Source organism: Pseudomonas syringae group sp. J248-6, from assembly GCF_032586995.1.
In the GTDB taxonomy this organism is placed as follows: Bacteria; Pseudomonadota; Gammaproteobacteria; order Pseudomonadales; family Pseudomonadaceae; genus Aquipseudomonas; species Aquipseudomonas amygdali.
Window position 1 is genome coordinate 4952 of record NZ_JAWHOP010000034.1, and the last position, 40911, is coordinate 45862.

Genomic DNA, 40911 nt, shown 5'->3' on the forward strand with positions numbered 1-40911 from the left:
AGATCACTATCGTGCCAATGCTCCGCGTCACATGCTCGTGCTGACGCCGCGCACTCAAGATCGGACGCCGAGCGTCCGGAAAGGCATTCCCACGCGGAGCATGGGAACGATGAAAATCTTGAGATCACTATCGTGCCAATGCTCCGCGTTGGCATGCAGTTCGTGACGCTCCGCGTCACATGCCCGTGCTGACGCCGCGCACTCAAGATCGGACGCAGAGCGTCCGGAAAGGCATTCCCACGCGGAGCATGGGAACGATAAAATCTCGAGATCACTATCGTGCCAATGCTCCGCGTCACATGCTCGTGCTGACGCCGCGCACTCAAGATCGGACGCCGAGCGTCCAGAAAGGCATTCCCACGCGGAGCATGGGAACGATAGCTGGAGGGCGGGCTTAAAGCTTCTGCCAGACCTTCGGTTTGAAGAACAGCGTCTCGCCCTTGGCCAGGCCTACCAGGCTGTCGTGGTCTTTCACCACTTCGGCCTCGATCAGTTCGCTCTGCCCTTCCACTTTCAACGTGACCCGCGTTGTCGCGCCCAGCGGGCGGATGTCGCGGACTTCGGCGGCGTGGTGGTCTTCGATTTCCTGACGTGACAACGACACTTCATGCGGACGGAACAACAGGTGCCCTTCCTCGCCCAGGCTCAGGCGGTTGGAGTCACCCAGGAAGTGGTAGACGAAGTCGTTGGACGGGTTCTCGTACACCTCGCCCGGCGAGCCGATCTGTTCGATCACGCCCTTGTTCATCACCACGATGCGATCAGCCACTTCCATGGCTTCTTCCTGATCGTGGGTCACAAACACCGAGGTCAGGTTGATGTCTTCGTGCAGGCGCGCCAGCCAGCGACGCAGTTCCTTGCGCACCTTGGCGTCCAGTGCACCAAACGGCTCGTCCAGCAACAGCACTTTGGGCTCGACCGCCAAGGCACGGGCCAGAGCGATACGCTGACGCTGACCACCGGACAACTGCTCCGGATAACGATCGGCCAGCCAGTCCAGTTGCACCATGTTCAGCAGTTCGTGGACCTTTTCCGCGATGCGCGTTTCGTTCGGACGCTCACGCTTGGGCTTCATGCGCAGGCCGAACGCGACGTTGTCGAACACCGTCATGTGGCGGAACAGCGCGTAATGCTGGAACACAAAGCCGACGTTGCGATCACGCACGTCATGGCCGGACACATCTTCGCCATGGAACACGATACTGCCGTCATCCGGGGTTTCCAGGCCGGCAATGATGCGCAGCAGGGTGGTCTTGCCGCAGCCTGACGGGCCGAGCAAAGCCACCAACTCGCCACTCTGGATGTCCAGACTGATGTTGTTCAGAGCCTTGAAGGCGTTGAAATTCTTGCTGACGTTACGGACTTCGATCGACATGATTATTCCTCCGCCGCGTTATGGCGCAGACGGTTAATGCGGGATTCGCTCCACTGCTTGAGCAGCAGGATGAATAGCGCCAGGATCAGCAACAGGCTCGCCACGGCAAAGGCTGCAACGTGGTTGTACTCGTTGTAGAGAATTTCGACGTGCAGCGGCAGGGTGTTGGTGACGCCGCGAATGTGCCCGGAAACCACCGACACCGCGCCAAACTCACCCATCGCCCGCGCAGTACACAGCACCACGCCGTAGATCAGGCCCCATTTGATGTTCGGCACCGTGACGTGCCAGAACATCTGCCAGCCGTTGGCACCCAGCAGCCGCGCCGCCTCTTCTTCCTGAGTACCCTGCTCTTGCATCAGCGGGATCAGTTCGCGCGCAACGAACGGCACAGTGACGAAAATGGTCGCCAGCACGATGCCCGGCAGGGCAAAGACGATCTGGATATCGTGGTCCTGCAACCACGGCCCGAACAAGCCCTGCGCACCGAACATCAGTACGTAGACCAGACCGGCAATGACTGGCGATACCGAGAACGGCAAGTCGATCAGCGTGACCAGAATGCTCTTGCCACGGAACGAGTATTTGCTCACGCACCATGCGGCGCTGACGCCGAACACCAGATTGAGCGGCACCGAGATCAGTACCGCGATGACCGTCAGCTTCAGCGCCGACAGCGCGTCCGGCTCGAGGATCGCGGTAAAGAACGCGCCCAGACCGTTTTTCAGGCCCTGGGACACCACGATGAACAGTGGCAGCCCTAGAAACAGGACGAACACCAGCCAGCACAGGCCGATCAGAATGCGTCGCGACACCGCGCTGCCACGACGGGCGGCGTTGGCAGAGGCGGCGGCTGAAACAGATGAATAAGACATGTTCTGCGCCTCCTCAGGATGGGGTTTCAATACGCCGCTGCAGCAGGTTGATCAGCAGCAGCAGAATGAAGGACACCACCAGCATCATCACGCCGATAGCGGTTGCGCCGGTGTAGTCGTACTGGTCGAGCTTGACCATGATCAGCAGCGGCAGGATCTCGGTTTTCATCGGCATGTTGCCGGCGATGAAAATCACCGAACCGTACTCGCCCACGCCACGGGCAAACGCCAGAGCGAAGCCGGTCAGCCAGGCGGGCAACAAGGCCGGAACGAGGATGTGGCGGAACACCTGCAGAGGACGCGCGCCCAGGCAGGCAGCGGCTTCTTCGACTTCCTTGGGGATGTCGGCCAGCACAGGCTGCACGGTGCGCACCACGAACGGCAGGGTGACGAAGGTCAGCGCCAGGGTGATACCCAGCGGGGTGTAGGCGATCTTGAAACCCAGATCAGCCGCGAACTGGCCGACCCAGCCATTGGGCGCGTACAGCGCTGTCAGGGCGATACCGGCCACAGCAGTCGGCAGGGCGAACGGCAGATCGATCATGGCATCGATGATCTTGCGACCGGGGAAGGTGTAACGCACCAGCACCCAGGCCAGCAGCGTACCGATCACGCCATTGATCAGGGCCGCATAGAAAGCGGTGCCGAAACTCAGCTTGAGCGCCGCGATCACGCGTGGTGCCGTGATGATGGTCCAGAACTGATCCCAGGTCAGCTGCGCGGCATGCACGAACATGGCGGCCAGCGGTATTAGCACAATCAGACTGAGGTACACCAAGGTGTAGCCCAGCGTCAGCCCGAAGCCGGGTATGACGGGGGAGATACGACGCGACATAAAAGTCCCTGGTTTCACTTGCACGAAGCCCGGAGGTTAATCCGGGCTGCTTGACCCAACCTGCGATGCCACTCGCGCGGCATCCTGATTCGGTTTATTGCGCTTGGTAAATCTGGTCGAACACGCCGCCGTCATTGAAAAACTTCGGCTGCGCAGTTTTCCAGCCACCAAAGTCTTTGTCGATAGTCACCAGATCGAGTTTCGGGAATTGCTTTTCGTACTTGGCGGCCACTTCGGCATCACGTGGACGATAGAAGTTTTTCGCCGCAATTTCCTGACCTTCCTTGCTGTACAGGTGCTTCAGGTATTCAGTCGCGATTTCAGTGTTGCCTTTCTTCTCGGCGTTTTTGTCGACTACGGCTACCGGAGGTTCGGCGAGAATCGACAGCGACGGCACGACGATGTCGAACTTGTCTTTGCCGCCGTCTTCTTTCAGCGCCAGGAACGCTTCGTTTTCCCACGCCAGCAGCACGTCACCCTGACCGTTGTTGACGAAGGTGATGGTCGAACCGCGGGCACCGGTATCCAGAATCGGCACGTGCTTGAACAGCGTCTGCACGTATTCCTTGGCCTTGGCTTCGTCACCGCCGCCCGCCTTCAGGCCGTAAGCCCAGGCAGCCAGGAAGTTCCAGCGCGCACCGCCGGAGGTTTTCGGGTTCGGTGTGATCACCGAGACGTCTTTCTTGATCAGGTCACCCCAGTCCTTGATGCCTTTGGGGTTGCCCTTGCGCACCAGAAACACGATGGTCGAGGTGTAAGGCGTGCTCGCATCCGGCAGACGGGTCTGCCAGTTTTCGGGCAGGGTCTTGCCCAGCTTGGCGATTTCGTCGATGTCACCGGCCAGTGCCAGGGTCACCACGTCTGCACGCAGACCGTCGATCACGCCACGGGCCTGCTTGCCCGAACCACCGTGGGACTGCTTGATCTCGACCTTGTCGTCTGGATGGGATTTTTTCCAGAAGTTGACGAATTCTGCGTTGTAATCCTGATACAGCTCGCGGGTCGGATCGTAAGACACGTTGAGCAGTTCGTAATCCTTGGCAACAGCCGAACCTGCGAAAACAGCACTGGCGAGAGCGGCCAGAGCAAAACGGCGAATGGACATAGATGAAGCTCCTGGAAATGCGGTGTGTTGGCTTTTTTAATTTCTTCTTGGCGCGTCAGAACGGCATCCGCACGGGCGCGCTGCTTTTTTCAGGGGAGGTATCAGGAGTCAGGATGAAGCCCTCCGGTTGACCAGTCGGGTAATGCCGCTTCAGCTCTGCTTGGCGGCGGGGTTCTGCAAACGAAACTTTTCCTTGCGCTCGATCTGAACCACTTGCGCGTTGTGCACAGTGATTTCGACGGCGCCAAAACGCAGGTCACGCAACGCACTCTGAATCTCACGCAGAATTGCTGCTTCGTCCTGACCGTCAACACTACGTAGAGATGCGCTCATTGTCTTATTCCTTGAAAGATGAGAAGCCGGCCGTCGCGACTGGGGGCGATGGCGTATGGCGGTGAGGCAATAATAGTGAGGTGCGGATATTCTTAAAAAGACTATTTAAGAATGCAGATATAACCAAAAGAAATTTAGCGGTTAGTGATTTCGCCAGGATGCGTTGCACACCCTGGCAAGCCTAGCTCTGGCGGCTTCAGCCGGGCTGCTCGAAGACCGGTGCATGCGTCCAGTCGATAGCCTGCGCGACCATTGGCCGGGCAAACCAGTAGCCCTGGCCCAACTGGCAACCGTTGCCCAGCAGAAACGCAGCCTGATTCGCATGCTCGATGCCTTCAGCCAGCACCCGCATGCCCAGGCTTCCCGCCAGCGCGATGACCGCTCTGACAATCGCGATGTCGTCATCGTCGCCCGGCAGTCCGGCCACAAAACCCTGGTCGATCTTCAGCTTCTGAACCGGCATGCGCTTGAGCCGCAGCAGCGAAGAATAACCCGTACCGAAGTCATCGATGGCCAGGCTCAGGCCCAGTTCGCGCAGGCGATGCAATTGTTCGATCGCCTGTTCGGGGTCTTCCATGACCGCGCTTTCAGTCACTTCCAGCTCCAGAAAGGCAGGCTCAAGCCCGGTCTCATGCAGTGCCTGTGCTACCCGACGGTCGAGGTCGCCATGATTGAACAGGCGGCTGGAGACGTTTACTGCGACGAACTCGACCGGCACGCCTTCCGCCAGCCAGGCCTTCATCTGCAGACAGGCGGTTTTCAAGACCCAGGCATCGATATCGGCGATCAGCCCGCTTTGCTCGGCAATCGGAATGAATTCTCCCGGCGAAACCATCCCGCGCTCGGGGTGCTGCCAGCGCACCAGCGCCTCGACACCGCGAATACGGCGGGTGACAAGGTCATGAACCGGCTGATAGAAGACCCGCAGTTGTTCCAGTTCGACGGCCTGACGCAGCTCGTAGGCCAGTTGCACGCGCTGCTGGGCATGAGCAGTCAATTCCTCGGTGTACAACGCATAACACTCACGACCGTCGCCCTTGGCCTTGAACAGCGCCGAGTCTGCATTGCGCAACAGTTGCTCGGCGGTCAGCGCATCGCCGGGGAACAGGCTGATGCCAATGCTGGCAGTCACAAACAGTTGATGCGCGGCAATCGCGAACGGTGCCTTGAGCGCATCGATCACCTGCTGTGCGAGCGCGGCAGCCTGAACCATCTGCGAGCAATTCTTGATCAACAGGGCGAACTCGTCGCCACCCGGACGCGCCAGGGTCATTTCGTTGCCGGACACGCTCTTGAGCCGCTCGGCGACGGCCCTGAGCACATCGTCGCCCACGTTGTGGCCCAGGCTGTCATTGATGTTTTTGAAGTGGTCCAGGTCGATCAGCAACAGTGCGCAGCCGCGTTTGCTGGCGCGCGCCGAAGTCAGCGCCTGGCTGATGCGATCAGTCAGCAGCAGGCGATTGGGCAAATCGGTCAGCCCATCGAAGTGAATCAACTGGGCCAGCTCCTGCTCGGAGCGCTTGATGGCCGTGATGTCGGAGAACACCGCTACAAAGTGCCTGGGTTGGCCGTCGTTGCCCATAACACTGCGAATGGTCTGCCATTGCGGGTAGATCTCGCCGCTTTTGCGCCGATTCCAGATCTCGCCGCTCCACTGGCCCTCGCTGATGATCGAGTGATACATCTGTTTGTAGAACTCCGGGCCGTGTCGGCCGGACTTGAACTTGCTGGGGTTGAGGCCCAGCACTTCTTCGGCCTGATAGCCGGTGATATCGACGAACGCGCGGTTGACGTGAACGATGCGGCCCTGCGCATCGCTGACCAGCACCCCTTCGCGGGTGCTGTCGAACACCGCTTCCGCCAGCCGCAGCCGGTCGTAATCGGTTTGCTGGCGCTGAAAAAGCGCATCGCCGCCGATAAGGCTCCTTAATCTGTAACGTGCGATGAAGATCATGACCGCGCTGAGCAACACCCAGCTGTAACCGGTCATCAGTTGCCAGAACGCCAATCGAGCGGGTTCTTCGATGAAAAAGGGCAGCAACAGGTCGCACGTCACAAACCACAAAATGGACAGCAGCCCATACAGGACGGCCGTTCGCAGCGCGCCAAGGGAGTAATCTGACATCGGAAACGAAGAACCTCAGATAAAGCCGGAATTATAAAGCAAGAAACATCCTGCGACTCTTATCTGAAAGGGTGACTGGTTTTCTGTGGGATGTCAGTGATAATGCACGCGTAACTTTTTTCTTCATGAGTATCTTTACGAGGGCCAAACAGCCTATGTGGTACAACGGTTTGCTCGACCTTTCTGTCTGGCAGGTAATAGCAGTCACGCTGGCGATGACCCATGTGACTATTGTCGGCGTCACGGTCTATCTGCACCGCTACTCAGCCCACCGCTCGCTTGAGCTCAATGCGGGGCTGAAACACTTCTTCCGTTTCTGGCTGTGGCTGACCACTGCCCAGAACACCCGCGAGTGGACAGCCATCCACCGCAAACACCACGCAAAATGCGAAACCGTCGACGACCCGCACAGCCCGGTCGTCAAAGGCCTGTCCACCGTGCTGCGCAAAGGCGCCGAGCTGTACCGCGAAGAAGCGCAGAACCAGGACACCCTGCGTATCTACGGCAAGAACTGCCCGGAAGACTGGATCGAGCGCAACCTGTATTCGCGCTACAAGCTGCTGGGTATCGCCCTGATGGCGGTCATCGACGTGGCGCTGTTCGGTGCGCTCGGTATCACCGTGTGGGCCGTGCAGATGATGTGGATTCCCTTCTGGGCTGCTGGCGTAGTCAACGGTCTGGGCCATGCCATCGGCTATCGCAACTTCGAATGCCGTGACGCGGCCACCAATCTGGTGCCCTGGGGCATCGTGATCGGCGGCGAAGAGCTGCACAACAACCACCACACCTATCCCAACTCGGCCAAGCTGTCGGTCAAGCCCTGGGAATTCGACATGGGCTGGGCGTGGATCAAGCTGTTCAGTTTCCTGGGTCTGGCCAAAGTCCAGCGGGTCGCGCCCATCGCCCATCGGGTCGAAGGCAAGGGCCACATGGACATGGACACCGCGATGGCGATCCTCAACAACCGTTTCCAGATCATGGCGCAGTATCGCAAGCTGGTAATTGCGCCGCTGGTTACCCAGGAACTGGCCAAGGCCGACGAATCGGTGCGTCATCAGTTCAGTCGTGCCAAACGGCTGCTGTCACGTGAGACCAGTCTGCTCGATGACAAGCATCATTTGCGCATCCAGACCATGCTGGAACACAGCCATGCGCTGAAAGTGATCTACGAAAAGCGTCTGGCGTTGCAGCAGATCTGGGTCAAGACCAGCAGCAATGGCCATGACATGCTTTCAGCCATCAAAGAGTGGATTCACGAGGCCGAAGCCAGTGGTATTCACTCGCTGCGTGAGTTCGCCGACCAGCTGAAAACCTACTCGCTACGCCCCGCCCACGCCTGATACCGTTGATCGGCGCGCCTCCCGCAGGTGCGCCGGTCCCGGAACTTATCTCCTGCCAATCTATCTCATCAACTTTCCCGCCAAACGGGATAGGGCACGGCACTGGCCGTAACGCTTGAGATGGATCTTATGGAAAAGCAGTCTCCTACCTCCCTACCCGGCACGCCGATCACTGATATGCCCGCAGCCGCAGAAACCCTGTTAGCCCTGATGCACGCCCAGGCAGAAGTTGCCCGCCTGAGCGAGCGCGAACAACTGTTCAGCTCATTGTTGGTGAGCGTGAATGCTGTTCTGTGGGCGTTTGACTGGGAAACCCAGCACATGATTTATGTCAGCCCGGCGTACGAGCGTATCTTCGGCCGCTCGGCGGGCTTGTTGCTGGCCGATTACAGCGAGTGGCGCGACAGTATCTACCCGGATGACCTGAACTACGCCGAGCGCAGCCTCAACGAGGTAATCGAGAAAGGCTCGATAGAGGACCGCGAGTACCGAATCATCCGTGCGGACGGTGAAGTACGCTGGCTCAGCGACAAATGCTTCGTCAGCCATCGCGCCGACGCCAGCCAGCGTCTGATCGTGGTGGGCATCGCCGAAGACATCACCGACAAGAAACACCTCGAGGATGAGCTGCAACGCCTGGCAACCACCGACGTGCTGACCCAGAGCAGCAACCGTCGGCACTTTTTCGAATGCGCCCAGCGCGAGTTCGAACTGGCTCGCCTCAACGGCACGCCGCTGGCCTTTCTGCTGCTGGATATCGATGACTTCAAGCTGGTCAACGATACCTACGGCCATCAGGAAGGCGATACCGTGCTGCAACGCATTGCTGAAAGCGGCCGCTCGGCATTGAGACGTGGTGATTTGTTCGGGCGTATCGGTGGCGAAGAGTTCGCCGCGGTATTCCCAGGCTGCGCGCCGGATATGGCCATGCAGATCGCCGAGCGCCTGCAACGCGAGATCCAGCGCCAGAACTTCCAGTCAGGCGGCACCACCTTCAGCATCACCGCCAGCCAGGGCCTGACTAATCTGGGCCCGGAAGACCCAAGCCTGGAAACCCTCTACGGCCGTGCCGACGCTGCCATGTATCAAGCCAAGCGCCAGGGCAAGAATCAGATCGTACTGGTCTGAAATGCCTTTTCGACTGTAGAAAGCACGACTGGCCCCTTCGCGGGCAAAGCGGATCGCCGCCCCGGTCGCTCCCACAGGAGTTTGCGGTGCTTTGTGGGAGCGAGCTTGCTCGCGAAGAGGGCGGGGCTGTCGCTGGATTTTCTGCGTCAGGAATATAGCCTTCGCGAGCAAGCTCGCTCCCACGAGTGTGCACACGGCATGACGCCCTGAGGGAACGACTGGGCGGCGGTCCGCCTGGCTCGCGAAGGCCTCAGTCAGGTTCTACTTTTCGAGCGGGCCCTGAACGGCGCTGGCCGGGTCCTCGATTACAGCAGGCTCTTCGGCAGGTGGCTCAGGTGTCAGGTCCAGCAAATCAGGCTCGTCTTCCCCCTCAACCGTCTCGGCAGCCACTTCAGGTTCGGTCGGCAAGGGTTTCAACAGGCTAGGGTCAGTCACGCCGGTCAGTTTCTTGCGCAAACGCTGCAAGTCACCGACGCTCAGCTTCAACAACTTGGCCGACTTGGTCTTGATCAGCGTGTTAACACTCTCTTCCTCGCCCAGACGTGCCATCTGCCCCGCCAGGTTCATTGCCAGCACTTCGCGAGTGAAGATGCCGGTGTTGTACTGATACACCGCAGCGATCAGCTCACGCAGTTCCAGCGGCAAACGCCAGCGGGTGCGCAGAGCGGAACCGAAGGCAGCGGAATATTGCTCCAGCGATTGCTTGATCACGTCTTCATTCAGCTCGCCACCGGCCAGCAGCCACTCCTGCAAACAACCCAGCACAGCAAGATCGCCCAGCGACTGCAGCAGACCGGCGCAGAAGCAACGCTCTACATCCAGCTCCAGCATGCCGCCCAGAATGCGCGCGTAATCAGCCGTGCGCTGCGACATCGTCCAAAGCTCACTGGCCTGGGCCAGCAACGCGTCGCTGGTCAGCACGGCCATACGTTTCTTGGCCAGGCCTGATGCGATATTTGCGCCCTGCACCGGCCCGAGAATGGCCAGCGCCCCGCCCATGGTCTGCACCGGCTTGCCCAAATGTTGCGCGGCACTGTTGGCGGCGGCGATCAACACGGCGGTGATGTGCGGATCGTTGCGCAGCTCCTGCTCCAGCAAGGCAGCGTCGATGCCATTGGCGGTCTGGCTGAGTTTTATCGCCGTCGCGACATCGACGAACAGCGGCGCGCCGTCAGCCACGTCACGGCGCTTGTCGAGAAACTTGGTCAGCGTCAAACCCGGCGTCAGCGCGGGCACTGCGCCCGCAACCGGGGCCTGACGTTCCAGCAGCAGACTTTCCAGACGCTGGCGTAGCCCTTCGGTATTCAGGGGTTTGGTCAGATAGGCAGTCGGTGCCAGTGGCAAGACCTCACGCACGCTGGCGCTGTCGTTGCGATTGCTGATCAGGATGAACGGGATGGCGGGCTGACGACGCAGATTGCGTACGCCACGCAACAGGCTCAACCCGTCGATCCCCGGCAGCTCGCGTGCGGCGATGATCAGATCAGGCAGTTGTTTCTTCATCCACTCGACGGCCTGCTTGCCATCGGTACACATTTCCAGGTCGACGTCCGCTCGCACACCCAGTACCAGATCGCTGAGTGTTTCGCGAACCCACGGATCAGACTCAGCAATCAATACGCGAGGTACCGCGGGCAAATCTACAGCAGTCATCATGACTCTCCGACATCGATGCGTTCACCTTAGCCAAAGCCTTCGTCCGGATATAGCAAAAAGAGCGAAATACCCTGCTCCAGACCAAAAAAAACCCGTCGAAACGGGCTTTTTTTGTCTGTTTGGTCATAAATTAATCAATTTACGACTTCACACTTTTTACGCGATTTCAGCGAAGCATTCTTCCAGAATGGCCAGCCCACGGGTCAGCAATTCGTCTTCGGCGGTCAACGGTACCAGTACGCGCAACACGTTGCCGTAAGTACCGCACGACAGCAGGATCAGACCCTTGTCACGCGCCTTGGCAACCACCTGCGCCACTGCCGCAGCGTTAGGCTTGTGCGAATCGCCGTCTTCGAACAGCTCGACGGCAATCATCGCGCCCAGCGCACGCACTTCGCCGATGACCGGGTACTTGGCCTGAATGCCCTTGAGCGCAGTCACCAGACGCTCGCCGACTGCCTTGCAACGGTCCAGCAGGTGCTCTTCTTCGAAGATATCCAGAACCGCCAGCGCCGCAGCGCAAGCAACCGGGCTACCGGCATAAGTGCCGCCCAGACCGCCCGGTGCGATGGCATCCATGTATTCAGCCTTGCCGCACACGCCCGCCAGCGGGAAGCCACCGGCGATGGACTTGGCGAAGGTGGTCAGGTCAGCCGCAACGCCCATCTGCTCCATCGCGAAGAACGTGCCGGTACGGCCAGCGCCGGTCTGCACTTCGTCAGCGATCAGCAGAATGCCGTGCTTGTCGCACAGCTCGCGCAGACGCAGCATGAACGCCTTCGGTGCCACGTAGAAACCACCTTCGCCCTGAACCGGCTCGATAATGATTGCAGCGATGTCCTTGGGCTCGGCGTCGTTCTTGAAGATGCGCTCGATGCTGGCGATGGAATCGTCAACGCTCACACCATGCAGCTCGCAAGGGTACAGCGCGCGGAAGATACCGCCCGGCATCAGGCCCATGCCCGCCGAGTAAGGCACAACCTTGCCGGTCAGGCCCAGAGTCATCATGGTGCGACCGTGGTAAGCGCCGGTGAAGGCGATAACACCCGCACGGCCAGTGGCAGCACGGGCGATCTTCACGGCGTTTTCAACCGCTTCGGAACCGGTGGTCACCAGCAGGGTTTTCTTGTCGAAATCACCCGGCACTTTGGCGTTGATCTTCTCGCACAGCTCGACGTAAGGCTCGTAGGCCAGCACCTGGAAGCAGGTATGGCTCAGCTTGGTCAGCTGCTCTTGCACAGCGGCGATGATCTTCGGGTGCAGGTGACCGGTATTCAGAACGGCAATGCCGCCCGCGAAGTCAATGAATTCACGACCTTCCACGTCGGTAACGGTCGCGTTCTTCGCCGAAGCAGCGAAGATCGGGTGGATCTGACCAACGCCACGCGGGACGGCAGCATGGCGGCGTTGCATCAGGGATTCGTTAGTCTTGCTCATGTATTCCTCATTCGCCGCTCATCGGTCGGCGTGGGTCAAGGATCAAGCGGACCGGATCAACTGCGGCAGCATACGATGATCGACTGCTGCAGCCTTCAGGCCACCAGGAAACTGCGGTGCAACAAAAGCCGATGACACGTCGCTCTCGCGCATCATCGGCTGCAATACCTCAACGTCAGTCAGACCGAGTAAATCAAACCGACATGCAGAGGTATTTGATTTCCAGATAATCTTCGATGCCGTACTTGGAGCCTTCACGGCCCAGGCCGGACGACTTGATACCACCAAACGGCGCCAGTTCGTTGGAGATCAGGCCAGTGTTGATACCCACCATGCCATATTCCAGCGCTTCGGCAACACGGAACACGCGGCTCATGTTCTGCGCGTAGAAGTACGACGCCAGACCGAACTCGGTGTCATTGGCCATCGCGATCACTTCAGCCTCGTCCTTGAAGCGGAACAGCGGGGCCAGCGGACCAAAGGTTTCTTCCCGGGCCACGGCGGCATCTTTCGACACGTTGACCAGAATAGTCGGTTCGAAGAACGAGCCTTCCAGGCTGTTGCCGCCAGTCAGCACGGTTGCGCCTTTGCTGACCGCGTCAGCGATGTGTTCCTTGACCTTGGCCACGGCCTTGTCGTCGATCAACGGGCCGGTGGTGACGCCTTCTTCCAGGCCGTTACCGATTTTCAGCTTGCCGACCGCTACCTTGAGCTTCTCGGCGAACGCGTCATACACCGCGTCCTGCACATAGATACGGTTGGCGCACACGCAGGTCTGACCATTGTTGCGGTACTTGGAAATCATCGCGCCTTCGACCGCCTTGTCGAGGTCGGCATCGTCGAACACGATGAAAGGCGCGTTGCCGCCCAGCTCCAGGGAAACCTTCTTGATGTCCTTGGCGCACTCGGCCATCAACTGGCGACCAATCTCGGTCGAGCCGGTGAAGGACAGTTTGCGCACAACCGGGTTACCGGTCAGCTCGCTGCCGATATCGCCCGCGCTACCGGTCACAACGCTGAATACGCCAGCCGGAATGCCTGCACGTTCGGCCAGCTCAGCCAGCGCCAGTGCAGAGAAAGGCGTTTGCGAAGCAGGCTTGAGCACCATGGTGCAGCCCGCTGCCAGTGCAGGACCGGCTTTACGGGTGATCATCGCTGCCGGGAAATTCCACGGGGTGATCGCCGCCGTCACACCAATCGGCTGCTTGAGTACGATCAGGCGCTTGTCCGGCTGGTGACCAGGGATCACATCGCCATAGACGCGCTTGGCTTCTTCGGCGAACCACTCGATGAACGACGCAGCATAGGTGATCTCGCCCTTGGCTTCGGCCAGTGGCTTGCCCTGCTCCAGGGTCATCAACAGACCCAGGTCGTCCTGGTTTTCGATCATCAGCTCGAACCAGCGACGCAGCTTGTTGCCGCGCTCTTTGGCGGTCAGTGCACGCCAGGCCGGCAGCGCCTTGTCAGCCGCCTCAATTGCCCGACGCGTCTCGGCTGCGCCCATTTTTGGCACTGTGCCGAGGATCTCGTTGTTGGCAGGGTTGTTGACCTTGATCGACTGACCACCGTCCGCATCCAGCCACTGGCCGTTGATGTAGGCTTGCTGGCGGAACAGTGTGGAATCTTTGAGCTGCATGTCGGCCTCCTAAACAGCATCGCCCGAGAGGCGACGCGAACAATTGATATCGATGCACCCCATTTGGAAGCCATCGTCAGGAAAACATTCCATCGGGTTCCAGCGCTGCGCAACGCATGAAGGCAGGAAGACCGAACAAGAGCGTTTGAAATCTCAAACGAATCCTAGGCATTGCGGGGGCAAAGGACAATAGCCCGTTCGAAAAAAAGAACGGGCGTAGGGAGGTGTATAGTTTTCTGATCAGCGCCGAACCTGAACGCAAGGCAGCCGCAGTGTGATCAGGCAGCGCATAAAAGCCGTGAGCGACCACGGAGCAACCGGCGAAGGTCACGATCAACCTCAAGGCATTGCCGAACGACCCGATCATCGTCCTGGCCGGGCCGTGGCTGATCGAGTTCGACAGCGCCATGAGCACCGCAGGGCCCGGCGCTGGTTTTAACCCACGCCTGTAGCGCTATCGATAATCCGGAAGCGTGAAAGACTGCACCGCCGGGGTCAGCGCCCTGGCAGCACGCTTGCTGATGAAGGGCGTTGCCACCAGCCGCTGCACGGCGCGCAGGACCTTCACTCCCGTGTGACTGCGAGGATGGACCAGACGCGGAACAAGTTTCGGCACGCTCTGCGACTTTTTCACCACAGGGCGCAGGACATATTCGTACGCGGCAAGCGCCTCGGCAATGGTGTCGGTCTTGGTGAGTTCGCCCGCCAGCACATACGCACCAATCAGCGCCAGCGAAGCGCCGACCCCGCCCAGCGGCGTGACACACCACGCGGCATCGCCCAGCAGTACCACCGGGCCATTCGACCAGCGATCGATCTTCACCTGACGCAAGTCATCAAACCAGAAGTCCTCCGCCGCCTCCATCCCCTCCAGCAGACGAGGTATCTCCCATCCCGCGCCTGCAAACGACGCCCGGAGAAACGCCTTCTGCTCGGCAACACTGTTGCCGACCGTCAGGTGGCTTCGGCCATGCACATTAAAGAACGCACGCGTCGTACCGCGATTATCCGGACGAACGCCCGCACTGCGCCCTCCCACCGCGTTATACCAACGCGCCGTCTGGCTATCGGTCGGCGCGCGGGGCACAGTAAAGAACGCGCTGGCCAGATCCATTCGGCGCGGCTGATTCTCGCCGGGGAACACCAGCTCACGCGTACGCGAGCCGACACCTTCGGCAATGATCAGCAGATCAAAACGCTCCTCGCCACCGCTCTCGAACGTGACAGATACGCCCTCATCATCATGCTCGACCGACACAATACGATCACCAAAGCGATAGAACGCATCAGCAGACGACGCCTCATAAAGCAGGCGCGCAAGATCCCCGCGCAACACCTCAAGCTCAGCCGTCGGACCATCGACCTCCAGACCGGACAGATCAATTTGCGCCGCCGTGCGGTTGTCCTCATCGACCCACGCAAGCCCGGTCTCGCCGGTGTTGAGATCCTTCACCGCCTGCTCAAGCCCCATCAAACGCAGAACCTGCCGAGCCGCGCCCCGCACATCCACATTCTGCCCGCCATCACGAAAGGCAGACGCCTGCTCGACAACCGTGACATCACAGTCACGCTGCGCCAGCCACCAGGCCGCGGCACACCCCGCGATACTGGCCCCGGTAATAAGAACGCGGCACGGGCTGCGCTCGATGCTTTTGAACTGATTGATAAGATGCCCTCGGTGAGAACGATCTGGCTGAGTGGTATGGGGAGCATCATGCACCAGCTGGCGGTTGTGTCGGTAGCGGTGGACTGTTCCTTTGTGGGTGGAGGTGGGTGTGGGGTGATGGAAGGCTTGCTGGCGTCCGTCTGCCGGGTGCGCGGGATGATTTGCGTTGCAGGCCGCCCGCAACTGGACGCCCCGTACCCATGTGAGTATCATGGCGCCCGCGTCGCACCAGTAGCTCAGCTGGATAGAGTACTGCCCTCCGAAGGCAGGGGTCGTGGGTTCGAATCCCGCCTGGTGCACCATATTTTGCAGTCTGGATATGTCTTGAGTTGTGGATAGTCTAGGAAATGCCCGAAGCCCGCCTTGTGCGGGCTTTTTTGTTTTTGGGTTTAGCAATTCTCAAGATATGTCGGCATCCACCATCCGTGAGCATTCCGACAGCCTCCTAATGGTTGGTGAGATCAGCATGTGCGATCCGCGCATCGTCGACTCGCGCAGGCACAATGCGGACCTGTTGGATCAGAAGATCAATCGCCGCGAGCCCCTCATCAACAGCCATTCCCTGATGGCGGGATACATCGAGGCCATGAACACCTGGAAAGCCGATGAGCAGGAGCTGAATGAAAAACGTCAGAGCCTCAGCATCCGTCTGGAACAGATCCAACAACAGGCGGTAGAGGACATGGCCAAAGCCCGGCAGGCGGAAACGGATGCGGCTACCGCATATGCACAGGCTGTCGCATGGGGCGACACCGAAGGTGAAAAGACCGCCAATGCCGATGCACAAAAAGCCGCAAAAAACCTGGCAACCGCTGCCGAACATGATCGTCGACAAGGCCTGATCATATCCGCGCTGGAGCAGGAGCTGCTGACCGTAGATCGATACATCACCGAAGCACAGGAAAAGCATAAGGGAATAGAGCGCGACGCCCTGTGGCTCTCACAGACAGTGCTAGAAGAGAAATGGAACGAGGCCGCTAGGGCGTTGTTCGAGGTAGGTGGAAGGCTGTGGGCAAATTACAACCTGCTCGGCCTTGATCAAGTGAGCCTGTTGAAACTGGCGGTTCCGCAGGAAGGCGAAACCGTCGGGAATTGGACGTGGCATCAGCTATCGGAGCGGTCGCGCAGATACAGCGTGCAGGATCTGCTTCAGCTCGACGATATTCAGGCGTCTCAAGCTGCGCAGGCTACCTGAATACTGCGGCTTCAGCCTTAAGCACATCAGCAATCTGCCGGCTCCATAGACCTCGGCCGGAGGCCCGATCTTTGACAAACCTGCGGGCACAAGCAAACCACGCCAACTCAAGGTACACAAAATCCTAAAAACGGTGAAAGGATCGAAACCGAAGGTGGGAATCACACAGCCTTGAACGAGTGGAGAGCAGAATACGGTGCTGACGTCGTCGAAAGATGGCCGAAGAAAAAAAAGCTACACCTGAAAAAGGGCCCAGACGGGCCCTTTTTGTGTGTGCGCTTTTGAACAAGCAATGTACTGTGAGAGGTCGCAAATAGCTGCCCTCGTTCGATCCTGGCAACAAAGTTCTGCGGGTCAATACCTCAGCGCATCCTGCTTTGCCGCCGTGTCTGCACGTGTAGCATCTTCCAGCCACGACCGAGCGATAAGCTCAAGCATTGCGTGGGTACGTACGAAATCCAAGGAAGCTTGCGCCCATTCTTGTGCTTGTTGCGCGAAACCTCGCTCCTGGTCGCCACCCTCTCCGAATGCTTTGCAGAACGCACCTCGCATGTTGACCCTTTCGATGCGAATCCCAAGTTCCACTTGAGAAGAAGCGAGGATCTCGATGACATGCCGAACAGCTTCGTGTGGCCAGGCGCCATCTTTAGAGCTAATTGGAGCATGGGCCAGTACTTGGCCGATCAACTGATCAGTAATGTCCTGACGATTCTGTTCTTCTGCTAAGCGCCGGAGCTCAAGACACCACTCCAGCAAGACAACCTGATTGACTTCTTTATCCGTCTGACCTGGCAGGGACTTCAAGCTTTTCAGCAATTGGTAAGCAGTGGTGGCCCGTCCCTTCTGCAATTCAGAGGCTTCCACCCGCTCTGCCCCCTTCGCTCTAAATACCAGACACACCAGTTCCATGAAAAAACTAGGCCGTCCAAGCAGCATTCGATGCAAGGTCTCAGGCTCATGGCGCAACAGAGGGAAGTAGGCAAACTCTAGGCTCGCCATTTGCTCCACCGTCGTATCCGGTCGCTCGGTCAACTCCTTGATGATCTTTTCAATGTCGAAGAAGCTTGTGGCCGACTGAGCACTAGATTTGACGTTTTCTTCTGCAACTCCCTCCATCAACATCGACATGACTTCCTGTGTCGGAATCTCACCAAGTCGTCGGGATACAGCGCTCAAGGCGGCAAAAGGACGTCCGACCTCTCGGTATTTGCGTACTGCATAGAGCAGCTCATCGGCGCTCACGTCGAGGGGATATGGCGTCTTTTCAGTCCAGTAGGCTCGAGCCACTTCATCTCCGAAGGTCTCTACGTATAGCCATGTCTGCCCATTCTCCGGAATACGTTCGATCACTCTCGCTATAGAGTCAGCAGTCAAGCCGCTGCACAGAAGCGCAGAACGCGTTTCCTCTATCCACCTATTCTCGAAGCGTGGGATACCGTCCGCTATGACCCCACCGGCTGCGAGCAGAAGCCCCTGCGCTTTACTCGATAGCAGGCCTGTGAACAACGCAAGGCGTTCGTCGTAGGACAGTTCAAGGCGCAATGCGGAGTAAATCACGAAGTGCGGAAGCTTGGCACGGTCTGCTAGTTGCAGGACTCCCTGAATACCGAGCGCATCGTATACCGCCGTCATAGCCTGCAAACGAGCATCTTCAATCAGTTGGATGAAATCGGTACCTTCGTCGTCCATGCCTTCCACAGGTGGCGTCCAGTCATCGAACAACCAGGTATGGTTTTCTACCAGCGTTTCGGGCGCATACTGGTCGATTAGCGGCACCAAACATTCAACGCGCTCCTTCGACATCGCCCACCCCATTCTCGAATGCTTCTGGTGACGCTTGACCTCCAGGTTCAAGGCTTTCCAGACCTGCGTTCGGTCATCAGCGGCGGCGGCATTCAACATGGCACTGAGCCGCTCGACGGCAACCTCGAAAGTGTCCTGCTGGAAACTATGCAGCGCGTTAATCAATGTGATCCAACGCGCTGGCGTTGAACCCGCTGCTTCGATCGCAAGCGCTACAATCTTGGCCTCGCTCTCCCAGACTAAACCATATGTCAGTGTTTCACCGTGATCCTGCTCGTACTCCCGAAATTTCGGCTTTTCGGTTCGCGTGCTGGTATCCCCTGAACTGGGTAGCAAGCTGGCGAGGAGCGGCCAAGCAATGCTTGGAACGGCACTCACGGTGGATTGCAGAACGGCCAACCGATGCTTCGTCCTCACAGAAGTGCATGGTACCCAAGAAAGGAATATAGCTCGCAGGCTATTGATGGGCCGGTTGCTTAACTTGCCGCCCGGGTCGATCGCTGCAAGCTTGGCAAGGCACAGCACAGCGCGATCAAAGTAGCCTGCATCCCAAGCGATCACTTCCAACGCCCACAACAAGCCGCAGTGGAATGTCACAGGCGTGAGCATTCCTGGGTGCTCGTCGAAAATGGGCAAGATGCTCGGCAAGGGGCCCTCAAGCTGACGCTCAAGGGCTTCTAGAAAAGACCTGGGAGATGCCTCGGCAAGCAAAACAAGACTCTGGCTCAGGCTTGCCATCAACGTAGAGTCGCTCGACAGGCCAGGGATCGATCTCACCAAGTCGTCTACGAAGGCTTGCGGATCACCACCCGCCACGGTAAATCCCGCATGCTTATGCAGCACGGCCATGTGAAGCAGCGTCGTCATCAACCCGTTTCTGAGCTGTTCACTATGCGAGGTTTCCTGATCATGCTTGCTGCGAAGCACGAAAGGTTGATCTGCAGTAGGTGGTTTGTGCGACGCCACAGCCGTTTGGAAAACGGCGGTCAGAGCAGCTTTGAATTGCTCCAAGTGCCGGCGCCCAACGCGATGAGCGAGGTGTAAAAACGCATCGACAGGGGCTTTAGTCGCCCACAAATCCTCGATCCGCTCGATGGGCGAATCCTGCATGGCGAGGAATTTGAGCAGGTCGTCCTCAGCCTCGTCATAAGGTTTCTGGCTGAGCGAGCTGAGGATCTGTTGATCATGTTCAACACTGCACACCCATGCTCCCGCCAGCATGGCCGGTATCAACGCTTCAGCATCGGCGACCCACCTCGGCAACTCAGCGGTGCCACTTGGCTTCTGTCGGGCCAAGATCGCCAGGCTCCGACCACAGGTGCGGGCAGCTTCATACCCTTCGCTCTCAGACATACCCATGCCGGTGAACGCTTTGCCAAGCTCAGTGCTGGTCGGTCGAACCAAATCGACATGATCGCTCTTCTTGTCCTCTACTCCGGCGCTTATCACTGTTGGTCCCGAAGTCTTCAGTATTCCTACGCAGTTACGAGCGGCAAGTCGGGGCAGATAGATAAGGGCGCTTGTGTTAACCAGGTACCGAGCGGCCTCCTCCGTCTCAACGATCAAGGTACGTGCCTCCAGCGGCTTGCGCACTGGGTCGGGAGCTTTGCGGATAGCGGCGACTGAAAAGGCAATGACCTCATCGGTAGTGTCGGCTGCGAACGCCAGTCGCCCACTTCCATGGGTCAGGTTTCGCAGCAAGTGTTCGGCCTGGGACTCGCGCCCGGCGAGTAGAACTTCTTCGACCAGCGCAGGTTCGAAGCGGCGGGAAAAGGCCTCCCAGAACTCATCCGTGCTGAGCACGCCGTGTTGGGGCGCGCGTTTAAATGCATGCCGCGCCCAACGCGATGCAACTGCTGGGCTTTGCGCGAGCCAATCCTCCAGCAGCGGGCCATCAAGGTAGGCGACGCGCTTCCACTCACCCAGCTTGTTCTTTTCATCAAGCCAGTCCTCAACTTTTACTGCTGGCGTGTCCCATGTCCTTGGCGAAACGATTACCAAAGTGCACTCAGTACGATCTTCAGCGGAGACTTCTTTGGTACGCTTGCTGTAGTCACTTTCGGCTTTGTTTTTGCCGGCACCATTGGTTCCGAACTCCCAAATTGATTTTTCGTCAGGCACGAACGGGGATGTTGCATCAACGTCGAGATAGCCATCGAAGCCTCGAACTTGCCCCATGTCACCGTACAAAAACCGAAGCCGCCGCACCCTGGTGGTGGTAGCCCAGATCAGGTCCGCCACCAACTCGGGCATCTTATCTCTGCCTTGGAGGGTGTCGGCCCACTGCCCTAGTTCAAGCGCACTGATCCACTTCAATGTGTTTTCTCCCTTAATGTTGCCGTGGTGATTGCCGAGACGGCGCGGCTCCTCGGCGTAAACGCACTCTAACCCACGCCCGAACAGAACTGCTAGGCGGAAAGCATTGCAACGGAAAGCGCTTCCTACCCTGCCTAGGCAGGCATATCTCCAAGGGAATAGAGTGGAACTTGGACGCTTTTCAGTCTGTCGCGACAATCTGAGATCGACCCATTGCAGCCGTTCGCCACCGGCAGGAATCGACCGATTCTGTTGAAAAGTCGGGAGTGGTTTTCACAGCAGAAAAGTACGCGCCTGAGCTTAAAATCTAGAATCTGCGCAGAGGTATTAGGACTCAGATTTCACGTGGCAGCGCATAAAAAAGACGCTTTCACCGATCAATATGCTGGCAGTTTGAGAAACCGACTTTTTCAACAGAATCGGCCAAAAGCGGTTCTTCAAGAACGGTTAAATCCACATACCGTAGCGCTAACAGGGCTTGCTCAACGGTTTTTAATTGCCCTCTTAGGGGCGCTGTCGCTGCTATGCTTCGTCGATCAGGGTTCTTGGTCAACTGGAGAAAATGTCCAAGCACACAGGATTGTGATTCGCGAGTTCAAGACAGTCAGAAACAAGGAAAATATTTGATGGGAAAAGAACGAAAAAAAAAGAAGACACCAATTCAGTATATCGGCGTATTCCCCCAAGAGACCGGCGAGTCTGTTATAGGTGACTTGAAATTAAAAGGCCCAAACACTTTACTTAAACTTCACTCCGATAAACCTTTGAGCGCAATGACTTCCTCATCTCTTGAAGGTACCGCATACACGGGCGAGTGCATCACACTCATTGATTGCTATAGCCATGGTTCCGGACGTACATTAATCAGAGGGCAGCTAGTCAAGTATCACACCGATATCTTCCCGCATTTTGTTGCAATTGGCGACAGACATTTAAGTCCGGAAAACACCAATATCACTCTAATAGAGTTCTCAACAAATGACCTTAGTAGTATTTTTAATGACTTCGATGCATTTGGTCATGTAATCGATTCAAAAACTGTCATTAATTCTGTCCTTGAAGAACGCCGTAAAATTCGCCCCGTAGAGTCGGGTGAGCAACCATTGGTTGCTTATTTCACCGGTAAAAATCGCATCATCGAAGTGTCTACAGAACTAGGTAAGATTTCAGTTCATCACCGACCCTCCTATAACATGGGTGGGCCATCCGGAGTATTCCTAGATAATCGAATAGTGGTATCGATAGAGCCAGAATCCTCTATTACATTCAATGAATCAATAGACAGATTGCATCGTGTGGCGAATTTTTTGTCGGTAGCAGCGGGTCGCGCCCAGAGCGTTAGCCATATTACAGTCAACACGGAAAATTCTTCGGAAGCCCTCTTAATTCCAATATCTATTACTCCAACCCTACCTTGGAAAGGCAACAATGCCTCCAATTTAAAACCGCATCCTGGAGATATTCCATTAGATGCTATACGTCGACCACGCGAATTTGACACTGCTCTGTCAAACTGGGTGAAGAGAGATAAAGACTGGCGAATAGCACGCGTTCGACATCTAGGGTGCATGCAGAAAGGAAACAAATATGATACTGACAGATTAGTTGCAGCCGCCAACATGTTCGATATATTACCGCAACACGCAACACTGCTGCCCAATGAATTATCAGAAGAATTAATCACCACCCGAGATGCATGCAAATTATTACTCAAGAAACTACCTGTCGGAATAGATCGAAATAGCGCACTGAATGCATTGGGTAGAATGGGAAAACCATCTCTACCGAAAAAAGTAGCTTATCGAGCCTCTGTCGTCACTGCGGAATTAGGGAGTTTTTTTCCAGATCTGTCTCTTATTGCTAGCATTGCAGTTAAATGTCGAAACTTTTTTGTGCATGGTAGTGCCGGAGATATAGATTACTCCAAAGTGGAGCAATTTATGCCTTTTCTCACCGACACCCTTGAATTCATATTCGCAAGTTCAGACCTAATTGAGTCAGGTTGGAATCCTCAACATTGGGCGTCTGAGCATCACGGATGGGGGCACAGTTTTACAAGATATCGAGCCGAATACGCCGGTACATTGGCAGAGCTACGGCGCGCTACTGCCTCCTGAAGGGTATGTCTCCTTTCTCGCCTCGTATTCAGCGTCGCAAGCTGATTACGTGGGGTCGTCTCCCTTCACTCGCTCCATTATTTTCATGGCCGATTGGTACAGTGGAATGCGTCAAAGCGGCGGCTCGCGTAGTCACGGTGGTGTCGCGAAGGCTATTTTTTACAAACACAATCGATAAGTCGATCACTTCATCAAGCAGGGATCACGAAATGAAGTATGAAAAAATACTCCGGAAGTTGTCTAGCAATCCAAAGCTGACAGAAGAACTAATAGTCGCAGCGTTTAATAAGTATGAAAACAAAGATGTAGATGTCTGCGCTAAGACTATCGGAAAACCTGGATTTGAGATCGCTACCGATGCGGGCTTGTGCTTCATCACGGAGCGACCCATAAGCTATTATAATGAAAGATGGGGGCGGGTTACTGGGGCACAGGAAAGAGCATTACCGTTGCTTTTGCCAGTACCGCTTCATATTATAGGTGAAGGCCAGTTAAATCAGGCAATATTCGAAATGAATAACGCCGAAAATCCAAAAGATGCTGCGGATTCTTGGCTTAATGAATTTTTTGCACCTGAAATCGCAGCAACCTATTTCAATAAGTTTTTTTCTGCCAGCGATTCACTTAAAGACTATCGACTGATCGTATTTGAAGCAATTGAAGCCTATTATCTTGGGATGGATCATGTGGCGATAATGTCTCTAATACCGGTATTTGAGGCAGGATTAAGGAATATCCAAAATTCACTGCTTTGCGTAGACTCTGGTAACGTCAGTGGTGAAAAATTTGAGCGTTACCTTAGGGACATCATAATACAGTGGGGACGGAGAAAGCTTGAGATATATGTTTGGCACCCGGGGAAAGATTATAACCAGCCAGTGGAGATTGATTTTTTAACGCATATCTGTCCTCAATCCGACGTAATTAACGGGTTCAGAATATACTTTAAGAACATTCTTTACAAACCTAGCTATGGCGACGTGAATGGTTTTAATCGCCACATTATAATGCATCTATTAAAAAACGACTTTAACAATCCGTCGAATTTCGCAAGGATATTTATCTGCCTGACCCATATAACTTTTATAGAGAGTCTAGAAAACAAAAATGTACCGTTCTTTTGGCGAGGAATTGACGACAAAGACTTAGAAGTAGCAGCGTATTTTAATGGGATATCCAGAATGCTTGGGGACCCTCGTCGCCCTATTTTGCGCTCGCTAGGGGTAAATGGTTATTAATTAACATCAATGGCCGATGATGCGGGGCTTATAGCGTTTTTAAGGAGTAGCGTAGGCTCGATTAAGCTCAACTGAGGCTGCTTCGATATCTGAGTTTTTCAGCGCGCGATCGTAAGCCCTGATAAAAGCAAATTCGCCCAACAACCCTGCTGTGGCCAGCGCCGATGCTTGCCCGCCCAGAATGTTTCGTCCGCTGAGAGATGCCACAGTCGCACATTCGACAATGTGGCTGGTACCGACCTTTATTTTGGGCGTGGGCCCGTCGAACACGGTGAGGATTATCGTCCACTCGGTCGATTTATCCCCGCTTTCCAATCAACTGGCCGCCGAGATACTTTCATACAAGCCATTCACACTTGGTGCGAGGATCCAATTCTAGTAGACGCGCACCACATCTTAGCATGCCCGAAGTTGTCATCCGCGAAGGGCAGTTTTTGGCCGATAATTGGCATCCTAGACAGTTGTCCGAACGATATATGCGCAGGCAACGTTACACAATTCCCCATTGTTACATGCTATACACAGAAGCTTCTCAACAGGTATTACGATTATTTTACTGTTTATTTTCAATGGGTTAAGCGGTATCGTTACATGTGCAACACCAGTTACACCGCATTTGACACGTCTTTGCCCCCGATCCCCTACGAAATAAGCTCCATCCGCGAAAGGAGTCAGGCATAAGCCGGGGGACCCTGAAGACTTCCGCTGCATACGGGGCAGGGAACCCGCGCATCTTGAGTAGCGGACGGTTTCACAGCTTAGTGAACTGGTGAACCCGGTGAACTCACTCAATCGGAAGGTGAACCCAAACGTTCATTCCTTCAGCTACTGATCTGCTGCTGCCAACCCGTCAACTGTCAACCAATCGGCAGCTACCAAAGCCTTGCGGGTTTCATGCTCCGTACTGGAAGAAAAGCCTCAGGGTCCCCAGCAGCTTTTCAGCCCCACTACCCTTTTGATCGGACGCACTGGCACCGCCTTGCGAGACACCGACTAGTATCAGCACCGAGAGCGTCATCAATCAGGGGTAAGGAAAGCGCTATGGACATGGTTCGCGTCAACTCATCAGCGATCACAGCTGTCGGCTATGATCCCGCTACAGGCAGGATGAAGATATTTTTCAAGCAAGGCCCCCCTTACGACTATTGTCACGTTCCACCGAACATCTATGAGGGCTTGATGGCGGCGGGCTCGAAAGGTACTTATTTCGCCAGGATGATCAGGGATCGATACCAGTGCTAGGCTGGGGCATCCAAGCTCATTTCGAGCCTGGCGCACACCCAGCACGGCGGGCCCTGTATGCCCACGTGTATGCCTAACCAGAACACCTCCAGCGTAACCCTTATAAAACGGGCCTCTGACAGCCCAGTTCAAACGACGCCTGGGCATGTGAGAACGCCTCGACACCTCTTAAAAAAATACCTAAACCACAACCCCGACGAGTAAAGTACCGCCGCCCGAGACGTGGATCCGGGTTTTCCCATGGAGTTTCACCTTGAAGTCATTTAGTAAAGTTGTCGCCGCAGCAGTATGTGGTCTGGTTCTGGCGGGTTGCACCGGCACCCCTATGAAAACCCCGCAATACGACAGCAGCCAATACACCGTCGTAGGTCACAGTGAAGCAAGCGCCACCGGCCTGATGCTGTTCGGTTTGATCCCGATTCGTCAGAACGACCGTTTCGTTCGTGCGCAGAACAGCGCCATTCAGGCCAAGGGTGGCGATGCGCTGATCAATACCCAAGTGCAGGAGAAGTGGTTCTGGGCCTGGGTCCTGAACGGCTACACCACCACCGTTTCTGGTGACGTGATCAAGCTGAAAACGGCTAAATAAGCACCGCTCGGTTTCAGAAAGCCCGGTTCGCCGGGCTTTTCTGTTTCTGGCGATTGGCGGATGCGCTGTCGAGCGATGGAGCAAGCGCTGACATCCATCGTTACCCACCGCCAAAAGGTTTAGCATTCAGCCCACCTTCGGATGTGAAGTTTTCTGCATGACGGCCTTCTACCTCAAGTTACTCATCACCCCCGCGCTCATGCTGGCCATTTCGTTGGCGGCCAGGCGCTGGGGCACTGGTGTGGCGGGGCTTCTTTCTGGTCTGCCGATGACTTCGGCGCTGGTCATGCTGTTTCTCAGTCTTGAGCAAGGCACTGCATTCGCCTCGATGGCGGTGCCTGGGGCATTGGCTGGGCTTGCGGCGATTCAGGCGACTTATCTGTTTTATTTTCTGGTCACTGGACGCGTTTCAGCGGTGACGGGATGCACCTTGGCCTTGGCCGTGTATGGCGCAACGGCCTTTGTGATGAACCTGTTGGGCTTACTGGCGCTGTCGATCATTTTCACGCTGCTGATGGTTGCGCTGATCATCGTTGCCACCTCGAAACAGACACTGCCGAACGTAGCTTCATACGTTGCAATGCCGCGCTGGGTCATTCCGATGCGAATGCTGACCGCCACCCTTCTGCTGCTGGCGATTACCGCAAGCGCTACCTGGCTCGGGCCTGTGGTCAGTGGGCTGCTGGCGCCGATCCCGGTGATCGCCTGGCCGCTTGCCGTGTTCGTCCACGTTCAAGGCGGGCGTTATGAACTGGCGGCAATAGTCCGTGGCAATGCTATTGGCGCGGTCGGGGTGGTGAGTTTCTACCTGACCCTCAGGTATTCCATATTGCAATGGGGCGCGCTTGTGTCTATCGCTGCTGCCGTTTTGCTGGCTGTCGTGGTGACGGCTGGGTTGGCGCGGTTGTTGGCGAAGCGGTAGGGCTATAGTTCTCTCACAGACGTTAAAAAACACTTCAGCCATGGTCCTCAAGGTGCCTTATGAATTTGATACCGGAACTGAACAGCGAGGCTAACGTGCTGATATGCGGGGCCAGCCGAGGTATCGGCTTGGCACTGTGCGCAGCGTTGCTTGCTCGCGATGATGTGGCTCAGGTATGGGCTGTCGCGCGAAAAGCCAGCACTTCCACAGAGCTGGCAACGCTTGCAGAGCAATATGGCCAACGCATCAAACGCGTCGACTGCGACGCGCGTGATGAGCAATCCCTTGAAGCACTCGTGAGCGAGACGCTTGATGGATGCGAGCATCTGCACCTCGTCATCAGTACGCTAGGCATTCTTCATCAGGACGGCGCAAAAGCAGAAAAGGGCCTGGCACAGCTGACACTCGCGAGCCTGCAAGCGAGTTTCACGACCAACACCTTTGCACCGATCCTGCTGCTCAAACACCTGCTCCCGTTATTGCGCAAACAACCTTCAACCTTCGTGGCGCTCTCCGCGAGGGTTGGCTCCATTGGCGATAACCGACTGGGTGGCTGGTACAGCTACAGAGCCAGCAAAGCGGCGCTGAACCAGTTGCTGCACACGGCCAGTATCGAGTTGAAACGTCTTAACCCGGCCTCTACTGTCCTGGCAATACATCCAGGCACGACTGACACGGAGCTGTCTCAACCATTCCAGGCGAACGTACCCGAAGGCCAGCTGTTCGAACCGGCGTTCTCGGCGGATCGCATTATTGAAGTGATAGGCGCACATGGACCGGCCGACAGCGGGACCTTCTGGGCTTGGGATGATAAGCCGATTGTCTGGTGACTTGTTTCACTTGTGAGAATGAGGTCGCTATCCGTCCTCACTAACGGGCTGTTTTGGTCGGAAAGCCCCCGCCGCTTATAACCCCTTCGTCGGATAAGGCCCATTGCTATCAACGAGACGGCATTACTGGCGTCATACCCCACCCCCAGTGAACCAACTGCAAGTAAGGAGCACGGCATGACCCAGGTATTCAACATCAAGGACGCCACCAACCCTACGGCGCTTGGGAATTTGCAGGTCAAAAGCGCCAGTAGCCAGGTCAGCAATAACCCGGTCGAACTCATCGTGCAGGGCACTCCTGGCAACGACTACATACGTGGTGGGCTGGCTAATGAACTGCTGATGGGTGGGGGCGGCAACGACCAGCTAGTCAGCGGGGGTGGCAACGATGTGATGGTCTCCAGTGCCGGATACGACGGTATGGACGGCGGCGCCGGTAATGATGTATTCCGCTTCGACCGCATCGGCGACAGCTATATCAATGGCGGAGGCGAGCACACCGATTCCATCAGCCATTTTGACCCCGCCCACGATACCCTCGACGTGTCGGCCCTTGGCTATAGCCATTTAGGTGATGGCTATGGCGATACCTTGCACATCCGTAGCGAGCCTCTGCGCGGCATTTACTTTTTGGAAAGCTACGAGCGAGACGGTAATGGCAAACATTTTGCCGCGCAGTTCCTGGCCAATAGCGGCCTTATTACCGATGCCAACTTCCAGCCGCTGATCAACGGCACTTCGCACAACGATCTGCTCGAAGGCACAGACGCCAGCGAATCCCTGAAAGCCGGCGCTGGCCGCGACAACGTCCAAGCGGGTGCGGGCAATGATCGGCTGTTCGGTGGCTCCGGCGGCGACACTCTGAGCGGCGGCGCGGGTGCCGACAGCTTCGTGTATACCCGGCTCAGCGACAGCTACCGCAACGATGCCAGTGGCAGCTATAGCAGCCGCGACCTGATCACCGACTTCAGTGGCAACGGCCATGACATGATCGACGTGTCCGCCTTGGGCTTCACCGGGCTGGGTAACGGCTACAACGGTACGCTGAAGGTGGTCCTCAACCTGGCCGGCGATGCCACCGCGCTTAAATCATTAGAGGCCGATGCTAACGGTAACCGCTTTGAAATTCTGCTCAGTGGCAACCATGTCAATGAACTCAACGCCAGCACTGTGCTGTTCGCCCCGCCCAGTGATGCGACGGTTGTGACCACTCCGCAGCCGATCACCTCGGTGAGTCTGGTAGGTGGTGACAAGTCCGACATCCTTTATGGTTACTGGGGCAACGATACCCTCGTCGGTGGCGCCGGAAACGACACCCTCGAGGGTAACGCCGGTGACGATGTGCTGACCAGTGGGGTGGGCGCGGACAAGCTCACCGGCGGCACAGGTAACGACCGTTTCGTGTTCACTAGCAGCGCCGACAGCCATGCGGGCAGCAGCGACCTGATCACTGATTTCATCTGGGGCCAGGACAAGCTCGACGTCGCTGCGCTCGGCGTAACCGGTTTTGGCAACGGCCGCGACGGCACCTTGAGCATGACCTACGATGAAAACACCGACCGTACCTACCTGCGCAGTAGCGAGCCAGGCGCCGATGGGCATGCGTTCCAGGTCACGCTAGCAGGGTTTGACTACACGCGAGAGCTCACCAACGCCGACCTGGTGGTTGCCGATACGGCAGACGTGGCGCTCGTGGGTCAAACCGCCGTCGACCTCGCGAATTGAAACGCCTTAACCCGGCCTCTACTGTCCTGGCAATACATCCAGGCACGACTGACACGGAGCTGTCTCAGCCATTCCAGGCGAACGTACCTGAAGGCCAACTGTTCGAACCGGCGTTCTCGGCGGGTCGCATTATTGAAGTGATAGGCGCACATGGACCGGCCGATAGCGGGACCTTTTGGGCCTGGGACGATAAGCCTATTGTTTGGTGACTTGTTTCACTTGTGAGAATGAGATTGCTGCAAGCCTGGGCCGACCTGCCTGCGGGCTGTTTTCGACCAGAAGCGTACATTCTGGTCAAAGCCCCGAGAAACAAAAAAACCAAGGTAAAGTAGCGTGATTGCTATGCCCTTCGTACTCTGCTTGTCCTCGAAGATCATACCGACAAAAAGACAAACTGATTGCGGCTGGAATAGAAAGAACGTTGAGCATCCAGAGAAAGACATTGCTGGATTCAAACCACACCAGGGCTGCAATGTTAATGACTACAAGGACGATTATCACGATATTGCATTTGAGGTGCTGCCGCCTGAAGGAGGCAAAGCTTTCCCAGTCATAAATCAGCCACTCCTGAGAAAAGACTCCGCATTCGGGGCACTTATGGGTGGGTGGCGGCCCCATACGGATATGGCCACAGTTGGGGCATCGAACCTTGGTAGCGTTATCCACTGTTGAATTATGTTCCTGATTACGTTTTTCAGCCGGTTTCATTGCGAAATCCCTCCGCCTATCGATGAGCGCCTCACCATGGTGGCACATTGTCTAAACGGATACATAAGGCCGATTTCTGACGATGTTACCCGGAAGCCCGGGCAATCCGGCTTATGACGTTACTCCGACTTGTTAAAGGCCATCCGACCTGCGGAAAATAGGCTGAACTTGTAACGGGCGCTATCTCTCTCAATAACTACGCACACCTGTTTATGAGGAAAATACCATGTCCAAACTCGCAGAATACCGTCAGCTGGAAAAACACCTCGCCGAGCAACTTCAGGCACTGGAGACCATGAAAGGCAACGAGGGCCTGAAGAAAGAGATCGAGTTCGAAACCAAGCTGCGCAAGCTGCTTGAGCACTATGGCTTCAGCCTCAAGCACATCGTCAATCTGCTGGACCCACAGAACTCGTCGCGTCGCCAGGTCGCGGATAAACCTGCGGGCACGCGCAAACCACGTGAGCTCAAGGTGTACAAGAATCCGAAGACCGGTGAAGTGATCGAAACCAAAGGTGGGAATCACAGAGCCTTGAAGGAGTGGAAAGCAGAACACGGTTCTGATGTCGTCGAGAGTTGGCTGAAGAAATAAAGCCTTGCGCCATGCAACGGTTGATTGACCGGGGTTGATCTGGAGCATCGGTTAATCACCGTTCGTGCAGTCGAACTGCCGATGTCGGGAACGACCCGCTGCGCCAGGACGTCAGACCTGTATCGACTTACTGAAAAGGTACAGCGCAATGGAAAAGACAATCACCGTGGACCAACTGGCTAAAACTGACCTCAGATCAGTTAAAGAGATATGGCTTGGTGATACCCATACTCAGCTATGTCTGTGGCGTGGCGAACAAGTCGTCACACACGACATGCTCAGCGAGGGTACCCACGATCAGAACAATAGTCGCCTGCACTTGCAATTGGTCAACCCTGACGACCGGGCTGCAGTGGCCAGCGTCGAGGCGCTCGTTCGTGAGCGGCTGGAAAGGATGGGAAGCAAGGGTGAGTTTTATCCCGCTGAGAATGCGGACACTCACCAGTAATCACGTTGATTACACGCGATTCTGTAGGGTCCTTGGGCTGCGTTGCCAGACTGTAGATGTGTGACGCAGAGCGTCACGAACGGCATGCCAACGCGGAGCATTGGCACGATAGTCATTTCAAGGCTTGTGTATAACCGTGAGAAGTCCTCGTGGTTATGGCTGGGTAACAGTCACCTCGACATCCAGCACATGCCCGCGAGCGGCGTAATGGTCAATGACTATAGCCTCACCCACCTTCCCTTTTTTTGGTGCGATTGCAATTAGCTGAGACCAGAATTCAGGCACTTGGTAGTCGCTGTCGCCGTATTTGACTGTTTTCATCTGATCAATACCCACGAATGAGAGCTTGCCGGTAATGCTGACCGTTCCGTCAATGGTGGTCAGCCGTGGGGTAATTTTGCCGCTCAGGCCCAGTGCTCTAGTTTTTTTGCGCTCTATGCCCTTTGTTACGCTGGTCACATATTCAATGGAATCGTGTTCCTTGTAGGTGACCTGTTTTCCGTTCTCCACATAGTCGATCTGGACAGGCAGTGTCTTGCCGTCCACTTTCACATAGGTGGATACCTTCAACTGCTCGGCGGCTGGGGCCAGTGAGGGGTAAAAGACGATGAGGGCCAGAGCCAATAGGGTTGTTTTCTTCATCAGAGTTGCCTGCTTGTCGAGGGGCTGTAGCCAGCCGTCAGGTTACGTCGTAATTGAAAGACGGATGGCTACGGCCATCACTTTGGGGAACAGGGAAAGTCATTCCCTCAAGCGCCAACTGCCGAACCGGCCATAAAGCGAGCCCGCACCTTCGCCCATACCTCGCCAACCGGCATAAAAAGTAGCGAATTCAGCTTCAGCAATCCACGTACTGCCTGAGGAATCGGTGTTACAGGTTCACTCGCACCATGAACAGCAAGCAGATATCGGTAAACCCTGCGACTGCTCATGGGCAGCAACCCCATCTGCTCAAGTAATGAAGGGCCTACTTCGCTAATCATGCCGGTGACCATGATCCACAGCCACACGATTTCGACACATAAGAATGTGCCGATTACGATATTGGCACCTATAGTTCGCCAGTCCTGGACGGCTGCGAAGATCGTGTCGATGTTGCTGCCCAAGGTGATCATTGTTGTAAAGATCGCGGCAATGGCAAACAGTATTCCGATGAATCGGGCAGGGTCAGGTAGCCGAAAGAACGCAGCGATGCGCGGCCCCATTGTATCGTTGCTGGCCAGCCGCTTGAGCTCTTGGCGTTCTTCCCACAGGTGTCTCATCTCCCTTGCCTTATCGACGAGCCCGGCAGCACTACAGTTATAGCGGGCGCAAAACCACCGCTGCCTCAGGTGCGACCGCTCCAAGGGTGTCGTGGCGGGACCCGCGCCCAGCTTCTCTGCGCGAACCAGCTCATATACCTCGGCCAATCGAACTGCGCAGATCATGAATACCAGCAGGACTGGAAACAAAGCGGGCATATGCTCAGTCAGTGCGGCCCAAGGTAAAAATATTAATGCGCCCGAGAGTGCCAACATCAATGCGCCTATCAGGGTCAGACAGATACGAGCATCACGCCGACGCCAGGCCTCTTTGAAAGGCACCCGATCAAAAAGCTGAAAGTGTTCTTCTACATCGTTACGCAGCTGGTTGATGCTCATCGCTTGCTTTCCTTGCATGGCAAACACACGAGCTTAAACAGCCTGTCCGGCAATGCAACTCAACGCGTGGAGCGCGGGATAAACAACTCGTAAAAGCATCGATGTGAACTTGGCTGTGGAAGGGGTGGGGCAAGCCTCTTGTCTTTTATGGCATGGCTCCCTCCCTCGTTATCCGACACGTTTGATTTATCAAAGCCAGATCGATACGGTGAGCCAAAATCCAGGGAAGTTACCTATGTCATCTGATCCGCTATGTCTTGTGTTTGTACCAGCCCTAATTGCCATTCTCTTTGCGGCTGAAAACAAAAAAGGGATGCCACTCACTGAGGCTGAAGTCTGCAATATTCGAGATCAGGCGACGTGTATCGCTCTTCCATTCAGCAAGGCCATAGCTATGGAGGAGGAGCGAGGCTATGAGGACATCTCCGCAGAAAACTGCTGGGTTGAATGGCAGCAAAAACGCGAGCAGTCAGCTTGATCACAACCGCTTATTAAAAACCCTTTTTGAGCGTCGATCTGAACAGAACGTCTTCAAGAGTCCCCTCCGGTCGAACCGAGCCCCTGAAAAATCGAACGCTCAACGCACCACCGACTCGAAAGCCTATGACCCTGACAAAAGCCCATCTCTCCACTGTTTGACGATGCCTTGTTCGAAGCATTGTTTAGCCTCGGCTGGCAGCTGATTGCTCGCTCCGGACCTCGCCAGACGGTCAATCCGAATTCAAAAAGAGTAACCCTATGAGACCGCAAACCTCCTTCATCTTCGACCTGGACGGCACGCTGACCGACAGCGTTTATCAAAACGTCGCCGCCTGGAAAGAAGCGCTGGATGCAGAAGATATCCCGCTTGCGATGTGGCGTATTCACCGCAAGATCGGCATGAGCGGCGGGCTGATGTTGAAATCACTGTCGCGTGAAACCGGCTTGAACATCAGCGAAGAACAAGCCGAACGGCTTAGCGAAAAACACGCTCAGGCGTATGAGCGGCTACAGGGGCAGATCATCGCGTTGCCCGGCGCCGTCGAGTTGCTGGAGACGCTCGACAAGGAAAACCTCAAGTGGTGCATCGCCACTAGCGGCGGGATTGATACGGCGACGATCAACCTGAAAGCGCTGAAACTGGACATCAAAAAGATCAACATTGTTACGCGCGATGACGTGAGCTATGGCAAGCCTGACCCCGACCTGTTTCTGGCGGCTGCAAAGAAGATAAACGCTCCGATTGAAGAGTGTCTGGTGATTGGCGATGCGATCTGGGACATGCTGGCGGCACGTCGCTGCAAGGCAACCGGCGTCGGCCTGCTGTCGGGTGGCTATGACATAGGCGAGCTTGAGCGCGCAGGTGCCTTGAGGGTCTATGAAGACCCGCTGGATCTGCTGAATCATCTGGACGAGATCGCTTCTCGCCCTTGAATGATCGGCTGGCGTGGCAAATGAGGTAATTATTTACCTACATGCCCGCGAAAATCGGGTTCATCATTCCCATCTCACTCGCTGCCGTCATTGACCGTAGCGTTGCGAGCCCATAGTGTACGTGCACGCGCTGTATTCTGCGGTGCTCGTCATAGCCAAGGAAAAGGCAATGCACAGTAGCCCGCGCTTGCACTGGCCCGACACACTCCTCTCTGATATTCCGAATCTGCCATGAGCCAAGCCGCGTTCGTTAACCCAAGCATCCTCACGTGGTCCCGCGAGCGGGCAGGCCTGTCTGCCGCCCAGGTCGCCAGAAAGCTGCCTGTGAAACCTGAGCGTATCAAGGAGTGGGAAGCAGGAGAAGCGAGGCCAACCTTTTTGCAAGCCCAGAAGTGGGCGAGCGTTGCGCATGTTCCCTTTGGGTTTTTGTTCTTGCCTCAGCCTCCTGTCGAACAGCTGCCGCTACCAGACCTGCGCACAGTTGGTAACTCGGCACCCTTGCGGCCAAGTCTGGAGCTTGTGGACACAGTAAAAGACGCAATTCGCAAACAGGACTGGTATCTGGAATACCTTCACGTACAAGAGCACCAGCCTCTTCCGTTCGTCGGTCGCTTCGACAGCCGGACGCCGGTGAAGACGGTTGTGAGTGATATTCGGCAAACCCTCTGTGTCGATCCGGAAAAGTCCCGCCTTGATTACGATAAATACAGCCGCGCGCTGATTGATGCTGCTGAAGTGGCTGGTGTGCTTGTCATGCGCAGTGGTATCGCGCTGGGCAATACCCATCGCAAACTGGAGGTCAGTGAGTTTCGAGGCTTCGCCATCAGTAATTCGCTGGCTCCAGTGGTGTTTATCAACAGTTCGGATGCTCCGACAGCTCGCCTATTTACGTTAATGCACGAACTCGCTCATCTCTGGATTGGCAGCAGCGGCGTTTCTGACGCGGGTACTGCAAATGGTCGAGAGGAAGAGCGATTCTGCAACGCCGTGGCGGGTGAGTTTCTTGTACCCGAAGAGCTTTTTCGAGCTGTATGGAACGCTGGTATTGAATGGGAAAGTAATCTGGCCCCTCTCGCTACGAGGTTTCATGTCAGCAAGCTTGTTATTGGCCGACGCGCGATGGACCTGGGCTACGTTACGCAAGAGCAGTACGGCGTGTATTACCAGAAGGTCCTAAAGGCATTCCGGGACGAGAAAGGCGGTGCCGGGGATTACTACCGCAATGCAACGGCCAAAAACAGTACGCGGCTGAGTAAGGCTGTACTGACCGAAACCCTGAGTGGGCGGATGCTATTGCGTGAGGCTGGTAGTCTGCTCGGTGTACAGCCAGCCAAGTTAAGAACGCTGGCGGAGACACTGGCCCGGTGATGTTTCTGATGGACTCCAACACCCTGATTGAAGCCAAGAATCGCTATTACGGCATGACGATTTGTCCGGCTTATTGGCAGTGGTTGCTGCTCCAAAACCAGACATTTTTCTTGGCCAGTATCGGTCCTGTTAAAGACGAACTTACCAAAGGCCATGATGAACTGGCTGACTGGGCAAAAAATAATTCGGCTTTTTTCCAAAGCATTTCGGATCAAAAGACTCAGGCCGAATTCGTGAAAGTCGCTACGTTGGTAGCACAAGCGCAAGGCATGAAGACGGGAGCAATGGAGGAGTTTCTAAAGGGGGCCGATCCATGGCTGATTGCCAAGGCGCTGACATCCGGAGCAACCGTAGTTACGCATGAGGTGCGTAATCTGGACGCAAAGCGAAAGTTCATCATCCCCAACCTGTGTGAGCAGCTCAACGTCCCTTACATGAACACGTTTGAGCTGTTACACCACCTCAACGCCAGGTTTGTACTTCCTTAACCCGGCGAAACACCACCACCTTCATCTGCCACGATATCCGGGTCATCCGAATAGACTTCCGGCTCATCGTCTTCGTAAGCCTCGTCGCCTTCCGTGCGTTTCTTGACCTCATCGCCTCTGGCAGAACCGACGCCGGGCTTGTTTGAGTTCATGGCGAGGACCGGGTCCGCTTCACGGTCGTATTGACCGAGTTCCGGGCTGGCGGGGTCTTCTTTGGGCACGCTGTTTGTGAGTATGTGATCGGTTGTCATGTCAGCCACCTTTTTCGTTTGCCAAAGAAAGTGGACGTGGCATTGGGCTGAGGGTTCGATTCAATCGATGAGCGTGGCGGGCTTTACCCGCCAAACGACGCATATTGCAGCGGCAGGCCGGTGGTGAACTTGATCTGTTCCATGGCGAAGCTGGAGCTTACGTCGCTGATCCCGGGGATGCTGATCAGTTGTTTGTACACCGCGTCGTACCCTGCGATGTCGGCTACGACGATGCGCAGCATGTAGTCGGTGTCGCCCGCCATGCGGTAGCACTCGACCACTTCAGGCAGTTCGCCGACGGCGGCGTGGAACTGTTCAAGCCAGGCGGCGTTGTGCTGGTTGGTGCGGATGGCGGCGAATACGCTGACCGACACGTTCAGACGTTGCGGGTTGAGCAGGGCTACCCGGCGGTCGATGATGCCGGCTTCTTCCAGCTTCTGAATGCGTCGCCAGCACGCTGTGCTGCCCAGGCCAATACGCTCGGCGATGTCCGCCACCGAGCGGGTGCAGTCGGTTTGCAGAATGTCGAGAATTGCCCGGTCGAATTTGTCCATTAGCGGTTTCCTGCGTTAGTCGCTCTACACTTATCGTGAGGAACGATGGGTGTCTGACTCCAATTCTGCGCCTCACACAGCATGACTATCGTGCCAATGCTCCGCGTTGGCATGCATTTCGTGACGCTCTGCGTCACCCAACGGTGCAGCCCCTTGCATCCCCGGATTGGACGCGGAGCGTCCAGAACTGCATTCCCACGCGGAGCGTGAGGAACGATGGTGTATGACTGCGATTCTGCGCCTGAAGCAGCATCCTAGAATTTTTAATCGTAAAAATCCAAACCAAAGCGAATAATTTTTCGCTTTGGCTGCTGGTATACGTGCAAATATCAAAAAAATTTCGCGTGCGGATCAGTAATCTTTCAAGCAGTCGGTCTGGTAATGCCAGCCCTTGATTCTGACTCGATTACCAAGTGAATTGCCCATGACCACCTCTGCGCTCTACCTGGATTACGCCGCTACCACGCCTGTCGATGAACAGGTGATTGAAGCCATGGTTGCCTGTATGGGCCGCGAAGGTCATTTCGGTAATCCGGCATCCAGCGGGCACGGTTACGGGCAGGTTGCGCGGCAGGCTGTAGAGCAGGCTCGGCGTCAGGTGGCCGATGCGGTGGGTGCGTCTGCCGACACCATCGTCTGGACCTCCGGTGCCACGGAGTCCAACAACCTGGCGATCAAGGGCATCGCTTACGACAGCAGCGCGCAACGCCGGCATATCATCACCAGCGTGCTGGAACACAAAGCAGTGCTCGATACCGTCAGTACGCTGGAGCGTCAGGGTTTTCCTGTTACCTGGTTGAAACCAGATGCCCAAGGCTTGATCCAGCCCCAGGCGGTTCAGGCTGCCCTGCGCGAAGACACGCTGCTGGTATCGCTGATGCTGGTGAATAACGAGTTGGGTACGCTGACCGATATCGCCAGCATTGGCGCCTTGGTGCGCGAGCACGGCGCGCTGTTTCATGTGGACGCTGCGCAGGGCGTCGGCAAGGTGAAGGTCGATCTGGCGAGTCTGGCCGTCGACCTGATGTCGTTCTCGGCGCACAAGGCCTACGGCCCCAAGGGTATTGGCGCGCTGTACGTGGGCCCACGCGCGCATTCGTTGCTGAAAGCGCAGATCCACGGCGGCGGACATGAAGGCGGCTTTCGGTCGGGCACATTGGCAACCCATCAGATCGTCGGCATGGGCACAGCCTTTGCGTTGGCGATCAGCCAGGCCGAAACTGAAAACCGCCGTATCGAAGAGCTGAGTCGCCACCTGCGCGAAGGCTTGTTGAGCCTGCCGGATGTGCAGCTCAACGGCTGTCCGCAACAACGCATCCCGCACACCCTGAACCTGTGCATCACCCGCAGTGGCTTCACCAGCTCGCAGCTATCCCACAGTTTGGCGTTGTCCTCGACGTCCGCTTGCAACTCGGCCAGCAATGCACCTTCGCATGTGCTGCTCGCTCTGGGTATAGATTCAGCCAAGGCCCTGGCCAGCGTGCGTGTCAGCCTTGGCCGCTACACCACGCAGGCAGACGTCGAGCGTGCCATTGAGGTGTTCAGCAAGGCGCTCAGCGCACCTGCTGCGTTCTGGTGACCAGTATTTTCGAGATCAGAAAAAGCAACAACAGAGCGATGTCGTTATAATGGCACAACCCGGCGGCTGCCAAGTGATGCTCACGGATCAGGTTTTAACCCTAAAGGAATAAGTCATGACCTTTGCTCTTCCAATCAGGTGTATTTTCCTGGCGTTTGTGACGACCGCCATCAGCCCCCTGGTTTTTGCCAAGATGTATACCGACTCCGACAAAAATGACGCCTACTCTCCCTACACCCTCTACATGGAGCACTGCAACAAAACGCAAGAGCAAGTGGATTCTCTGGAGGCTCAACAAGGCCCGCTGGACCCAAAAGAAGTGATCAACTCGCTCACTATTACTTCCTACTCCCTCAGCGCTGACAACTACACCCCCAGCGAAATGGGTGTGAGCGCAGAGGAGCTTGCGCGATGCAATGCCACTTACTCTAAAGCGGGTAAGTTGCGCAAGCAGGCCGAAGCTACTCTGGCGGCCGCTCAGGCCATTGAAGACAAGAAGCAAAAGAAAGCCGACTTGATCGCTCACCAGAATTTACCTGAATACAAACAGGCGAGATCGTTGGGGTTCAAGGACGTAGGCAATATCACGTTTCTGAAAATGTATGACGACATGGTCGGTGACGCTGAGCTGAAGTCAACACTGATTAACGTTGACCAGCAATGCGGAAAGTATCTGCGGGCCACGCAGTACGTGGAGCCGTACGTCATTTATACGACTGACCCCAGATTCAATGGCCCATGTGGGTCAGTAAAAAGATTCGCGATCAGAGGAACCCGCGGCGTGAACAGCGGTGACTGGATCAACCCCGACGCCCAATTCAGATACGTCGGCTGGCAGAAAATCCTCGCACCCAACGGGTTCAAGATCCGGATACAAGCGCTGGAGCAGCTCTGAGTATCGAAGCGGTCCCTGACGCTCTGAAAAGTAATGCCCTTCCCCAGAGCCAGCCATCGCTGGCTTTCATCTTCTCCCATGTCTTCAAGTCAAGGCCCCGAACATCACCCGGCGGGGGCCTTTAGCGTCGATTACATGAAAATGTACCCCTTCAGATACAAAAAGACACAAATTGGCACAGTTCTTTCAAGTGGAACGGTCGTGCCATAAACCATTGGTGCACGCTGCATTCAAGGGGTGCCTACACGCACCAAAGTGCAGTTAACGGACGCCAGAGCGTCCACAAACAGTGCAGGAGGGCAGACCACAAGTCTTTCTCCTCACCAGGAAAGGAATCTAGCCGTGCTCTATCAGTCTTGTGTCAGACCACCGTTACGCTGGCTGCCTACCCTTGAGGCATTGCCTGCCTTGGGCGGTGCCTGCGCGTTATCCAGATCTGCTTGTTGTTTTTCGACGACCCTGCACGTCTGGACGTAAGTCATTTTGCGTGTGCCCTTGAATGTTCTGACGATTAATCAGGGCCTTGCAGAACTGTGCGCGCAATAAGGATAAACCCCCTGTTTTCTAATTAACGGGCAACCCACATATAAAGATTGTCCGACACTTTATTTGGAGTGGTTTCATTTGGCCATCATTTGTGCGATGGCTTTTGTTTCTTTAGCGGTGACTGATCATATAAACACGGACGCACACGGAGCAGCCCTTTATGAAGTGTTGAGTAACTAACGCACCAAGTTGATCCTCGTTACACAGTATTGGTGCATCCAGGAAAGTGACTAGTAGGTCACGAGTTTTGAACGCGTCTGGCACAGCAGAGGGTACGATTTTGTCTGCTGTTTTGTTTAAGGAGTCCTTCATTTGAATGCCTTCGAAGTCCATGAAATCGGGATTCGATAAATAGTTACATGAATGCGACACCCGCTCTGAATCAACGGTCCCTGCGTGGGCTTTCTGGCACAGCGGTTGCAATGTAAGCATTCAGGAACATCGCTGTACGTCCCCGTACATGACGATAAGAAGCAAGGATCAGCAATGCCAGCGCCCTGATGTACACCGCTTTTCCCTGTTTAAGCCTGCCGCGCGCAGGCACCGCGGTGCGCTGCATATAAACAGTGTGCAAGCCGCCCTCAGTCGAATATTCACAAAAATATTCGAACGGATTTTTATTGCCCTTTAACTACCCGAGGGAGCGTTAATGAATGATGCGGTAATAATGAAAGCGGTTCCCTCTCCTTCGCCCGATGACACTTCGACGGCGTGGCAGGGCATTCCTTTCAGCGCCAATACGTCACGACCGGGTGGCCTTAACAAGCCACAAGTAATGGTGTTGATTGCTGCGTCGGTATTTATCCATGGGGTGATCTGGTGGTACATGCAAACTGCCCAGCCAGACCTGCCTGAAGTTGCGCCGCAAGTTCCGGAAATGACCATTGAACTGACCAGCCCGACACCACCCGCCCCGGAACCGCCGCCGCCCGAGCCACCAC

36 protein-coding genes, 1 tRNA gene and 3 pseudogenes are annotated in these 40911 nt (G+C 56.0%); 23 read left to right on the forward strand and 17 right to left on the reverse strand.

Translation table 11 applies throughout. The features are described from left to right. Positions 1 to 394: 394 nt before the first annotated feature. The 6 genes from RYC17_RS25795 to dibA form a co-directional block, all read right to left on the reverse strand. On the reverse strand, positions 395 to 1375 hold the full coding sequence (locus RYC17_RS25795; RefSeq protein WP_002551393.1) for a sulfate/molybdate ABC transporter ATP-binding protein: 981 nt from the start codon (positions 1373 to 1375) through the stop codon (positions 395 to 397). A 2-nt stretch (positions 1376 to 1377) separates the two neighbouring features. After that, positions 1378 to 2250 (reverse strand): sulfate ABC transporter permease subunit CysW, encoded by an 873-nt coding sequence (gene cysW / locus RYC17_RS25800; RefSeq protein WP_002551394.1) that lies wholly within the window; start codon positions 2248 to 2250, stop codon positions 1378 to 1380. Positions 2251 to 2263: 13 nt separating this feature from the next. After that, the gene (gene cysT / locus RYC17_RS25805; protein WP_002551395.1) at positions 2264 to 3085 is read right to left on the reverse strand and encodes a sulfate ABC transporter permease subunit CysT; all 822 of its coding nucleotides are present in this window, start codon (positions 3083 to 3085) and stop codon (positions 2264 to 2266) included. Positions 3086 to 3179: 94 nt separating this feature from the next. Beyond that, a complete protein-coding gene (locus tag RYC17_RS25810; protein WP_002551396.1) occupies positions 3180 to 4190 on the reverse strand; it encodes a sulfate ABC transporter substrate-binding protein in 1011 nt (336 codons plus the stop codon). A gap of 150 nt (positions 4191 to 4340) precedes the next feature. Next, positions 4341 to 4523, reverse strand: coding sequence for a sulfur starvation response protein OscA (oscA, locus tag RYC17_RS25815; protein ID WP_002551397.1), 183 nt, complete (start codon positions 4521 to 4523; stop codon positions 4341 to 4343). A 196-nt stretch (positions 4524 to 4719) separates the two neighbouring features. Then, positions 4720 to 6648, reverse strand: coding sequence for a phosphodiesterase DibA (gene dibA / locus RYC17_RS25820; protein ID WP_122258674.1), 1929 nt, complete (start codon positions 6646 to 6648; stop codon positions 4720 to 4722). Between the two features lie 155 nt (positions 6649 to 6803). Between dibA and desA the strand changes: the two genes are divergently transcribed. After that, the gene (gene desA, locus RYC17_RS25825; protein ID WP_058409825.1) at positions 6804 to 7988 is read left to right on the forward strand and encodes a delta-9 fatty acid desaturase DesA; all 1185 of its coding nucleotides are present in this window, start codon (positions 6804 to 6806) and stop codon (positions 7986 to 7988) included. Between the two features lie 129 nt (positions 7989 to 8117). Next, a complete protein-coding gene (locus RYC17_RS25830) occupies positions 8118 to 9116 on the forward strand; it encodes a GGDEF domain-containing protein (protein WP_054071566.1) in 999 nt (332 codons plus the stop codon). Positions 9117 to 9377: 261 nt separating this feature from the next. Here the strand turns inward: RYC17_RS25830 and RYC17_RS25835 are convergent, their stop codons facing one another. From RYC17_RS25835 to RYC17_RS25855, 5 genes and pseudogenes are all read right to left on the reverse strand, one after another. Then, entirely contained in the window at positions 9378 to 10772 is a 1395-nt protein-coding gene (locus tag RYC17_RS25835) for a response regulator (RefSeq protein WP_058409824.1), read from the reverse strand. Positions 10773 to 10928: 156 nt separating this feature from the next. Then, a complete protein-coding gene (gene gabT / locus RYC17_RS25840) occupies positions 10929 to 12209 on the reverse strand; it encodes a 4-aminobutyrate--2-oxoglutarate transaminase (RefSeq protein WP_005732800.1) in 1281 nt (426 codons plus the stop codon). A gap of 193 nt (positions 12210 to 12402) precedes the next feature. Next, a complete protein-coding gene (gabD, locus tag RYC17_RS25845) occupies positions 12403 to 13845 on the reverse strand; it encodes an NADP-dependent succinate-semialdehyde dehydrogenase (RefSeq protein WP_316904729.1) in 1443 nt (480 codons plus the stop codon). Between the two features lie 328 nt (positions 13846 to 14173). Beyond that, a pseudogene (locus tag RYC17_RS25850) lies at positions 14174 to 14254 on the reverse strand (LysE family translocator); the annotation flags it as partial. 45 nt (positions 14255 to 14299) lie between these two features. Continuing rightward, on the reverse strand, positions 14300 to 15568 hold the full coding sequence (locus RYC17_RS25855) for an FAD-dependent monooxygenase (RefSeq protein WP_316904738.1): 1269 nt from the start codon (positions 15566 to 15568) through the stop codon (positions 14300 to 14302). Between the two features lie 168 nt (positions 15569 to 15736). Here RYC17_RS25855 and RYC17_RS25860 point away from each other — a divergent pair. The 3 genes from RYC17_RS25860 (at position 15737) to RYC17_RS27105 (ending at position 16991) form a co-directional block, all read left to right on the forward strand. Further along, positions 15737 to 15813, forward strand: a tRNA-Arg gene (locus RYC17_RS25860). Between the two features lie 146 nt (positions 15814 to 15959). Next, positions 15960 to 16706 (forward strand): chromosome segregation protein SMC, encoded by a 747-nt coding sequence (locus tag RYC17_RS25865; RefSeq protein WP_316904739.1) that lies wholly within the window; start codon positions 15960 to 15962, stop codon positions 16704 to 16706. Between the two features lie 141 nt (positions 16707 to 16847). Next, positions 16848 to 16991, forward strand: coding sequence for a hypothetical protein (locus RYC17_RS27105; protein WP_410478473.1), 144 nt, complete (start codon positions 16848 to 16850; stop codon positions 16989 to 16991). Between the two features lie 69 nt (positions 16992 to 17060). Here the strand turns inward: RYC17_RS27105 and RYC17_RS25870 are convergent, their stop codons facing one another. Beyond that, the gene (locus tag RYC17_RS25870) at positions 17061 to 20825 is read right to left on the reverse strand and encodes a hypothetical protein (protein ID WP_316904730.1); all 3765 of its coding nucleotides are present in this window, start codon (positions 20823 to 20825) and stop codon (positions 17061 to 17063) included. 345 nt (positions 20826 to 21170) lie between these two features. On the opposite strand from RYC17_RS25870, the gene RYC17_RS25875 reads away from it, so the two are divergent. From RYC17_RS25875 to RYC17_RS25915, 9 genes and pseudogenes are all read left to right on the forward strand, one after another. Continuing rightward, a complete protein-coding gene (locus tag RYC17_RS25875; RefSeq protein WP_144439812.1) occupies positions 21171 to 21452 on the forward strand; it encodes a hypothetical protein in 282 nt (93 codons plus the stop codon). After that, entirely contained in the window at positions 21452 to 22942 is a 1491-nt protein-coding gene (locus RYC17_RS25880; RefSeq protein WP_144439813.1) for a HEPN domain-containing protein, read from the forward strand. The genes RYC17_RS25875 and RYC17_RS25880 overlap by 1 nt, the downstream gene beginning before the upstream one ends. 209 nt (positions 22943 to 23151) lie before the next feature. After that, positions 23152 to 24180, forward strand: coding sequence for a hypothetical protein (locus tag RYC17_RS25885; RefSeq protein WP_058401804.1), 1029 nt, complete (start codon positions 23152 to 23154; stop codon positions 24178 to 24180). A gap of 1047 nt (positions 24181 to 25227) precedes the next feature. Further along, positions 25228 to 25422, forward strand: coding sequence for a KTSC domain-containing protein (locus RYC17_RS25890; RefSeq protein ID WP_267886798.1), 195 nt, complete (start codon positions 25228 to 25230; stop codon positions 25420 to 25422). Positions 25423 to 25675: 253 nt separating this feature from the next. Then, complete coding sequence (locus RYC17_RS25895) at positions 25676 to 26011, forward strand: hypothetical protein (RefSeq protein ID WP_005745763.1); 336 nt, start codon at positions 25676 to 25678, stop codon at positions 26009 to 26011. A gap of 157 nt (positions 26012 to 26168) precedes the next feature. Next, complete coding sequence (locus tag RYC17_RS25900) at positions 26169 to 26933, forward strand: hypothetical protein (RefSeq protein ID WP_316904732.1); 765 nt, start codon at positions 26169 to 26171, stop codon at positions 26931 to 26933. A 59-nt stretch (positions 26934 to 26992) separates the two neighbouring features. After that, positions 26993 to 27763, forward strand: a complete 771-nt coding sequence (locus RYC17_RS25905; protein ID WP_316904733.1) for an SDR family NAD(P)-dependent oxidoreductase — start codon at positions 26993 to 26995, stop codon at positions 27761 to 27763. Between the two features lie 177 nt (positions 27764 to 27940). Continuing rightward, positions 27941 to 29488, forward strand: coding sequence for a M10 family metallopeptidase C-terminal domain-containing protein (locus RYC17_RS25910; protein WP_316904734.1), 1548 nt, complete (start codon positions 27941 to 27943; stop codon positions 29486 to 29488). Further along, positions 29482 to 29697: pseudogene (locus RYC17_RS25915) on the forward strand (short-chain dehydrogenase); the annotation flags it as partial. The gene RYC17_RS25910 and the pseudogene RYC17_RS25915, both read left to right, overlap by 7 nt. 85 nt (positions 29698 to 29782) lie before the next feature. On the opposite strand, the gene RYC17_RS25920 reads toward RYC17_RS25915, so the two are convergent. After that, on the reverse strand, positions 29783 to 30196 hold the full coding sequence (locus RYC17_RS25920; protein WP_227447963.1) for a hypothetical protein: 414 nt from the start codon (positions 30194 to 30196) through the stop codon (positions 29783 to 29785). 226 nt (positions 30197 to 30422) lie between these two features. Here RYC17_RS25920 and RYC17_RS25925 point away from each other — a divergent pair, with 226 nt between their 5' ends. Together RYC17_RS25925 and RYC17_RS25930 are read left to right on the forward strand one after the other, a co-directional pair. Beyond that, the gene (locus tag RYC17_RS25925) at positions 30423 to 30788 is read left to right on the forward strand and encodes a histone-like nucleoid-structuring protein, MvaT/MvaU family (protein ID WP_057403422.1); all 366 of its coding nucleotides are present in this window, start codon (positions 30423 to 30425) and stop codon (positions 30786 to 30788) included. 148 nt (positions 30789 to 30936) lie between these two features. Beyond that, a complete protein-coding gene (locus RYC17_RS25930) occupies positions 30937 to 31236 on the forward strand; it encodes a hypothetical protein (RefSeq protein ID WP_002555839.1) in 300 nt (99 codons plus the stop codon). A 153-nt stretch (positions 31237 to 31389) separates the two neighbouring features. Here the strand turns inward: RYC17_RS25930 and RYC17_RS25935 are convergent, their stop codons facing one another. Both RYC17_RS25935 and RYC17_RS25940 read right to left on the reverse strand, forming a co-directional pair. Next, positions 31390 to 31878 (reverse strand): hypothetical protein, encoded by a 489-nt coding sequence (locus tag RYC17_RS25935; RefSeq protein ID WP_316904735.1) that lies wholly within the window; start codon positions 31876 to 31878, stop codon positions 31390 to 31392. A 107-nt stretch (positions 31879 to 31985) separates the two neighbouring features. Beyond that, positions 31986 to 32876, reverse strand: coding sequence for a hypothetical protein (locus tag RYC17_RS25940; RefSeq protein WP_316904736.1), 891 nt, complete (start codon positions 32874 to 32876; stop codon positions 31986 to 31988). Between the two features lie 235 nt (positions 32877 to 33111). On the opposite strand from RYC17_RS25940, the gene RYC17_RS25945 reads away from it, so the two are divergent. The 4 genes from RYC17_RS25945 (at position 33112) to RYC17_RS25960 (ending at position 36145) form a co-directional block, all read left to right on the forward strand. Next, on the forward strand, positions 33112 to 33354 hold the full coding sequence (locus RYC17_RS25945; protein WP_316904737.1) for a hypothetical protein: 243 nt from the start codon (positions 33112 to 33114) through the stop codon (positions 33352 to 33354). A gap of 260 nt (positions 33355 to 33614) precedes the next feature. Continuing rightward, positions 33615 to 34289, forward strand: coding sequence for an HAD family hydrolase (locus tag RYC17_RS25950; RefSeq protein ID WP_122281936.1), 675 nt, complete (start codon positions 33615 to 33617; stop codon positions 34287 to 34289). Positions 34290 to 34520: 231 nt separating this feature from the next. After that, a complete protein-coding gene (locus tag RYC17_RS25955) occupies positions 34521 to 35657 on the forward strand; it encodes an ImmA/IrrE family metallo-endopeptidase (RefSeq protein ID WP_122258670.1) in 1137 nt (378 codons plus the stop codon). Then, positions 35657 to 36145 carry a DUF4411 family protein gene (locus RYC17_RS25960; protein WP_058401813.1) on the forward strand — a complete coding sequence of 163 codons (489 nt, stop codon included), beginning with the start codon at positions 35657 to 35659 and terminating at the stop codon, positions 36143 to 36145. The genes RYC17_RS25955 and RYC17_RS25960 overlap by 1 nt, the downstream gene beginning before the upstream one ends. On the opposite strand, the gene RYC17_RS25965 is transcribed toward RYC17_RS25960, so the two are convergent. Further along, the gene (locus tag RYC17_RS25965) at positions 36142 to 36396 is read right to left on the reverse strand and encodes a hypothetical protein (RefSeq protein WP_057460536.1); all 255 of its coding nucleotides are present in this window, start codon (positions 36394 to 36396) and stop codon (positions 36142 to 36144) included. The two genes, RYC17_RS25960 and RYC17_RS25965, sit on opposite strands and share 4 nt — an antisense overlap. An 83-nt stretch (positions 36397 to 36479) precedes the next feature. Then, on the reverse strand, positions 36480 to 36950 hold the full coding sequence (locus tag RYC17_RS25970) for an Lrp/AsnC family transcriptional regulator (RefSeq protein ID WP_002555835.1): 471 nt from the start codon (positions 36948 to 36950) through the stop codon (positions 36480 to 36482). 424 nt (positions 36951 to 37374) lie between these two features. Here RYC17_RS25970 and RYC17_RS25975 point away from each other — a divergent pair, with 424 nt between their 5' ends. The 3 genes and pseudogenes from RYC17_RS25975 to RYC17_RS25985 all read left to right on the forward strand — a co-directional run. Beyond that, positions 37375 to 38529 (forward strand): cysteine desulfurase family protein, encoded by a 1155-nt coding sequence (locus RYC17_RS25975; protein WP_193600969.1) that lies wholly within the window; start codon positions 37375 to 37377, stop codon positions 38527 to 38529. Positions 38530 to 38644: 115 nt separating this feature from the next. Continuing rightward, positions 38645 to 39424, forward strand: a complete 780-nt coding sequence (locus tag RYC17_RS25980) for a hypothetical protein (RefSeq protein WP_122258672.1) — start codon at positions 38645 to 38647, stop codon at positions 39422 to 39424. A 1195-nt stretch (positions 39425 to 40619) separates the two neighbouring features. After that, a pseudogene (locus RYC17_RS25985) lies at positions 40620 to 40911 on the forward strand (energy transducer TonB); the annotation flags it as partial.

What these genes read in the sequence shown, in the direction of transcription:
- RYC17_RS25945 (WP_316904737.1), top strand. Translation starts at nt 33,112, where the DNA reads ATGTCATCTGATCCGCTATGTCTTGTGTTTGTACCAGCCCTAATTGCC.
- RYC17_RS25965 (WP_057460536.1), bottom strand. Translation starts at nt 36,396, where the DNA reads ATGACAACCGATCACATACTCACAAACAGCGTGCCCAAAGAAGACCCC.
- cysT (WP_002551395.1), bottom strand. Translation starts at nt 3,085, where the DNA reads ATGTCGCGTCGTATCTCCCCCGTCATACCCGGCTTCGGGCTGACGCTG.
- RYC17_RS25910 (WP_316904734.1), top strand. Translation starts at nt 27,941, where the DNA reads ATGACCCAGGTATTCAACATCAAGGACGCCACCAACCCTACGGCGCTT.
- dibA (WP_122258674.1), bottom strand. Translation starts at nt 6,648, where the DNA reads ATGTCAGATTACTCCCTTGGCGCGCTGCGAACGGCCGTCCTGTATGGG.
- RYC17_RS25905 (WP_316904733.1), top strand. Translation starts at nt 26,993, where the DNA reads ATGAATTTGATACCGGAACTGAACAGCGAGGCTAACGTGCTGATATGC.
- RYC17_RS25920 (WP_227447963.1), bottom strand. Translation starts at nt 30,196, where the DNA reads ATGAAACCGGCTGAAAAACGTAATCAGGAACATAATTCAACAGTGGAT.
- desA (WP_058409825.1), top strand. Translation starts at nt 6,804, where the DNA reads ATGTGGTACAACGGTTTGCTCGACCTTTCTGTCTGGCAGGTAATAGCA.
- RYC17_RS25900 (WP_316904732.1), top strand. Translation starts at nt 26,169, where the DNA reads ATGACGGCCTTCTACCTCAAGTTACTCATCACCCCCGCGCTCATGCTG.
- RYC17_RS25795 (WP_002551393.1), bottom strand. Translation starts at nt 1,375, where the DNA reads ATGTCGATCGAAGTCCGTAACGTCAGCAAGAATTTCAACGCCTTCAAG.
- gabT (WP_005732800.1), bottom strand. Translation starts at nt 12,209, where the DNA reads ATGAGCAAGACTAACGAATCCCTGATGCAACGCCGCCATGCTGCCGTC.
- gabD (WP_316904729.1), bottom strand. Translation starts at nt 13,845, where the DNA reads ATGCAGCTCAAAGATTCCACACTGTTCCGCCAGCAAGCCTACATCAAC.
- RYC17_RS25930 (WP_002555839.1), top strand. Translation starts at nt 30,937, where the DNA reads ATGGAAAAGACAATCACCGTGGACCAACTGGCTAAAACTGACCTCAGA.
- RYC17_RS25835 (WP_058409824.1), bottom strand. Translation starts at nt 10,772, where the DNA reads ATGATGACTGCTGTAGATTTGCCCGCGGTACCTCGCGTATTGATTGCT.
- RYC17_RS25885 (WP_058401804.1), top strand. Translation starts at nt 23,152, where the DNA reads ATGAAGTATGAAAAAATACTCCGGAAGTTGTCTAGCAATCCAAAGCTG.
- RYC17_RS25890 (WP_267886798.1), top strand. Translation starts at nt 25,228, where the DNA reads ATGGTTCGCGTCAACTCATCAGCGATCACAGCTGTCGGCTATGATCCC.
- RYC17_RS25975 (WP_193600969.1), top strand. Translation starts at nt 37,375, where the DNA reads ATGACCACCTCTGCGCTCTACCTGGATTACGCCGCTACCACGCCTGTC.
- RYC17_RS25950 (WP_122281936.1), top strand. Translation starts at nt 33,615, where the DNA reads ATGAGACCGCAAACCTCCTTCATCTTCGACCTGGACGGCACGCTGACC.
- cysW (WP_002551394.1), bottom strand. Translation starts at nt 2,250, where the DNA reads ATGTCTTATTCATCTGTTTCAGCCGCCGCCTCTGCCAACGCCGCCCGT.
- RYC17_RS25955 (WP_122258670.1), top strand. Translation starts at nt 34,521, where the DNA reads ATGAGCCAAGCCGCGTTCGTTAACCCAAGCATCCTCACGTGGTCCCGC.
- RYC17_RS25940 (WP_316904736.1), bottom strand. Translation starts at nt 32,876, where the DNA reads ATGAGCATCAACCAGCTGCGTAACGATGTAGAAGAACACTTTCAGCTT.
- oscA (WP_002551397.1), bottom strand. Translation starts at nt 4,523, where the DNA reads ATGAGCGCATCTCTACGTAGTGTTGACGGTCAGGACGAAGCAGCAATT.
- RYC17_RS25880 (WP_144439813.1), top strand. Translation starts at nt 21,452, where the DNA reads ATGGGAAAAGAACGAAAAAAAAAGAAGACACCAATTCAGTATATCGGC.
- RYC17_RS25925 (WP_057403422.1), top strand. Translation starts at nt 30,423, where the DNA reads ATGTCCAAACTCGCAGAATACCGTCAGCTGGAAAAACACCTCGCCGAG.
- RYC17_RS25865 (WP_316904739.1), top strand. Translation starts at nt 15,960, where the DNA reads ATGGTTGGTGAGATCAGCATGTGCGATCCGCGCATCGTCGACTCGCGC.
- RYC17_RS25830 (WP_054071566.1), top strand. Translation starts at nt 8,118, where the DNA reads ATGGAAAAGCAGTCTCCTACCTCCCTACCCGGCACGCCGATCACTGAT.
- RYC17_RS25935 (WP_316904735.1), bottom strand. Translation starts at nt 31,878, where the DNA reads ATGAAGAAAACAACCCTATTGGCTCTGGCCCTCATCGTCTTTTACCCC.
- RYC17_RS25960 (WP_058401813.1), top strand. Translation starts at nt 35,657, where the DNA reads ATGTTTCTGATGGACTCCAACACCCTGATTGAAGCCAAGAATCGCTAT.
- RYC17_RS25810 (WP_002551396.1), bottom strand. Translation starts at nt 4,190, where the DNA reads ATGTCCATTCGCCGTTTTGCTCTGGCCGCTCTCGCCAGTGCTGTTTTC.
- RYC17_RS25980 (WP_122258672.1), top strand. Translation starts at nt 38,645, where the DNA reads ATGACCTTTGCTCTTCCAATCAGGTGTATTTTCCTGGCGTTTGTGACG.
- RYC17_RS25970 (WP_002555835.1), bottom strand. Translation starts at nt 36,950, where the DNA reads ATGGACAAATTCGACCGGGCAATTCTCGACATTCTGCAAACCGACTGC.